General features: G+C 45.4%; 40 protein-coding genes and 2 pseudogenes (1 of these 42 running past the window's edge). 31 read left to right on the plus strand and 11 right to left on the minus strand.

The features are described from left to right. Positions 1-46 precede the first annotated feature (46 nt). From AB4Z29_RS15585 to AB4Z29_RS15605, 5 genes are all read right to left on the minus strand, one after another. Positions 47-868, minus strand: coding sequence for an IS3 family transposase (locus tag AB4Z29_RS15585; RefSeq protein WP_441943955.1), 822 nt, complete (start codon positions 866-868; stop codon positions 47-49). A gap of 50 nt (positions 869-918) precedes the next feature. Further along, positions 919-1,596: a transposase gene (locus tag AB4Z29_RS15590; protein WP_441943956.1), complete on the minus strand. Its 678-nt coding sequence runs from the start codon at positions 1,594-1,596 to the stop codon at positions 919-921. A gap of 819 nt (positions 1,597-2,415) precedes the next feature. Continuing rightward, entirely contained in the window at positions 2,416-3,510 is a 1,095-nt protein-coding gene (locus tag AB4Z29_RS15595; RefSeq protein WP_441943957.1) for a GerAB/ArcD/ProY family transporter, read from the minus strand. A gap of 36 nt (positions 3,511-3,546) precedes the next feature. After that, the gene (locus AB4Z29_RS15600) at positions 3,547-4,659 is read right to left on the minus strand and encodes a Ger(x)C family spore germination protein (protein ID WP_441943958.1); all 1,113 of its coding nucleotides are present in this window, start codon (positions 4,657-4,659) and stop codon (positions 3,547-3,549) included. After that, complete coding sequence (locus tag AB4Z29_RS15605) at positions 4,656-6,188, minus strand: spore germination protein (protein WP_441943959.1); 1,533 nt, start codon at positions 6,186-6,188, stop codon at positions 4,656-4,658. The genes AB4Z29_RS15600 and AB4Z29_RS15605 overlap by 4 nt, the downstream gene beginning before the upstream one ends. A 697-nt stretch (positions 6,189-6,885) precedes the next feature. Between AB4Z29_RS15605 and nagE the strand changes: the two genes are divergently transcribed. The 11 genes from nagE (at position 6,886) to AB4Z29_RS15660 (ending at position 26,316) form a co-directional block, all read left to right on the plus strand. Then, complete coding sequence (gene nagE / locus AB4Z29_RS15610; RefSeq protein WP_441943960.1) at positions 6,886-8,331, plus strand: N-acetylglucosamine-specific PTS transporter subunit IIBC; 1,446 nt, start codon at positions 6,886-6,888, stop codon at positions 8,329-8,331. Positions 8,332-8,350: 19 nt separating this feature from the next. After that, a complete protein-coding gene (gene nagA, locus AB4Z29_RS15615; protein WP_441943961.1) occupies positions 8,351-9,508 on the plus strand; it encodes an N-acetylglucosamine-6-phosphate deacetylase in 1,158 nt (385 codons plus the stop codon). A 22-nt stretch (positions 9,509-9,530) separates the two neighbouring features. Beyond that, positions 9,531-10,397: a PRD domain-containing protein gene (locus AB4Z29_RS15620; protein WP_441943962.1), complete on the plus strand. Its 867-nt coding sequence runs from the start codon at positions 9,531-9,533 to the stop codon at positions 10,395-10,397. Between the two features lie 17 nt (positions 10,398-10,414). After that, positions 10,415-10,915, plus strand: coding sequence for a PTS sugar transporter subunit IIA (locus AB4Z29_RS15625; protein ID WP_441943963.1), 501 nt, complete (start codon positions 10,415-10,417; stop codon positions 10,913-10,915). A 39-nt stretch (positions 10,916-10,954) separates the two neighbouring features. Then, positions 10,955-11,236, plus strand: a complete 282-nt coding sequence (locus AB4Z29_RS15630; RefSeq protein ID WP_441943964.1) for an HPr family phosphocarrier protein — start codon at positions 10,955-10,957, stop codon at positions 11,234-11,236. A 3-nt stretch (positions 11,237-11,239) separates the two neighbouring features. Next, on the plus strand, positions 11,240-12,970 hold the full coding sequence (ptsP, locus tag AB4Z29_RS15635) for a phosphoenolpyruvate--protein phosphotransferase (RefSeq protein ID WP_441943965.1): 1,731 nt from the start codon (positions 11,240-11,242) through the stop codon (positions 12,968-12,970). After that, complete coding sequence (locus AB4Z29_RS15640; protein ID WP_441943966.1) at positions 12,971-13,228, plus strand: hypothetical protein; 258 nt, start codon at positions 12,971-12,973, stop codon at positions 13,226-13,228. Between the two features lie 205 nt (positions 13,229-13,433). Then, positions 13,434-14,120 (plus strand): helix-turn-helix domain-containing protein, encoded by a 687-nt coding sequence (locus tag AB4Z29_RS15645; RefSeq protein ID WP_441943967.1) that lies wholly within the window; start codon positions 13,434-13,436, stop codon positions 14,118-14,120. Positions 14,121-14,211: 91 nt separating this feature from the next. Next, complete coding sequence (locus AB4Z29_RS15650) at positions 14,212-15,684, plus strand: methyl-accepting chemotaxis protein (protein WP_441943968.1); 1,473 nt, start codon at positions 14,212-14,214, stop codon at positions 15,682-15,684. A 789-nt stretch (positions 15,685-16,473) separates the two neighbouring features. After that, positions 16,474-18,432 (plus strand): methyl-accepting chemotaxis protein, encoded by a 1,959-nt coding sequence (locus AB4Z29_RS15655; RefSeq protein ID WP_441943969.1) that lies wholly within the window; start codon positions 16,474-16,476, stop codon positions 18,430-18,432. 162 nt (positions 18,433-18,594) lie between these two features. Further along, a complete protein-coding gene (locus AB4Z29_RS15660; RefSeq protein ID WP_441943970.1) occupies positions 18,595-26,316 on the plus strand; it encodes an S-layer homology domain-containing protein in 7,722 nt (2,573 codons plus the stop codon). 237 nt (positions 26,317-26,553) lie between these two features. Here the strand turns inward: AB4Z29_RS15660 and AB4Z29_RS15665 are convergent, their stop codons facing one another. Beyond that, positions 26,554-27,120 carry a transposase gene (locus AB4Z29_RS15665; RefSeq protein WP_441943971.1) on the minus strand — a complete coding sequence of 189 codons (567 nt, stop codon included), beginning with the start codon at positions 27,118-27,120 and terminating at the stop codon, positions 26,554-26,556. Between the two features lie 32 nt (positions 27,121-27,152). After that, positions 27,153-27,602 carry a transposase gene (locus AB4Z29_RS15670; protein WP_441943972.1) on the minus strand — a complete coding sequence of 150 codons (450 nt, stop codon included), beginning with the start codon at positions 27,600-27,602 and terminating at the stop codon, positions 27,153-27,155. Between the two features lie 879 nt (positions 27,603-28,481). On the opposite strand from AB4Z29_RS15670, the gene AB4Z29_RS15675 reads away from it, so the two are divergent. The 17 genes and pseudogenes from AB4Z29_RS15675 to AB4Z29_RS15755 all read left to right on the plus strand — a co-directional run. Next, positions 28,482-29,198, plus strand: a complete 717-nt coding sequence (locus AB4Z29_RS15675; RefSeq protein ID WP_441943973.1) for an ABC transporter ATP-binding protein — start codon at positions 28,482-28,484, stop codon at positions 29,196-29,198. Further along, positions 29,182-30,789: a hypothetical protein gene (locus AB4Z29_RS15680; RefSeq protein WP_441943974.1), complete on the plus strand. Its 1,608-nt coding sequence runs from the start codon at positions 29,182-29,184 to the stop codon at positions 30,787-30,789. Before AB4Z29_RS15675 ends, AB4Z29_RS15680 begins: the two co-directional genes overlap by 17 nt. Positions 30,790-31,237: 448 nt before the next feature. Continuing rightward, positions 31,238-31,414, plus strand: coding sequence for a hypothetical protein (locus AB4Z29_RS15685; RefSeq protein WP_441943975.1), 177 nt, complete (start codon positions 31,238-31,240; stop codon positions 31,412-31,414). A 37-nt stretch (positions 31,415-31,451) separates the two neighbouring features. Beyond that, on the plus strand, positions 31,452-31,625 hold the full coding sequence (locus AB4Z29_RS15690) for a transposase zinc-binding domain-containing protein (RefSeq protein WP_441944153.1): 174 nt from the start codon (positions 31,452-31,454) through the stop codon (positions 31,623-31,625). Between the two features lie 477 nt (positions 31,626-32,102). Further along, positions 32,103-32,555 (plus strand): MarR family winged helix-turn-helix transcriptional regulator, encoded by a 453-nt coding sequence (locus tag AB4Z29_RS15695; RefSeq protein ID WP_441943976.1) that lies wholly within the window; start codon positions 32,103-32,105, stop codon positions 32,553-32,555. A gap of 65 nt (positions 32,556-32,620) precedes the next feature. Continuing rightward, positions 32,621-34,411 (plus strand): family 43 glycosylhydrolase, encoded by a 1,791-nt coding sequence (locus AB4Z29_RS15700; RefSeq protein ID WP_441943977.1) that lies wholly within the window; start codon positions 32,621-32,623, stop codon positions 34,409-34,411. A gap of 507 nt (positions 34,412-34,918) precedes the next feature. After that, the gene (locus AB4Z29_RS15705) at positions 34,919-35,344 is read left to right on the plus strand and encodes a MerR family transcriptional regulator (RefSeq protein WP_441943978.1); all 426 of its coding nucleotides are present in this window, start codon (positions 34,919-34,921) and stop codon (positions 35,342-35,344) included. An 11-nt stretch (positions 35,345-35,355) separates the two neighbouring features. Beyond that, a complete protein-coding gene (locus AB4Z29_RS15710; protein WP_441943979.1) occupies positions 35,356-36,327 on the plus strand; it encodes an aldo/keto reductase in 972 nt (323 codons plus the stop codon). 479 nt (positions 36,328-36,806) lie between these two features. Beyond that, a complete protein-coding gene (locus AB4Z29_RS15715; RefSeq protein ID WP_441943980.1) occupies positions 36,807-38,546 on the plus strand; it encodes a sensor histidine kinase in 1,740 nt (579 codons plus the stop codon). A 17-nt stretch (positions 38,547-38,563) separates the two neighbouring features. Continuing rightward, positions 38,564-40,186 carry a response regulator transcription factor gene (locus tag AB4Z29_RS15720; protein ID WP_441943981.1) on the plus strand — a complete coding sequence of 541 codons (1,623 nt, stop codon included), beginning with the start codon at positions 38,564-38,566 and terminating at the stop codon, positions 40,184-40,186. Positions 40,187-40,348: 162 nt separating this feature from the next. Then, positions 40,349-41,863, plus strand: coding sequence for an extracellular solute-binding protein (locus AB4Z29_RS15725; protein ID WP_441943982.1), 1,515 nt, complete (start codon positions 40,349-40,351; stop codon positions 41,861-41,863). A 99-nt stretch (positions 41,864-41,962) separates the two neighbouring features. After that, complete coding sequence (locus AB4Z29_RS15730; protein WP_441944154.1) at positions 41,963-42,880, plus strand: ABC transporter permease; 918 nt, start codon at positions 41,963-41,965, stop codon at positions 42,878-42,880. Positions 42,881-42,896: 16 nt separating this feature from the next. Then, positions 42,897-43,784 carry a carbohydrate ABC transporter permease gene (locus AB4Z29_RS15735; RefSeq protein WP_441943983.1) on the plus strand — a complete coding sequence of 296 codons (888 nt, stop codon included), beginning with the start codon at positions 42,897-42,899 and terminating at the stop codon, positions 43,782-43,784. A 44-nt stretch (positions 43,785-43,828) separates the two neighbouring features. Continuing rightward, positions 43,829-46,351: a glycoside hydrolase family 3 N-terminal domain-containing protein gene (locus AB4Z29_RS15740; protein WP_441943984.1), complete on the plus strand. Its 2,523-nt coding sequence runs from the start codon at positions 43,829-43,831 to the stop codon at positions 46,349-46,351. 26 nt (positions 46,352-46,377) lie between these two features. Continuing rightward, positions 46,378-48,651, plus strand: a complete 2,274-nt coding sequence (locus tag AB4Z29_RS15745) for a beta-glucosidase (protein WP_441943985.1) — start codon at positions 46,378-46,380, stop codon at positions 48,649-48,651. A gap of 143 nt (positions 48,652-48,794) precedes the next feature. Beyond that, positions 48,795-50,339 (plus strand): GH35 family beta-galactosidase, encoded by a 1,545-nt coding sequence (locus AB4Z29_RS15750; protein WP_441943986.1) that lies wholly within the window; start codon positions 48,795-48,797, stop codon positions 50,337-50,339. Between the two features lie 629 nt (positions 50,340-50,968). Then, positions 50,969-51,201, plus strand: a pseudogene (locus AB4Z29_RS15755) (IS5/IS1182 family transposase); the annotation flags it as partial. A 212-nt stretch (positions 51,202-51,413) separates the two neighbouring features. Here the strand turns inward: AB4Z29_RS15755 and AB4Z29_RS15760 are convergent. From AB4Z29_RS15760 to AB4Z29_RS15770, 3 genes are read right to left on the minus strand one after another with little or no spacing between them, the layout of a single operon-like run. Continuing rightward, positions 51,414-52,058, minus strand: a complete 645-nt coding sequence (locus tag AB4Z29_RS15760) for a peroxiredoxin-like family protein (RefSeq protein WP_441943987.1) — start codon at positions 52,056-52,058, stop codon at positions 51,414-51,416. 17 nt (positions 52,059-52,075) lie between these two features. Beyond that, positions 52,076-52,777, minus strand: a complete 702-nt coding sequence (locus AB4Z29_RS15765) for a cytochrome c biogenesis CcdA family protein (RefSeq protein WP_441943988.1) — start codon at positions 52,775-52,777, stop codon at positions 52,076-52,078. Between the two features lie 25 nt (positions 52,778-52,802). After that, the gene (locus AB4Z29_RS15770; protein WP_441943989.1) at positions 52,803-53,057 is read right to left on the minus strand and encodes a thioredoxin family protein; all 255 of its coding nucleotides are present in this window, start codon (positions 53,055-53,057) and stop codon (positions 52,803-52,805) included. 192 nt (positions 53,058-53,249) lie between these two features. On the opposite strand from AB4Z29_RS15770, the gene AB4Z29_RS15775 reads away from it, so the two are divergent. The 3 genes from AB4Z29_RS15775 to AB4Z29_RS15785 all read left to right on the plus strand — a co-directional run bounded on the left by AB4Z29_RS15775 (position 53,250) and on the right by AB4Z29_RS15785 (position 57,295). Further along, entirely contained in the window at positions 53,250-53,960 is a 711-nt protein-coding gene (locus AB4Z29_RS15775; RefSeq protein WP_441943990.1) for a response regulator transcription factor, read from the plus strand. Continuing rightward, complete coding sequence (locus tag AB4Z29_RS15780) at positions 53,957-54,991, plus strand: sensor histidine kinase (protein WP_441943991.1); 1,035 nt, start codon at positions 53,957-53,959, stop codon at positions 54,989-54,991. Before AB4Z29_RS15775 ends, AB4Z29_RS15780 begins: the two co-directional genes overlap by 4 nt. Positions 54,992-55,198: 207 nt before the next feature. Further along, a complete protein-coding gene (locus AB4Z29_RS15785; RefSeq protein WP_441943992.1) occupies positions 55,199-57,295 on the plus strand; it encodes a methyl-accepting chemotaxis protein in 2,097 nt (698 codons plus the stop codon). Between the two features lie 172 nt (positions 57,296-57,467). Here AB4Z29_RS15785 and AB4Z29_RS15790 read toward each other — a convergent pair. Continuing rightward, positions 57,468-57,671: pseudogene (locus AB4Z29_RS15790) on the minus strand (IS3-like element IS655 family transposase); its annotated part runs 45 nt beyond the window's last position; the annotation flags it as partial.

The raw sequence follows: 57,671 nt of genomic DNA on the forward strand, positions 1-57,671 counted from the left end.
GGTGAACTGCACCCCGTCAAGTAGACAGTACAAATAATAAAAATAGTTAGGCGGTCTTGGTCCTGTAATCCATTGGACTGAGGCCGTTTAATTTTGCTTGTAATCGTTCGTGGTTGTAAAAACGGATATAGGCCTCAATGTCCCTCTTGAGGTCCTCATAGGTATCGTACGTGTGTAAATAATACTTCTCGCATTTGAGGGTCCCCCAGAAAGACTCCATTGGACCGTTATCGATGCACCGCCCAACACGGGACATACTCTGGATCATTTTGTTGTCATCCAAGAGCTTCTTAAAGCCTAGGGAGGTGTATTGGAAGCCTCGGTCGCTATGAAGCATGGGTCTGCTTCCTGGAGCTGCTTTCAAGGCCAGTTTCAACGTCTGAAATACAAGTGGATTATTATTAGAACGCCCTAGTACATAGGAGACGATGGATTTGTCATGAAGGTCAAGAATAGCGCTTAAGTACGCTTTCTGGCCATTGCCGCACTTGAATTCCGTAACATCGGTGAGCCACTTTTCATTCGGTGCATCGGCATGGAATTTTCGGTTTAGCAAGTTCTCCGCCACCTGGTGTGGAGTGGCGTTCGGGTATCTCTTTTTCTTCCTCCGGATAACAGACTGGATTCCCTGTACCCTCATCAGGCGGTAGACGCGCTTATGGTTAATCGTTTTATTCGTCTGAYTGCGCATATGTAACGTTAATTGGCGATAGCCAAAGATGCGCTCAACATTCTCGTAAATGGACAACATGACTTGTGTCAGCTCTGCGTTCTCCTGTTCACGGGAACTGGGTTTGTGATTTAGCCACTTGTAATAGCTTGAGCGTGCAATACCTGCTATTTCACACAGAAGTTGAACGCTGAACAACGCTTCTTCCCGAAGCCCTTGAATGGCAAGATAGACGTTCTCTTGTTGGCTTAGTTTCGCCTCCTTTGGAATTCCCGTAACTTTTTTAGAAAGGCATTCTCCGCCCGAAGCCGCTCAATTTCGTGCTCCATCTTCTTCATATTGAGTTTCTGTTGCTCGGSCTCCGTTAACTCTTCAGGGGCTTTCTTTCTCCCTCGGCCATCCTTTAACGCATCCTGACCGCCATCTTCAAATTTTTTTACCCACTGGTACACTTGCTGGTAGGAGACCTGAAACTGTCCCGCTGTCTTATGGTAGTCCTGCTGATTTGCCAGGCAATGTTGGACGATATCGATCCGTTCCTGCCACGTCGTAGAGCGACCCTTTGTCATAGCTTTTGCTTCCCCTTTATAGGCTTTTAAGCTGCTATGACTATTATACTTCTTTATCCAATTCGAAAGTTGCGTTCTACTAGCAATCTTGTATTTATCGATGATCTGGTACGGAGTCAATCTCCCCTCAAGGTGCTCCTGCACTGCTCGGATCTTAAGCTCAGCGCTGTAACTTCGATTATGAGTACGACTCTCTAAACCTTCATATCCGTAGACCTTATAACGACGTTGCCATTTCCATAAGGTCCCTGTGTTAATGCCGTGTTTATTGCCTACAGCATTAACACCTATCTCACCATTCTCAATTTCTTCAAGGATAGCGAGTTTCTCTGAAGCAGAATATTGTCGTCTAAGCATGAAAAAGCTCCCCTTCCAGTAGTAGGTTTTATTATTTCACCTGTCTACCGTAAGGGGAGCATATCAAACGCATAATCCGCTTAAAATTGGTTATGCATGATACTCACTGGGAACTAGCGAACCGCTTATAAATGACATTTGTGTTATAAAAATGGGGAATATGTTTTATATTTATGCAGGAGAATAACCTAAGGTTTAAAACTTTCATAGCCAAGCTTCTAATAGCGAGGTTAACGGAAGATCGGCAAGTTCCGGTAATTACAGCCCTTATTGATTTCAATAAGGAAAATGCAAAAGGAAAAGAAAAAGAGAAATTCAGCAAATTCATCGATCGATTAACGACTGATCAATTAAAGCGAATTGCTGGATATTGAAAGTAATTGATGGAGTGATAAACTTGGCCGTTCACTTGCAATTTATACAATACGAACATGCAGTGATTAAACCTATGCGAAAAGATATAGAACCATGTAATTCCATACTATGAAGGAACGAAGTTTGTTAACGATTTCTCCTAAAACATTACTGAATCGGTGGCATTAACACCTAAATGGGAAGAGAACCGACTGGTTACAACTCGCTCAATCCTACATACCAAACTACGGGTCTGATCAGACTCTATCCTCGAAGGGTTCCCACGTTCATCTCCAAACCCCTCGAGTTTAAGTTGTATTTTCATATCACACTATGAGGTGAACCAGCTTTACCGGTTGACCATTTTTGTTTAGATTGTGTATTTGTCATCTTTTGCTGCTCTTTCCGCTGGCATGAAAAAATCGGACATGATAGGACTCAACAACCCTATTCATGAATTTCTTATTAATTGTCTGCACGTTTTTTTAGACAAAAAGTTAATGTAAAAGAAAATACGATAATCATTTCCAAAACGAGCATGATATTTCCGCCCAAACTATTTTTCTTTAAATAAAAATAATTATATGTAATCCCATTATTAAATATAAATAATTTCAATAAACCTATTCCGATTGGTACAAGAAAAGTCATGACCTTACTTTTTTTTATATTGAATATGACATTGAAACATCGGTATAAAACATAAACTTCAAGAGACAACTTCGAAATAACGGTCGGAATCCAAAAGAAAAAAAGCACCAAACCGAGTCGATCAATTGAATCTGTAATTTTCATTTCTCTGTCCATAGAGATTGTCGGGTGAGTTTGATTTTTCATCAAATCTTCTCCGAAAATCGCAAGTTCGGAGAATATGATGAGATATAGTAAAAAAAGACCAAGAAGTGTTCCAAATATCATGGTTATTTTTATGCCTTTAAGAGGCGTCATTTGTCCTAAAAGCGCTAACAAAATAATGGTTTCAGCGGCCCATGGAAGTGCGTTTAATACAGCTTGCATTAAGGATGGAAAAGTTCCGCCATTTATAATGGGTACTACATTAATAAAGTCCATCTTTTTGAATAGCAGAATGGGAGCTAATAACATGGAAAATAAAAGAGCAGGAAAAATCAGCTCGTTAAAGCTGGCGATACTTCCCAATCCTAATCTTGCAACATAAACTAAAACCAATATAGTAATCAAAATTGTTACCGTAATCGGTGTCTTCGGTAAGAGAGCTATTTGCATTGAATCAACAAATGCTTGTAAATCATGTAAAAGAAGTACAGTAACAAATAAAACGAACAAAAAGGAAATTATTTTCTCAGACCTATGATATTTCCCGTTTTTTATAGTAAAGACGTCCCAAATCGGTATTTTTCCAAGTCCCATAAAGATAATTATTGTTAAGATGACTATGAATGGAACCAAAAAGAAAAAAACGAGCCAAGCGTTTCTACCGGCAATTATTACTTGCGACAAAGGAAAATGAATGAGTGATACCGTCAATACAACATTCGCACTAAGCATTATTACTTGTGAGTGTGTTAATTTATCCTTCATCCAATTAGTCTCCCCCGGGATTAATGTTACAGTTTGTTAATGCTTCGAAGTTTGAATACTCAACCCTGTACTGTCTATTTCGAAATTGACGTTAATGTCAGTTTTGATATTGGGAAGCATTTGATCCCACTGAACTTTCCATTCTTTTTCCCATTGAGTATTTTTGAACACATACAAGTAATGTCCTAAACCAAAGGTATCAATACCGTTTACTAATGTTTTTTTTAAGAGGTCTTCAACTTGCTGTTTGATCGTTGATTCCAAAGCTGATTCCAATTGCTTAATGATTGTTGTGTCATCCAGGTTGAATATCTCCTCGCTTTCGCTAATATAACCTTTGCCGGATATTTTGATATGAAATTCAGGGGATTTATTGGTAATCACTGGTTTTATCTTGAAGCTTTGACTGCTGACTGTAACGCTCACAAATTTGCTATTATTGCTAGGGAAAGTAATTGATTTCCCTAGCATTGCTTTGTGTTTCATCCATAGGACTCCTAAACTTTGGCTGTCATTAGAAATAAACTTCATTTTTTCCTCTTTGAAAATTGCTATCTGCTTGACTTCAAGTTTACCTTTTTCGATATCGACTAGGGGAGCAATCGGGTCAGATCCTTCTTTATACAAATCTCTAAGAAATTCACGCGATGTGATGCCCAATCCCATTAATCTTCCTATCCCCTTAATAGCTTCAGCAGAAACTCCACCTGAATTGGGATTTGTATTTAAAATATCAAATGCTTTTTTTCTTGTGATATAAATATAAGTCGTTAGTCTAGTTTCTCTATTTCGATTAACAAAATCGAGTACTTCACTAATATTTTTTTTGGCAATATCTTCATGAATAATGATAATCTGTTGGTGAGAATACCTTAAGATATGGGATGTTTGATGCTGTATTTTTTGAAGTGCTTCTTGTATGCTGTGACCTGTATTGCTCTCCAAGAAATATGCTTTTTTATTCCCTTCTTCTTCTCCTTGACCTATAGTGATTGGAATTTGAACAGTCACTTTAAACTCATCGTTCGATTTGTCGATACCTGTAGCTAGCACCAATGCTACATCGTTTATTTCCATCTGATCCGTACAGCCCATAAGAAACGAACAAATGACCAACATACTTAAAAGAAAAAAACAGTTCCGCTTCATCTTTTATTTCTCCCTCTAATGAATGAACGATAATGAAAGGCGTCCTTATTTTGTCGTAGGCGCATTAACCACCAAGGAACTCTTACCAAAACATCTTTTTGTTCCCGAATGGAAAAAGGAGCGAAGGGAGACATAAATGGCATTCCGAAGGATTTTAGACTACATAAATGTGCGCCAATAAGCACCATACCTATTGATATACCGAACAGTCCCAAAAAACTGGCTAAAACCATCAAAGGGAAACGAAGTAATCTTAGCGTGTCCGCAATATTTGCCTTCGGTATTATAGATGCTGCTATGCCAGTTATTGATGTAACGATAACCATAGGCGCTGAAACTATTCCGGCTTGAACAGCAGCTGTACCGATAACGATCGCACCTAAAATACTTACGGTTTGACCGATCAATCTTGGCAGCCTAACACCAGCTTCTCTGAGAGCTTCAAAAGTGACTTCCATTGTGATGGCCTCAAGGAGTGCTGGTAGCGGCACTTTTTCGTGACTAGCCATCAGCGTGAGAAGCATATCTGTAGGTATCAATTCAATTTGATAGGTTGAAAGCGCGATGTACAAGGCAGGAAGCAGTAAAGTAATAAACACAGATAGATATCGAATTAATCTAATGAAAGTAGAAAAATAAAAACGATGATAGTAATCCTCGCTGCTTTGTAACAATTGCCAAAATGTTGTCGGAACAATTAACACGGATGGTGCACCATCCAACAAAATAGTGATTCTACCTTCCAACAAGCTTGCAACAGTTGTATCAGGGCGCTCAGTATTTTGAATTTGAGGAAATGGACTGAAAGGATTGTCTTCAATAAATTCTTCTACGTATTCACTTTCAAGAATGCCATCTATGTCAATCAGATCTATTCTTTTCTGAAGTTCTTTTAAAATATCTTGGTTTACCAAGTGATCCAAATATACTAACGCTACGGATGTTTGTGTTTGTGTTCCTACCTTTTTTTGTATGATCTTTAATTGAGGAGAACGAATTTTTTGTCTTATTAGAACAATATTAGTTGAAATATTCTCAATAAAACCGTCTTTAGATCCTCGAATAACGGACTCCGATGTTGGTTCAGAAACCTGTCTGTAAGCGCCGCCCTTCGTCTTGAAGATTAATGCCTTATTTATATCGTCAACTAGTACAACGGAATGACCATTCAAAACTTCGCTGACGACTTCATTCATTTCTTCAGTTTCATTGATAGGTGATGTGTACAACCTCTCTTCGATATGACTTTGGGTACATTGTTCTATAAAATCTTTTGACAGCAATTTTTTAATGACTTCTAACGGGATGCTTTCATCATTAACAAAACCATTAAGATATATAAGGTAAATTCTTTTACTTTCCACTAAATATGATTTGTAAATAACATCAGGGCAATCCTGAAACAACGTTTGCAGATATGATATATTACTCGCAATGCTCGAATTTACTAGCGGTGAAGATTCATCTTTATCTGACAAATTGTTATTCGAACTGTTTTGATTTTTGATTGGAGATTTTGACCCTGACACTGGCTTCCCTCCCTCATTGTCATTTTTTTCGACTATAACGCTAAATTTTCTTTTGGTTTTATTTCTCAGCATTTTTGTGGCAGTATCAAGTTGTCTTTTGAATATTGAAGTTATCTTTTACAAAAATGAATATTATTATGTAAGAAATTTCATTATTTTTGATTCTATTTATTGATTTGAGCATTGAATTGCGTCTCATGCTTAAGACAAACTCGTGTACCTACAGGAGGCGTTGTTATTTCTTGCTAGCTATTGAACACCACGATCTGAAAGGACGATCAAGCCTCTTTCATTTTCTACGTGGCCATGCAGACACGATATGTGGTTTCATTTTTTAGAAATTTTGATTCAGTAGGTTATCGGCAACTTCATCCAATTGTCTCCGTCTAATTAGATACTAGTGCAGCAACGCAGTTGTCCAGCGGACGACTCGGCGTAGGCGTATAAAGTTATTGACTTTATCTTATTTATTAAGTTATTATAAATTTACACAAAATAATATTCGGCGTGTTACCATTATGGGCATGAGCCAAAGATTAAAATTTCCTTTTTGGAAGTTTTGGTCTTTGGCTCTTTTTAGTTCCTAATGGCATACGGAAGGGAGGCATGAGAATCGATAAGAAACATAGTCCGCCTTATTTGCCATGAAGATAAACTGAAAATGATTTGATCAGATGATGAAGGGGAGATCGTAGAAATGCTTGCATTCTTACAGAAAATTGGAAAGGCTCTCATGCTTCCGATCGCATCATTACCGGCGGCTTCGTTGCTGCTTAGATTCGGCAACATTGATTATGTGAAGGACCTTGGCCTAGGCGCCAATGTCGGAGGATGGCTCAATCAATATTTGGCCCCCTTTCTAAACGCAGGCGGTTCCGCGATATTCGGAAATCTTCCGTTGATCTTCGCAATCGGAGTTGCGATCGGATTGAGCGGAGATGCAGTAGCGGCTCTAGCGGCTGTAATTGCTTACAAAGTTTTGGTCAATGTGCTGGATGCCGTTCCGTTAGCTTTCGATTTTATCGGCCAAGACACCAAGATCAACATGGGTGTGATCGGCGGCATCGTTGCAGGACTCGTATCTTCCGGATTGTACAAGCGTTACCATAATATTAAACTACCGGATTGGCTTGGCTTCTTCAGCGGAAAACGATTTGTGCCGATCGTCACCTCTTTCGCGATGGTAGCCGTGGGACTCCTATTCGGATTAATTTGGGCTCCGGTCCAGAGCGGATTGGATATCTTTGGTCGTTGGGTGGTTGATTTGGGCGGAATCGGCGCGTTTATCTTTATGACCGCCAACCGTTTGCTCGTTCCTTTTGGACTGCATCATATTCTTAACTCAATCGCTTGGTTTCAAATCGGATCGTTCACGGATGCTGCTGGCAATGTCGTTCACGGAGATTTGACACGCTTCTTTGCGGGAGATAAGACGGCGGGGATGTTCATGACAGGCTTCTTTCCGATTATGATGTTTGCACTGCCCGGAGCAGCGCTTGCGATTATTCATACAGCCAAGAAGGAGAGGAGAAAAGCGGTCGCTTCCATATTTATTGGTGCTGCGGCGGTATCCTTCTTGACCGGGATTACAGAACCGATCGAGTTCGCGTTTATGTTCGCAGCTCCATTGTTGTTCGTAATGCATGCCCTCTTGGCTGGCGTTAGCGGATTTATCATGGCGACACTCGGCGTTAAACTAGGCGCAGGTTTCTCGCAAGGCTTGATCGATTATCTCATCAATTTCTCGCTTGGTACCAAACCGCTCCTCATGATTCCCGTAGGTTTATGTTTCGGTTTGATCTATTATGTACTGTTCCGATTCGCTATCGTAACCTTTAACCTGAAAACGCCAGGTCGCGAAACCGGTGAAGAAAAGGTAGGAAAGGATGCGGCAGGAACCTCCAGTTTGGCATCTCAGGCAGTGGACGTGCTTCATTCGATCGGCGGTGCCGGGAACATCAGTGATATCGACGCGTGCATTACCCGATTGCGGCTGGTCGTAAAGGATGAGCATGCGGTTGATGATAAGAAACTTAAGGAACTTGGCGCTAGCGGCATCATGAGGCTTGGTAAAGGCGTCGTACAAGTTATTTTTGGCGTAAAATCCGAAATGTTAAAAGACGAAATCAAAAAAATAATGTAGTTTGAATGGAGGATTAGTGATGTCGGCATTGCACATATGGAATGTTCGAGCTGTATTACGCGATCAGATTATTGAATGTTCTTACGTTAGCATTGAACACGGTAAAATCAAAGCGATCGTACCAGGGAATTACGTCGCTCAAGCCGATGTCCCTGAGGGTCATTTAGACGGGAAAGGACGTCTGCTGATTCCAGGCATGATTGACGTCCATATCCATGGCGCTCGCGGATATGACATGATGGACGGTACGACTCGAAGCATCGAAGAAGTATCGATCGCGTGTGTGGAGACCGGATGCACGACTTTTCTGGCAACGTCCGTCAGTTCAACCATTGAGCAGTTGATTGAGATGATCAAGAATGTCACTTCTGTATCGGGACGGGAGCCTGGTGCAAAGATAGCAGGGATTCATATGGAAGGACCTTATCTGCATCCCAAACGAAAAGGCATGCAGAACGAGAAATTTTTAAGGCATCCAGACATGCAAGAAATGGATACCATTCTTCAGTACGCGGGAGATAAGATGAAAATGGTCACATTAGCTCCGGAACTTCCTGGAGCGATGGAGATGATCGATTATCTGGTCGGTAAAGGCATTGTCGTGGCCGTCGCACACTCCGATGCGACTTATGAAGAGGCTAAACAAGCATTTGCTTCGGGAGCTAGCCATATTACCCATTGCTTTAACGGCATGCGTCCTATTCATCACCGCGACCCGGGCCTGATCGTAGCCGCTTTCGAAGAGGAAAAGGTCAGCCTGCAAGCGATCGTGGACGGAGTACATCTCCATCCAGCCATTATCAGGCTCATGCATCGCCTGAAAGGAGCTGATGGCGTCGTATTGATAACGGACGCTCTGCAAGCGATGGGAATGGGAGATGGACAATACCACTTCGGGGGCAATCATACGGAGGTTGTAGATGGAGTAGCCAGACTGCAAGACGGTACGCTGGCTTCCAGTACTGTAACAATGAACCTGGCTTTGCGAAATACGATTGAGYTAGGGATTTCAGTACCGGAGGCGGTCGCAATGGCAACAAAGACGCCGGCGGATATTCTAGGGCTCTCCAACAAGGGGCGTATCTCGGAAGGCGCCGATGCCGATCTCGTCTTGCTTGACGAACAGTTCAACGTCTTATGGACGATGGTAGAGGGTAAACTGTTGTATCAAAGCTAATGCAAATGAGGGATGTTCAGTGGTGAATATCGATGGCCGGTTGCGGATTGAACGAATTATCGGAAACAACGTTATATTGGCGAAAGAAGAGAGCACGGATACGGAACTGGTATTGTTCGGCAAAGGAATCGGGTTTTATTCCAAGGATATCGGGTATCTTCAATCCAATGACCCCAGAATCGAGAAGCGATTTCGCATGGACGATCAGGATCGAATGAAAGATTACCGGCTTCTTCTCGATGATATCCCTACGGAAGTGGTTAGAATCTCCGAGAAAATAATCGAATTAGTAGCGAGTCGATTTGAGAAGACGATTCGATACAAGATATATTTTGCGCTGCCGAGCCACATTCACTTTGCCATTTATCGATTAAGAAATGGCATGGACATCGTCAATCCCTTTTTGTATGAGACCAAAATGGTATTCCCCAAGGAATACGATATTGCCTGCGAGGCCGCGGAGATGATCCGCGAGGCCTTCCATGTCGATATCCCCGAAGATGAGATCGGATTTCTGTCTTACCATATCCATTCGGGAATCGCAGATGTATCGGTAGGTCAAATCATTAAGTTTTCAAATCTTATTAACCAACTCGTCATCGAGATTGAACAAAGGGAGAATATCCGAATTCCGAGGGAGAGTGCAGCCTACTCCCACTTAATCTCCCATTTCCGTTACATGATTGAACGGATTCTGCAGCGGAAGGTCACGCCGAATCCATTCTTGCCGGAGATGAAGAATAACTCTATGAGGGAATACGCGCTGGCCGTGGAACTCCGGCATTTGATTCAAGACCAACTTCAAACGGATATGCCCGACGAAGAGGTGGGCTATTTGGTCATGCATTTGTTCCTTTTATTTCAATCGATTTCTACTTCACAAGAATAAAGAGAGGGGGAGAAACCATGTTGTCAAAGTGGTTGCAGCAATCCAAACAGAAGTTACAATCAATCGAGCTGATCGCGCCTCTAACCGGAGAAGCGGTGTTATTGTCTGAGGTGCCTGATGAAGCGTTCGGAAAAGGTGAAATCGGAAACGGATTCGCTATAGTGCCAACTGAAGGAAAGTTGATCGCTCCGATCGATGCTACCGTAATGCATATCATTCAAACTGCACACGCCATTATTCTGGAACATAAGAGCGGCGTTCAAATCCTGATGCATATCGGAATCAATACAGTTGGCATGCAAGGAAGAGGGTTCAAACCTTTGATTTCAAACGGTGCAGCGGTAAAGGCGGGACAAACATTAATCGAGTTCGATCTCGCATTAATTGAGAACGAGGGCTACTCGCCTATTACGCCAATCGTTGTCGCAAATGGAGAAGTGGTTGCTTCGATGGAATGTCGGTATGGGAAGGTATCGGCCGGTGAGCCCGGCGCAATGTTCTTGAAGTTACTAGGTTGAACTGTGCCGCTTAAAACTAATGAATAAGGATGTGCAACGATGCAGAAGCAGTTCGTCATTCAGAATCAACTTGGACTACATGTACGACCAGCCAAACAATTGGTGGCCCAGGCCATGCAATATTCATGCTCGATCTTCATTGAGAAAGACGGAGCCAAATTTAATGCAAAAAGTCTCGTAAACGTATTGACGGCGGGCATCAAGTATGGCGATTCCGTCACGCTTATCACCGAAGGAGAAGGTGAGGCAGAAGCAATACAAGCCTTAGGCGAATTGCTGGTCGCTCCCATAGAATCAAAACCAGCACAGAAGGGGCACTAAACCATGATGTTACAAGGCATCCCTGCATCCCCAGGATATGCGGTGGGGAGAGTGAGGGTAATCCGAACGGCCATACCGCAAAAGTCCGCTATATCCATTGATCCATCTTCTATACCGTCAGAACTTGCACGTCTCGATGCAGCTCTATCTCGTGCTGAAGAGGACTTGGTTGAACTTCATGAGAAATGGCTGAACAGCAATCACGAACAAGAAGCTGAAATATTTGAAGGGCATCTCTTTTTGCTTCGTGATGACGTGCTCCGTACGTCGATTCGGGACAAGATTCAACATGAGCGGCTTCAGACTGAGTCCGCTGTTATTCGGACTGTAGAAGAAATAGCCGATGCGATGTCCCGAATCGATGACCCCTATCTTCAAATGCGTTCAGCGGATTTCTACGATATCGGAAATCGAATAAACGATCTTTTAACGAGCAGCGCGTCAGTCGTACCAAATTTGGTCTCTGAGCCAGAAATTCTGATTGCCGACGATTTGCTGCCTTCTTTTGTTGCCCAACTTGATACCACTACTGTCAGCGGATTCGCCACGTCATTAGGAGGTGCAACTTCGCATACGGCAATCCTTGCACGTTCTATAGGACTTCCCGCTATTATTGGAGGAGGAGACTCCTTGCGGCATGTGGAAGACGGCCAGTGGATCATCCTTGACGGTATCGAAGGTAAAATTATTCTTGATCCCGAAGAGGATGAACTGTCTCACTACAGAGTGCTAACGGAAGCTTATCACGAGAGGATGAACAATCTAAAATCCTTCCTCCATCGACCAACCTCGACAAAGGATGGACATTTAGTCGAGTTGATGGCAAATATTGGTCTAGCGCAGGAGGCATCTTCGGCGAAGGAGGAAGGAGCCGAGGGGATCGGACTGTTCCGAACCGAATTCATGTTTATGGGCAGGAATGACCTCCCGGATGAAAATGAGCAGGTGCAAGCTTATTGCGACGCCGTCAGGGCACTTGAGCCGAACACGCCTGTTGTTATTCGAACAATGGACATCGGCGGCGATAAAGAACTACCAGTCCTGAATTTGCCGAAAGAAGAGAACCCGTTCTTAGGATTCAGAGCGATTCGGATCAGCCTGGAGAAGACGGATATGTTCAAGACGCAGCTTCGCGCGATTTTGAGGGCTAGTGCGATCGGCAACATTAGCATCATGTTCCCAATGATCTCCACACTTCAGGAGTGGCACCGAGCGGTCGAAATCCTCGAACAAGTCAAGAAGGAATTGTCCGAAGAGGGAATTCCGTACAAAGCTGCGATCGCAGTCGGGATGATGATTGAAGTGCCGTCAGCAGCTGTGATGGCAGACCGTTTCGCCAAGCACGTCGATTTCTTCAGCATCGGGACAAATGATTTAGTTCAGTATACGATGGCGGCTGATCGGATGAATCCATCAGTCATGCATATGAATGATCACATGCAGCCTGCCGTACTAAAGCTTATCAACTACGTCATCCAAGCTGCAATAAAGGAGAACAAGCCGGTCGGGATGTGCGGGGAGATGGCGAGTGAGCGCTTGGCGGTACCCATACTGATAGGTATGGGACTGCAGAAATTTAGCATGAATGGCAAATCGATTTTGTCGGTTCGTGAACTGATCTCCCGAATTGATCGGTCGGAAGCCGTTGAGTTGGTCAAAACTGTCATGCAAATGGATGAAACTAGTGCGATTAAGCAGCATGTTCATAATTGGCTCAAGGATCAAGGAAACTGAATGAACACAGGACAGGATAGGGTCGGCTCTGCTCATGGAGCCGGCTTATCTTGTTCTCGTGAATTTTATTGTATTTTCGATTGGACAGAGGTGCTCTTTTTTATACAGACTCCAAATTATTCGTTTTACAGGAATTCTAACGGAAATGCCGATGCCGCTCTGGCGATTAAGGAAGATTTCATGATGGGTTTAACTTCTGAAAGCTTCGAGCACGAAGGTATCACGATGAGTGCGCAAGCTGCAGTGGTGTTGAGATGATTACTTGTGCATAGTAAAAAAAATTTTTAATAAGCGGACTTATAGAGCAATTTCTATTGGTCCGTTTTTCATGATTGAAGGACATTCGTCCTTCCCAACCTGTGAACATTTATTATTTTTTGGAAATGATCATTATAGTCTGTCGACTATGCACGGCATGTAGCTTAGGATTGATTTAAACCCATTACCAGAAGGATGCTTACTTATGAATATTATGCAAGATTTTGGACTGCGTCTTAAAGAAATACGACTACGATCAAGTATGTCTCAAGACACGCTTGCCTCACTCTCAGGTCTCGATAGGACATATATTGGGGGAGTGGAACGCGGTGAGCGTAATGTTTCACTGAAAAATATTGGAATTTTATGTAATACACTAAATGTAGATATTAGTTATTTTTTTGCTGATGAACGATTATCTTTACATACAGCTTTCTTGAAAAGTGAATGGAGTCTGCCTCTGGAAACGCGCTTTAAATTTATTGTGCAAAGTGAGGACAATATCATCGCTTGGCAAGTGACAGGGGCTTTACATCTCAATGAAGTAAAGAAGATCTGTCTGGATTTAAAGAGCGCTTGTCGTCAGCTTGCCTCAGGTAAAGTGAAATTGCTTATTGATACTAGTAAGATGATGACAAAAGATCAGCCCTATGCCTTTCAAAATGAAGTTAGAGAGGTTTGGGTAGAGCTTCAACGATGGTTTTTGCCTCATTGCGAACACGTCGTTGTACTTTATAATTCGAGATTTATGCAGAGTCAGATGAATCGGCTTGCTAAACGGAGCGGGATTATTAAAGTTCAGAAAAGTCTCTTTGTTGAAAATAGGCATTCGTTGGCTGATGGAGAGGATGATTTACAGCATGTAATCAAGGAATACTTAACCACAAGATAACCTAAGAATGCGTTTGTTGAAAGATATGAATAACTTTTATCAGATTACCGATATGACAGGATGAAAGTTACTAAAAGTAGGAGGTTATTCTGTGGACAGGAATCTAGCATTTGTACATCGAGTTAATATTATACTAACCTGGTTTTTTATGATCTCATGTGCATTAAGTACAGTGTTTTATATGGCAATGGGTCGTTGGGAGTTAGGAATAAACTCGGCAATCAGCCTATTGCCTGGGGGAATCATTACATATTTTGTTTACAAAAAAATCGGAATTAGAGTCATTCCTTATGTGTATTCCGCTATCATATTTTTAGGGACGATTTCTTTAGCAGCGCAAAAAGCTGATCTGCTGATTTATGCCATGTTGATTATGACGTTGGCTATTAATGCTATTTATTTAAATTTTAGATACATATTTGTAAGTAGTATCATTACCATTATTTTGGCACTGACATTCATGTTCGAAATACCTGATGTGTACAAGTCCGATGGTTCTCAATCCATGATGATTACCTTAATTTTTATCTTGTTTTTCATAGCTGGCATGCTCTGTTTACAAGCTCATCTTGGTACGAAATTAAGAGGAGACATTGAAAAAAGCTTTACAGAATCTGTGGCTGCTCAACATGAATCAGAACGACTGCTAGAAAAGATTAGTCAATCAATAGAAGTTCTTACTTCTTTCAATCAAAGCTTGAGCACTAATGTGGGCTCTACAGGAATCGTTTTTCGCGAACTTTCCACTGCTTTTTCAGAAGTCGCCAAAGGTGTGGAAATGCAGGCAAGCAGTGTTGCGGATATTAATGAATCCATCAAAACCGTTGATATGTCCATCATGAGGACATTCAGTAATTCTTCGCAAATTGATAGATTAATTCAATCCACAGCATTAAAGACTCAGGAGGGTAGCAAGAAAATCGAGAATCTAACTGAGGAAATTCAAATATTGGCAAATATTATAACGATGATCGTAACTTCAATGAATGAATTGAATTTGCAAAGTGAAAATATCGGGGATATTGTTACAGCGATTAGCGATATTTCAAGTCAAACAAATTTGCTCGCACTTAATGCGGCAATCGAAGCAGCACGTGCAGGCGAGCATGGAAGAGGCTTTGCTGTGGTTTCTTCGGAAGTGCGTAAATTAGCGAAAAATTCTCAGAATTCTACAAAGCAAATTGTGGATATTCTAAGTGAAATAAAGAAAAAGACTCAAACGATAACCAACCAGGTAACCATGGGCCAGCAAGCTGTTTTAGCTGGTAAAGAGGTTGCTATCGATGCGGAGCGAACGTTTCGAGACATTAGCACAACTATGCAAAATGTAGTGGAACAAGTTGCTGAATCTCAAGATATGGTAACTGAATTAAAAAATTCTTCTCAAATAATCGCTTCTGAACTTGCAAATGTATCTAGTGTTACCGAGCAATCAAGTGCTTCCGTCGAGGAGATTTCTGCGAGTATTGATCAGCAAAACAGTACAGTTCAGACAATGGTAAGCAGCTTTAAGCAGCTTGAGGAGCTTATATTGGAGTTACAGCGTCCAACAAAAGAGAAATAGATCATTATACTTTGCTGAATCATCAGCTCCCATCCTCTATAGTATGGGAGCTATTTGATTTTAGGAGAGATAAAAAAATGAGGAAAAATGTTTGTAGTTGGGGTAGTATTTTCAACCCGATTAAAAGGATCCAATATTAACTAACGGATAAAACTGTTTGGCTTGGTAATGCATGGTTAGTTATCTCTTACTAGTAACTTGAGCTAGATTTGAACGATGCTAACTAACTGTAAGTTATTGACTTTCGTTTTTCATAAATCACACTGTATTGGATGGTTCGTTTAAGATTCGCATGCTGGATCCACATGTAGGTACTTAATGTTTAATTTTGGACATACTGAACTCCTATTTTACAAGAATGCTAAAAGCTATCGTAAAGGGCAATTGTAACTTTAGTAACGATACTTATAGTCCGTCGACTTTACTTGAACATTTAACTTAACATGACTTTATACCCCATAGATCAGAAGGTTGCTTACTTATGAATATTTTGCTGGATTTCGGATTATGTCTTTAAGCATTATGGCTGTGATCATGTATATCTCAGGATACGCTTGCCTCTCTAAGCTGAATAGTGCATATATTGGAGGTGTGGAACGTGGTGAGCGCAAAATATCGTTAAGAAAAATTGAGATTAAGTGCACACACTTAGCGTAGATCTGAGTTTATTTGTGAATGAACGATTTTCTATATGCTTAAAAGTTTAAAGCTTTTAAGAATAAGTAACTTATTACAAACGAGCACATTCGGAGGGAAATGATGATGACTAACAAGGGAAGTGCATTTCGAATGTCGCTAAAAAGAAAACTGATCTTATCTTTTACTGCAATATTATTATTTCCATGTTTGACCATAGGTTGGTTTTCCTATCAGAATTCCAAAGAAAAAGTAGATCAGCATATTATGGTGGCTGCTCAGGAAAATGTGAATTATTTTAATAGACTGATTAATGACTATATGGAACCTATCCGCAGAGATGTCGATTATTTGGCGCAAAGCTTGCCCAACAAGCTTGAAAGTTCAAACCATACAGAGACTACAGTAAAAAGCTTGATTGCCAAGTTCCAATCCCTTCACTCCGAGTTGGATGCGACCTATGTAGGTACCTCAGACGGTAAAATGGTTCTTAATCCAGAGGTGGCTATGCCTGATGGTTATGACCCGCGCAAAAGACCTTGGTATGAAAATGCCATAAAGGCCAAGGGGTTAACCATCATGACAGATCCGTACGTTAATGCGACGAATGGAGAGATTGTCGTTACATTTGCCAGAGCGAATGAGGATGGTTCCAAAGTTATTGCTGTAGATTTAAATATGACAAAATTTGCTGCAGAAGTCATGAAGGTGAAGATTGGGAAGCATGGTTATTTGTCTATTATTGATAAGTCAAATGCTTATCTAGTTCATCCTTCTTTGAAGCCGGGTACTCCGGTTCCAGTTGAACTTGTATCCTTCATAGGAGAGGATCAACGTGTCACCTTTTCTTCTAAACAAGAGGATCAAGCCATGAGGTCAGTTGTTGAAAAGAATGATTTAACCGGATGGAGGGTAATGGGAACACTCTCACTCCAGGAGATTAATGACGAAGCAGCGGTAGTATTGAGAACAACCTTGTATGTCATTCTAGTTGCTATGATCATAGGTGTGGCAATTATATATTTTATCATCCGTTCTATCATAGTTCCTGTCAGAAAATTAATTCAAGTGTCTCAGCAAATCAGCGAAGGTGATTTGACTGTTCAAGTGGTAGAAACACTGGCTACAGATGAAATTGCACAGCTTGGCCGAAGCTTTAACAAGATGATCCATTCTTTAAGAACGATTCTGATGGAAGTGAGTGAAACCTCCAGTCTACTGGCAGCATCCTCGGAGGAGCTAACGGCAAGCTCGGAGCAGACTTCGAATGCTACGCAGTTCATTGCTGAGAATATCGAACAGATGGCAGAAGGTGCTGAGGTGCAGGTGGGCAGCGTTAAGATGGGTTCGCGAATTGTTATAGAGATGTCGAAGGATGTAAGGGGAATTGCAGCCCGCTCGCAAGCAGTTTCTGAGAAAGCAGTGCAGGCTACCCGAATTTCGAAGGAAGGCAATCGGACCATTCAGACCGCGGTCTCGCAAATGAACTCGATCCAAGGTACTGTTGAAAATCTTTCGCTTGTTATTAAAAATTTAACTAGTCAATCGAATGAAATTGGCAATATTGTTTCCCTCATTAGTAAAATTTCAGCACAAACTAACTTGTTGTCGTTGAACGCTTCCATTGAAGCAGCGCGAGCAGGGGAGCATGGACGCGGGTTTTCAGTTGTTGCTCAGGAAGTTAAGAAGCTATCCGAACAAACGGCGGATTCCTCCAAACAAATCACCAGCATGATCAAGACGATACAGACCGAGACGCAGCAAGCGGTTGTCTCGATGGACGAAACATTCTCAGAAGTAACTGGGGGTATTCAAATTATGAATAAAGCCGGTGAGTTGTTCAGTCAAATCCAGCTTTCGATCGAGGATGTAGAGAAGCAAATTCAGGAAGTATCAATCGCTTCGAAGCAAGTTTTGAACGGTGTTGATCAAGCTGCCCAAGCGATGGGGACTATATCGGATATTGTGGAAGAAAGTGCATTGGCTACCCATAATGTATCCTCAGCAGTGGAGGAGCAGCTCGCATCTATGGAAGAGATTGCGGCTTCTTCTGAGGCACTATCGAAGATGGCAATTGAGCTTCAAGAAATGAATGAGAAATTTAAAATGTGACGTCTTGAAACTGGATGAAAATATGTCTTTGTAAAATAGGGAAAATCGAAAAATTCAAATTGAAAGAAGATGTTTTTAATGAGTCACTATATGATGAAAAGCAAATGCGCCTTCATTTTAACGCTTTTATTGCTAGTTCAAACTTTACAGCCAACAGGAAGTATGGAAGCTACGGCGACAGGGGGCGGCGAGAATCCTCCAATTGAACAACAAGAGAAAATTCCGCCATGGGCACAGGAGGCATTTACGAACTTAACTCGCCAAAAGGTCATTCAGGGATATGAAAATGGTTCGTTTAAACCGGATAAACTTGTAACACGTGCTGAATTAGCTGTATTTGTGTACCGTATGGCAAGTTTGACCGGATTAAAGCATTCAGAACGAAATATTTCGGGTTTCTCAGATGTGAAAAAGGAATGGTTCGCAGAGGATGTGCTTGCCGCATCGAAACTTGGTTTTATCCAAGGTTATGAAGACGGTACCTTCCGCCCAAACGAGCATGTTACACGTGAGGAAACAGCAGTTTTGCTGCATCGCTTTTATCCAAGTAAAACATTGTCTATTTCAAGGTTTACAGATAGTGGCGCCATGGCGCCATGGGCGATTGAAGCCATTGCTGCATTGTCTGACGTGAAAGTTCTGCAGGGCTATGAGGATGGCGCTTTTCATGGAAAAAGGAATTTGACACGTGCTGAACTAGCTGTTGCACTTGATCGTTTATGGAAGCTGATAAATAGTCAGGCGCCAACACATGACATACCGCTGTCTGTTACCGTTCAAACACCTGATAATAACTTAATGGTTGGTGCACAAGTATTTGTACATGCACAGGGAAAAAAGATGTTCTTGGCAGAGGGGAAGACCGATGCAAAGGGCAAAGTTGCGTTCTCTCTTCCATCCGGTTCTTATGAACTATATTCAGTTGGTCAAGGATCTGTTGCTTATAAGAAAGTTGAAGTTGACAGTGAACATGCGGCGTTCCAGTTAAAGACTGAACCAGCAGCTTCTTTCACTGGCAGGGTAGTCGCGAAGAATGGGAGCCCAGCGGCTGGAATTGTTGTCGCGCTAACGACAAATCCTACATTCTTTGCTGTAACGAAGTCAGACGGAACATTCAATGCGGCTGTTCTTCCTGACAGGGACTATACTGTTAACTTATTGGAAGATTCTCGAATCCAAAGCTATGCGGCTCAGACGGACAGACCCGAGGGTGTATTCGGAGCAGGGACGGTTATTCTGCAAGGACTTAACTGGTTAGATTCGGATCAAGACTCTATGCCTGACTGCGCGTGCAGCAAAGTAGCTTTGACAGGGACCTATCACGCACCTAAAGCAGGTGAACACATGGAACTCGGCCAATTGGTTTTTTCTTCTTCCCAAGAGGCACCATCAGGCGGTTCGTCTGGTAACCCGACTGGAGGAGGTAGTGACACAGACCGAACACCACCAGAAATTCCGACGAGACTGATTGCTATCGCTGGCGATAAGGAAGCGGATTTGAGCTGGAAAGCCAATAATGACGATGACTTGGCAGGATATAAGGTATATATGTCTATTGACGGAGGTGTTACTTGGACGTTAAGTACAGACAATGGTCTAAAGACCTTATACAAAGCCAAAAATCTTACAAATGGGAATTCCTATCAATTCGCAGCTACAGCCTACGATAAATTGGGTAATGAATCCCTACGCTCAATAACCGTTGATGTTATTCCTTCTGGAACCATTGAGCCGCAACCTGGAGACCATGAGCCACCAAGCATTCCTGCCGGGCTGACCGGTAATGCCGGTGACAGCAAGGTGACGCTTAGTTGGGAGGCAAACAGCGAAGCAGATTTGGCAGGATACAATGTTTATGTATCAGCCGACGCTGCAACATGGAACACAGCTGTTGATGTGGGCTTGGCTGTGAATCATACGGCTCTCAATCTAACCAACGGTGTTCTTTATCGTTTTGCAGTTACCGCTTATGATCAAAGCGGTAACGAATCGGATAAATCACTAATGTTTACTACAACTCCAGAATCCAGAAATGACGGTAACAACTTGCCTCCTGACCCTATCGGGGCAGCCAACCCGTTATCGACAACTAGCATTCCAAGCTTCACGTCGATGACAGAATTCTTATATACTGGGAATCAGCCGATACAAACTGGTGTTGCACCGGGAGCGATTGACGAACAACTTTCAGCCGTGCTGAGAGGCAAAGTGCTGGATAAATCAGGGGGCCTGCTCTCGGGGGTAAAGATTACACTATTGGATCACAGTGAGTGGGGACAGACATTAAGCCGGGCCGACGGTATGTTCGATATGGCTGTGAACGGCGGTGGTAACGTCACGGTTCAATACGAAAAGAGCGGTTATATGACGGTGCAGCGGAAGTGGAATGTCATTTCCGGTGATTACGCTGCCCTTTCAGATGTCGTGATGACGGCTTATGATACGCAAGTTACAGTAGTTGATCTGATGGATGCTGAGCAGGTTCAGAGTGCACGAGGAAGTACGGTAAGTGACTCAGCAGGACAACGTACCCCAACGGTTATATTTCCGATAGGCGTAACAGGTTCCATGCGCCTGCCTGACGGCACGATGCAGCAATTAAACGAAATTCATTTGCGGGCAACTGAATATACGGTTGGTGAGCAGGGAATGAAGGCTATGCCAGGGGATTTACCTTCCTATGTTGGCTATACACATGCTGTAGAATTATCGGCAGATGAGGCAATCGCGGCCCGAGCCTCTAAAGTTCTGTTTAACCAGCCTTTGTATTATTATGTGGAAAACTATCTTGAATTTCCAGTAGGTGAAATCGTACCAACAGGTTATTTCGATCGGCTATTAGGAAACTGGGTCGCCTCTAACAATGGGAAAGTGATTCGTATTGTGTCAATCGATAATGGCGTAGCTGCTATCGATACGGACGGGGACGGAAATGAAGAGACTGAGGAGGAAATGCTCAAATTTGGTCTTACAGAGGAAGAGAGAATGAAACTGGCAGAGCTTTACTTGCCGGGTCAAAGCCTGTGGCGAACGCCTATTGAGCATTTTACCCCTTGGGACACCAATTGGCCATACGGACCGCCGCCAGATGCAATCAGTCCACCGGATAAGAGCCCTAATTTCAATCAGATTGATATTAAAGACCCTTGTAAACAGAGTGGTTCTATCATTGGCTGTCAAAACCAAACTTTAGGGGAGAGCATCCCCATTCCGGGAACTGGTATGGCACTCACTTATAACAGTGAAAGGACAGAGGGCTATTTACCTAAATCCAGACTTGAGATACCGGTCAGCGGTGCGAATCAGATGCCTGCATCGCTCAAGTACATGACCGTACAGATTGATATTGGTGGTACTACTTATTCCAAAAAATTCGCCGCTTTATCCAATCAACAATGGACGTTTGATTGGAATGGAAAGGATGCTTACCAGAGATTGTTGACGAGCGTTCATCCATATACGGTAACTGTCACTTATCATTATGCGGCCCGATACTACCGTTCCGCAGAAGAGTTCAACCAAAGCTTTGGACGAGTTACGGCTACAGGCGTAGTTATAGGAAGAGCGGATACGCAGCGTGAGGTAACAACATCACGGACATGGAACGGACAGTTGGAGAGTCCCGTTAACCGTTACGAGGAATCAGGCATTGCTGGTTGGAGTCTGGATGTGCACCATATCTATGACCAAACGCAGAAAATGCTGCATACCGGTGATCATCAACAATTAGAGAGAAGCGCTTCGTTACATGAAGAGTTCAAGATTACCGGTGATCCCGATAATTCGGTTAATAAGACGATGCTAGAACAGGACTTTGACTTTGACAGATCTATTTTGGTCGCGGGTACGGAACGAGAATATTACACAACCGCTTACGCGAAAGAGGAAGATAACTATCTGTTAATTCGCAAAGATTACAATGGAACATTTCATCGAGCTGGTGAATTTGGGCCGAATTTTAAACCATCATCAGTTAGAGTTGATGCGTCCGGTACCATATATGTGTACTCGTATGAGGCATCCTCAATAATCCGGAAAAAAAGGATAGAATCACAATGGGTAACTGTAGCTGGTACGGGAACGAGAGGCAGCGGCAGCACGCCTATTGCGGAAGGTTCAAAGGCCAATCAGGCAGAGTTGGTTGAAGTGATTGATTTGGAAATAAGCCCGGACGGAAGTCTTTATTTTCTTCAAGTTGAGGAAAATAATAAAGTAAGATTATACCGAATTGGTACAGATGGGCGCATAGCGCAAATGAATGATCCTGACGCAGTTGAAAGCCTAGAAGACGGGCCTGCAACCAAGGAGGCTGTAGGACTTGTACACGGTATCATGATAGGGCCTGATGGCAGCTTGTACTTGAAGGATACCAATACCGATTATTATGGAGGGATGAAAACTCGTTACCGAAAGATTAGTCCAGACGGAACGCTTTCTCGATATGCAGGCGAGTATGGTTTTCACAAATATGGCACGAGCCTAGAGAATGGTGCAGCAGCCATTGGCACACGCTTCAATGCGAACGATCAAGATATGATGGATGCACAAGGGCGTCTTTATTTTCAGGATAAGTCCCGAAATGAGATATACCGCGTCAATGAGAATGGTGATCTTGAGCTGGTTCAATCGGCATTGTTGAAGAAAATGAAGGAGGAACTAAACGGAACGCGTTTATTTCTGCAAGCCGTAGAATCAAATGGCAGTCTGATTGTTGCCGATGGGAATAATTGGTATTTGAAAAAACATTACCGAATTTCACCTGGTGAGACAATGGATGTGCCGAATGAGACTGGAATGAAAATCAACCAATTTGACGGTGGTAATGGAAGACTTATTAAAACTGTCCATGCACTCACAGGTGCTCTGATTAATGAGCTCAGTTATGATGACTCGGGGCATCTTATCGCCATTCATGATGGAGAAGGCAATCAGCTATCCATTGAACGCAATGCCAGCGGTGTGCCATTAGCGATCGTTGAACCGGGTGGTGTGAGGACGAAACTTGAGGTCGACGCCAATGGCGAGCTCGTTGCGGTTACCGATAACGCGGGTCGCTCATTCAAGATGGTGTACGATGCCCACGGGCTGCTTACACGGTTTATTGATCCGAATGAATCTATTAGTGAGTATGAATATGATAGCAAGGGGCTGTTAATTCGTTCAGAGAATGCAATGGATGGCGTTAAAACACTGCAGAGGACAGATACTGCGAACGGATATACGGTTGTTTTTACTGATCCGGAAGCTCGTACTACTGTTTATAAAGTAGAAAAATCCAATGGGAAATTGATTCGTACCTCGATTGACCCGGCTGGGGGACAAACGGTATTGATCGTTCAAGGCGACGACAGCCAGCAGTTAGATTTGCCGAATGGTACGACTGTCAACAAAACGTTCTCCCCCGATCCGCGCTGGGGCATGAATGTCCCCGTGCTGCAAAATATGACAGCGACAAATGCAGATGGTCGCCAAGTGCAATTTTCGGAATCTCGTTTGGCCGTTGTACCAAATGGTACCTTGGAATCCTACACTGTGCAGTACAACATCAATGGGGCATTATCTAAGGTGCAGTATGAGGCAGCAATACGTAAATACACGGAAACAAGTGCAGAAGGAGCCGTCCTATATACGTACTTGGATGGGAAGGGAAGGGTAAGCAGAATTGCGACTGCAGATACCTCATTATCTGGAACTTCCTATCATTATGATGAACGAGGTCGTATAGAGCGAATTGAACGTAGTGATCAAACACTGGATTATGTCTATGATGAGCATAATCGGTTGAAATCTGTCTTTGATGCGTTTGGAAGCGTGAAAAACTACGGCTACGACGACACGGGACGAGTGACCAGTATTGAGACACCCGGAGGTAAAATATATCGCAAAGACTACGATGAATCCGGCAATCCAAACAAGATTACAATGCCTGACGGAACTGATTACAACCAACAGTTTAACTCATTAAATCAGTTTGCGGGATTCAACCCTGAAGGCGTAGAAGCTTGGATCACACTGGAGCATAGCAGTAGCGGAAAGTTAGAACAATCGCAGCTCCGAAGCGGCAGAGAAACCAACTATCTGTATGAACAAAGCGGTGGTAAGCGAATGACGGGAATGAATGATCCCGATATTCTTCGCACATTCACCTATACAGATGCAACGGAACGCGTTCAAAAGATTCAAAGTGTGCAAGCAGAAAGTAAACAAGATATTGCCTACACCTATGATGGTGCAGATGTAAGTCAAATGATCTGGTCTGGCGCTGCAGAAGGCCAATTCGACTACACGTATGATGCATTGTCCAATGTGACAGGGTTTCAAACATCAGTGACAAGACAAGTGTACGGTACTCTAACGAATACAACAGTCAATACACCAATTAGCTTTGATCGTGATAATCGGATGACTCGATTTGGCGCGTTTGAATTCAATCGTAGTGGACCTGGAAGAACCATCGGATCCATTAGTGATGGGAAATTAAATAGCAAGTTGGGCTATGATGAAATTGGCAGGAGAGTAAACCAAACCACAGAACTAGATGGAGATGAAGTGCATCGGATTGAATATACGTATGACAAGCGAGGATTGGTTACAGATAAAACCATTACTTCTACAGAAGGCCAAGTAAAGGAACACTATGAATTCGATAGGGATGGCCAATTAATATCCACCACACGATATGGTGCGGACGGAAAGCAGGATATTGAAACCTACGAATATGACGTGAATAAGAACCGGATAAGTCGGCAAGTCAATGGTGTAAAGGATATAAGTATGTATGATAAGTTCGATCAGCTTAAGAAAGTTGGTGAAACCTCCTATTTATTCGACGCTGACGGATTCTTGAAGCAGAGAGGTAACGATTTGTTCCGTTACGGAATCCGCGGAGAATTACTTGAGGCGACGGTTATCGGTGCGACTTATAAGTACACCTATGACGCAATTGGGAGAAGGACTGCTCGGCAGGATGAGTCAGGTGGAAAGTTTCAGTACCTGTACGGTCACCCTCACTCCTTGCAGATGCTGACTACATCCATCGATCCGAACGGTGTTATGACTCAGTATGATTATGATGAGAATGGGCTGTTGCTAGGACTGGAACGGGCGGGTGTACGATATTACGTAATTACAGACGGTGTAGGAACTCCTCAATTGGTGCTTGATACCGACGGGAAGGCCGTCAAAAAGCTTAGGTACGACAGCTACGGCTTGTTGCTGGATGATTCGAATCCAGCATTTGAACTCGTGATTGGCTTTGCCGGAGGTATTGGGGATGGTGCTACAGGATTGACTCGGTTCGGAGCACGCGATTATGACGCTTTCAGTGGACGTTGGACGGCTCGTGATCCGATACTGCATGATAGCGGGCAGGCTAATTTGTATGCTTACGTGAATAATAACCCTGTACTATTGCGTGATCCCTGCGGTATGTTCTGCATCGGAGGTTCTTTATACGAAGGAATTGGCGGAGGTGGAAAAGTTTGCGCAACCGATGAGGGATTCTCAGCCTGTGTAGAGTTCGGATTTGGGGTCGGTGGCGGTTTGGATGTGAATCCTTTCGAGGACTTGTCCAAGGATGCTATTGGGGTTGAAGTGACAGGCAAGCTTTCATATGGACCTGCATCGTTAACTTTAGGAATGAAGGTTGAAGATAGCTGGGACGGAGGATGCCCCTCGTTGGGTGGTGTCGCCAAAGCCGACTTTGGTCCTGCAAGAATTGATCTATTAGATCTATCGAAGTCCGGGGTAAAAGGGAAGGATAGCCAAATGTATGACGATGTCCGAGATTTAATGAAAAATAAGGACTACACTCCTGGTGGGCCTATCGCAGTTAAAGCAGAAGCTGCCATAAAGGCGAAACTTTGCAAGCCACTCCGATGGTAACTGTTACACTAGCCGATTTATTACTCTCGACCCTGAACAAGTTAGGATTCAGCAAATGTTCCCCCTGGAGGACAATGTCATTAAGTTAGACTTAGAGACATGATCCGGAATAAGAATGGAATCTGAAACGGCAAGGGAAAAAGTCCCGTGCCGTTTGTTTTTTGGTGTATGCAAGAAAGCGTACAGCAAACAAGCGGATGGACGATCCGCTTAAAAAAATGTTCATACGAACCGAATTTATGCTACTCTGTAAACGAAGCTAACAGATGATTTATAACGGATTTTGCGCGTATTCTGCTGCCCTGGTCGAATGGGTCGAATCGGCAAAACGTTTTTGCGAATCAGTGCTTCAACATCGGGTGGGGGTTCATCGTCTCTTGAGCGCAGGAAATGTCTACAAACGTGAACGGCAACCGTGAAGTTGACTTGGTAGTGGTGCTGTTTAGCTTTTTGGGAAATGACGACGTGCGAGGTCATCATTTCTGCAAAATTGTACATGATCATTCTTGCGGAAATCTCTTGGATGACGGACTCTCGTTTCTTTGCGTGAAAATTTGTAAGACCAATGGTGTATTTTAATGCCCTGAAAGAGGTTTCAATGCCCCATCGCATGTTATAGATGGACCTGAGTTCATCGGGTGGGATATCGGCGTCAGATAGATTCGTAATGACGGTTTCATAAGTGCCATTTGACAGGACGAAACGAACAACCCGAAAGGACATCGGATTAAACAAGCGTTCCTGCAAATCCAAAAAATCAAAGGTAGACGTGGAAGGGACGAACTTGTAAATCTCGGGATGCATCTTGACCTCCTTGGTTTGTTTTTTAGTTAGTGTCAATGAATATCCCGATCAAACTCTCCGCCGGAGGGCAACCGTAAGCCCGAAAGAATACCACTGGAAGCTAAATCCTTTACCCGTATGACATAGCTCCACCCTTTGCGTTCAATATGTGCGAAATTGTTGTAACTTTCATAACCTCGATCGGCAATCACAATCGCTTTTCCCTTGATGCAGGAACGGTCAACCTTAGCATCCAGTGCCTTTCGCTCGTTATTTAACCTTCGTGGGTGAACAATCGCGTCCACGTAAAGTCTGTTGCAAAGATCATAGGCTGCATTTAAATGCAGCAGATTATAGCCTCTTGCTCCCGGTTGACTTTGAAAATAGGTGTCTGTATCCGTAGGATCAGTGGCGAAATGCAAATCCGAACCGTCAATGGCAAGTAACCGATACCCTCGGTAGCGCTTGAGATCCGTATGCGATTGCGTAAATTTGTGAAACAAGAACTCCAAAGCAGATGGGGCAGAATCTTATTCCTCTGTTGCACAAAAGCAGAAGTGGTTGCTGTGTTGGCGTCATAGCCTTGCGATTCCAAGAGTTCCTTGTATAGACTGTTACCGCCCATAGAGATCAAGAGCTGCATAACGGTATCAAAAGGCAGCTTTTTCTTTCGAGTAAAATCCTTTTCAGGGTTTTTGACATAAGGTGCTGGTGCCGCTGACATTTCCTCGTATGAGGGATGTCAGCTTTTGTTTTAGTGAACTCGCGCAAGCATTCATGGGTGAAAACCTCCTCGTTTTTTTCAATGGGCTTCGCCACACATTTTCAACTGCTTGTCAAGTTCTTTTGCTCGTTTTTACGCAAAAAAAGAGCAGGCTATCATTACGATAACCTGCTCTTTTACATGGATTTTTGGTCCTGCACCTTAACTTAATGACATCCTTTTGGGTGGTTTTTTTAAAAAGAAAAGGACAACATTGCTTCAGATTGCGCGGTATCTCCCGGAAGATGCCGATATTTCCATAGTTACGAATGCGATCATTACTTACGAAAGTCCGAATCAAGAAATGGTTTCGATTTTCCAAACGGCTGAGACAAGCATTTTCTTAGCATAGTAATCGATAATTAAAATTGATATAGGGAAAGATGCAGTCTAAATCAAGAGAGAACGAACGGCTATGGAATGGATAGGGAGCCTTGATCTTGGGTGAACTTGGACAGCGATGGACTGCTAGATGAAATTTAAAAATGCTTTCTAAAAGTTGGGATGCACTCACGTATTAATGGTGAGAGGCATCACATTTCATTATACGAGACTTTTCATTCCCAATTTCGTATATATTTAGGTTATTGCATTTATGAAATGAATGGAGGAACAGTCATTGCGATTAATTCTAGACAATATCATTAAGCAGTTTGAGGATAAACAGGTGCTTCAAGGAGCGGGATTTACATTTGAGAAAGGGAAGATATACGGACTGCTAGGTCGTAACGGCGCGGGAAAGACGACACTGTTCGACTGCTTGAGCGGAGAGAAGAGCATGGATGGCGGGCAGGTGCTGCTGGATGAAAATGGACGCACACGTAAAATAAATGAGCAGGATGTTGGATATGTGTATTCACTTCCAATCCTACCCGAGTTTCTGACGGGTTTTGAGTTTGTGAAGTTTTTCATGGATATTAATCGGGATAAGCTCCAGATGGAAAAGTCGATTGACGAGTATTTTGACATGATGAGCATGACAGCGGAGGATCGCCACAAGCTTATTAAAGGCTATTCACATGGGATGAAGAATAAGCTGCAGATGCTGCTATTTCTCATTACGAAGCCTCCGGTCATCTTGCTCGATGAACCGCTTACCTCATTCGATGTCATTGTTGCACTGGAGATGAAGAACATGCTCAAAGAGATGAAGAGCGATCATATTCTCATTTTCTCCACACATATTTTGCAATTAGCATCTGATCTATGTGATGAACTAGTCGTATTGAACAAAGGCAAGCTTTCCTCGGTACCGTCAGAGCTGCTGCATAGCGCGGAATTCGAGCAATCCGTTATTAACCTGCTGAAGGATGAGTCGCATGATGAGAACACTTAGTACACTGCTGGCTATCCGTACCTCTATCACAGCCAATATGCTCATCTATTACATTCAGAAGCTACCTTTCATCGGAAAGCTAATCAAGAACAGCCTTTATGCCAATTTGGGTCTTAAAAAAGGCGTTGCTATTATTGCACTGCTGCTTACCCAGCTATGGGGATTTTTTCTGCGATTTGTTTACGTAGGCGTACTTATTTTTATTCCCGTAATGGGCTTGGGAGAGGAGATGACACAGGAGTATCGACTATCGCAGTTTATACATATTTTCACCATCATCAGCTTCGTAGTAGCAGCTGTCAGCAGTGCGACTGTACTTGAACCGAAGCGGGAGAAATACTTAGCTGTTAAAATGATGAGGTTGTCTCCTAGGAGATATATGCAAGTATCGCTCGTTTATCGGTATGTGACTTTTTTTGTTTATTTGGTACCTGCCATGCTTGTGTTTGGTACTCTCCTCGGAGCCTCTGTTTTGGAAGCACTTCTCTTAACGTTATTGCTTACGCTATGGCGAATTGCGGCAGAGTACGCACATCTCAAGCTTTTTGAGAAAACAGGCATGATGCTAATTAAACAAACTGCTATTGTATGGTGCGTTATCATCATTGGATATGCTGCTGCGTATTTGCCGCTCCTGCTTGGCAAGGCTCTATCAACGGAAGCAATACTTATGAGTTTGCCGGTCTGCATTGTAATAATAGCGGGAGGCTTATTCGCAGTCATTCAGCTGGCCCGTTATCGCAAATATATGGAAGCTGTCGATGCGGCCAGTAAGCGGGATGATCCTCTGCTGAATCTAGGCAGAATGATGACAGATGCGCAGAAGAAGAGTGTGAAATCGAAGGATAGCGATGACGACTTAAGTCTGAATCTGAGGCATAAGGTTGATGGAAAAGAAGGACATGCCTATCTGAACGCGATATTCTTTCTTAGACATAGAAGTCTGGTAAATGGTCCTATGAATAAACGGTTAATGATCATTGGTGCTGCCTTAGCAGCCGGTGTCATCCTTATGCTTCTATTCCAAGGACAGCTGTCCGGGATGCAATGGAGTTTGGGATTGCTCTTTCCCTTCCTGCCGTTAATTATGTATTTCATGTCGACAGGCGAGAATCTTTGCAAAGCGATGTTCTACAATTGCGACCTTAGTCTGATGAGGTATAGCTTCTATCGCAGCGCAGCCTATCAGCACTTTCTCATTCGACTTGGGCGAATGCTTAGCTTGAATCTGCTGATTGCTACTGCTTTTGGCGTGTCATTGTCTGTTGTCACAGCTGCTGCTGGAGGAGAATGGCTGAATCGAGAGCTGCTTTTATTTTGGGTCTGTGTGATGGCGATGGCTATCTTTTATACCGTGCATCATTTGTTTATGTACTATTTTCTTCAGCCGTATTCGACGGAGCTTAATTTGAAAAATCCGCTTTATTTTGTGCTGAGTATGCTGGTGTCATCTTTGAGTGGTGTTAGTATTGTGCTGAGGCCGCAAGCTGATTCTTTCACGGCAATTACGGTTGTCGCAGCTCTAGTCTATGTAGTCGTTGCTCTTATTCTAGTGAAGAAGTACGGGCCGAGAACGTTCCGGGTGAAATAACGATTATGATGAACATTCCACGAATGATTCATAGCTTGTCGTGCTGCGGGCTGATTGGCTATTCGCATGCTGATACAAATGAACCAATCGTTGTGACATCACAATGGATGGTTCATTTTTATTGCCATTCTATATTCGCCATTCCATACTGGTTGTGCTTGATTTGGTTTCCAAATGTTGAAGCCAAAAAACCACCAAAACACATTCCATTAGGGCTGATCTAGCAGCATAAATCCCATTGATCGGAGGTTATAATTTTGAAGAAAAGTTTTTTAATCTTGGACAAAATACTCGTAGCCAACGTTTTATTCAGATCTTTTCCTTTTTTGAGTGCAGGCCACCCTTTGGGTGGCTTATTTGTTGTTTAGGAAATTATGCGCGGATAAAAAATGTGGATAATTGAGTCGAAAAAATAAATAGGAGGGATCGTTATGGAGAAGCGATAAACATGGAAGAAACGAAAGATCGTAAAACAGATTTTGAAGGAACATTTGAAGGAACAATTTCATGGTTTTTGGGAACTTCATGCGAATCGATTCCCCAAAGAACTACAGTAAGGCATACCGGAAGCAGTAAAAAAGTCAATGTGATACAGTACGAAGGAAATGGGTTACGCGAGATATGAATGTATGGGATGTACGTAGGGAAAACCAGAACCCGCCATCCTATGCTTTACTTGTAAGAGTCGGTTTTGTCATGGATGCGGGAAGACATTCACCGACGACTGGGCAGAAAAGCAACAGGAGCGAATCCTGGATGTTCCTCATCGTCATAAGGTGTTGACGGTACCGAAAGAATATAGAAAATACTTCATTGAGGATCGAAGCCGTTTGTAAGAGCTTAGTAAAGAAGTGGCGAAGGTCATTCAAAATTACTATCGGCGTAAAAATAAGAGAAAACGGTATGATGTGGGAATCATTACGGCCATTCATACGTTTGGCAGGGATCTAAAATTTAATCCGCATAGATTATGAAGTTTTTATCGATTATGTCTGCGTAGATTGCGGATGTTTAGACCCTGTACCTGATTTCAACGCAGGTGAGTGTTCATATGAACTAGAACCTGGGGTCGTATGCCCGGAGTGTAACGGAGACTTGGTGAGAAAGAGTGGGCGGATAAGTAACCGTCGGCTAGTACGTAAATTCACTGTTAGCTGATATTGTTCTTATTTCAGCCTTCTAAGAAGTCGTAATAGTGTTAGCGAAAAAGTCTTCAAAGTGTTAGTGAAGGAATGTGTGATCTTATAGAATCACTTCATATCGAATAAATAAGTAACTTATCTATTCAATTTGTATTTCGAAAGGAGAGCTAGATGGACCATGAATCGATGGAGCTGATGAAGGTTTTTGGTCTTCTGTACCGCAAAAATATTGAAACCCGTATAGACGCCGTTAATCGAAAAGTAAGCGAAGCTCGTATGTTGTTGATCCTCATGGAGCGAGAGCAAGACCGCATGAGCGTATTGGAACTAAGCGAATATTTGGGAGTGACTTCTCCGTTTGTATCTCAGCTATTGAACGATATGGTAGAACGGAATTTGATTGTTCGAGCCAAAGATCCTATAGACCGTCGGATCGTTCGGGTTTCATTGACCGAGTCAGGGAAACAGCAAGCTGCTTATACTCTCCATTATTCCCGCAAGCTTTATGTTGGGTTGGCGGAGCATTTGGGAGCCGAGGAGAGCCGCCTGTTGTCCAGTCTTTTGCAGAAATCGGTCGAATATCTCGATAACCAAATATTCGATTCGGAGAAGAGGCGTGTATGATCATACTATTGCGGTATTTTATGCTTTAACGAAAAACTTGTGATCTAAAGAGGAGCGAACGACAAATGACGTATATGTGCAACCCGATTAATATGGAATATAAATATCAATTTACCGATTCAAGAGGGCTAAGTGCCATTTATAGAGAAGCGGCAGATCCTTCCATGATTTTGTTCAAAGGCTTATATTATCTGTTTCCTTCGATGACGGCAGGGTTCCTTGTCAGCGATAATATGACTGATTGGACCTTACACTCCTTGAAGGATGTACCGGTTTACGACTATGCCCCGGATGTTCGGGTCATCGGAGAATATGTTTATTTTTCCGCATCGAGTAAATCCAAGAACTGCTCCTTCTATAGAACCAAAGATCCGATTAACGGCGAGTTTGAAGAAATAGAGGGGACGTTTCCCTTCTGGGACCCGAATTTGTTCTTAGATGACGACGGCAGGGTTTATTTCTACTGGGGATGCTCAAGTGTCACGCCGCTTTACGGCGTTGAACTGAATCCGGAGAATATGAAGCCCAAGGGGGAGCCGATTGCCCTCGTGCAGAGCAATATTGAAGTAATTGGCTATGAAAGAAATGGAGAAAATCACTCACCGAGACCGCCGGATCAGGTCGAGTTAATGGTTCAAAATTACCTGAAAATGAATCCCGACGCAACGGAGGAATTTTTGCAAATCATTCGAAAGTCACTAGGGAATGAAGCTCCATATATTGAGGGGGCGTGGATGGACAAGCATAGTGGCAAATATTATCTCCAGTATTCCGCACCGGGTACGCAATATAACGTTTATGCTGACGGGGTCTACATTTCGGACAGCCCACTCGGACCGTTTGCGTTAGCGAAAAATAACCCTTACTCTTATAAGCCAGGAGGTTTTATGCCAGGAGCGGGACATGGATCGACTATGGAAGATCAGCATGGAAATTGGTGGCATGCTTCGACGATGAGAGTTAGTGTCAATCATATTTTCGAGAGACGGATTGGGTTATGGCCGGCAGGCTTTGATGATGACGGGGAATTATTCTGCAATCAACGCTATGGTGACTGGCCGATTAAGATCGACCAGGCTGCCATGAATCCATGGAGCAATCCGGAGTGGATGCTTCTCTCCTATGGCAAGGCGGCTAAGGCTTCTTCCTGTGAAGCTGGAAAGGAAGCTTCGAAGGCTGCTGATGAGAATGTACAAAGCTGGTGGAAAGCAGCAACTAATCAGCCTGGAGAATGGCTTGAGGTGGATCTGGATCAGGTATGCGACGTACATGCAGTTCAAGTGAATTTTGCAGATGATCAGATGGATCTGCCTCTTCCTGAGGGAGCAACTCTTCAGCAAGTTGGAGAAATAAGAAGATACCTTGACGAGCGGAAGCATGTAACAAGATGGCTGCTAGAGGGCTCGACGAATGGCAATAACTATTTCGTTATTGAAAATAAAACAGAAGCCTCAACTGATTTGGCGCATGATTTGAATGTCAAGGAAGAAGGAATCAAGGCTAGGTTTATTAGATTAACGGTAATGGAGCTCCCTTTTAACCAGTCTGCATGTATTTCTGGTCTTAGAGTGTTCGGGATCGGACATGGAGAGCAGCCGAATCAAGTAATTTCTGTCCAGACGGAATGCTTAGGTGATCTGGATTTATCCGTAACGTGGAATCAACTTGATGATACTGTCGGATACAACGTATTATGGGGATATGCACCGGATAAACTGTATCACAGTCATATGCTATTCGGAGTCAATCAGCTTACAATAAAAGCGTTGATTAAGGGTGAACCGGTTTATGTTAGAGTCGATAGCTTTAATGAAGCAGGAATAACGGAAGGTGAAGTAAACGAGGCGATTGGGTAAGAAATTTCTAATAAAATCCTATGAGAAGGGGTTCTCTGTAATTGATATGCTCCCCATACAGTAGACAGGCGAAATAATAAAAACCTGATACTGTAAGGGGAGCATTTTTCATGGGTAAAAGGAAATATACAGCTTCGGAGAAATTCACTATCATGCAAGAAGTTGAAGCAGTTAAAGACCATCTGGAAGGCGGGTAATCGCAATACCAGGTTATCGACAAGTATAAGATTGCAAGCATAAATGCACGAAATGTCTATTGAGTAAGCAAGAAGGATTCGAAAATAAACGATATTGGAACGAACATTGTGCGTATTTTAACGCCGAAGGTGCCTCTATTATAGTTCTAGTTTTCACAGCACTGATGGGCATTATAATGATAACCAGTAGTTCAGACGTCAACAGCTGTCTCCCAAAATAACGCTTGCCTTAAAGTGTACTCTAAGCTTTAGGATGAGGAAGAACCAGCCGATTCCGACTGAAAATAACCGATAAGGAGCGATCCGACCAATGGCATTCACGATCAAAGAAGCTTCAGAGCGGCTTGGTTGCCCGGCTCATACGATTCGTTTTTACGAGAAGGAGGGATTGCTCCCTTACATTAGGAGAGATAAGAACGGGAATCGACTGTTTGAACAAGATCACCTAGATTGGATCCGGCTGATGACATGTTTCCGGGCGACAGGGATGAAGCTGTCGTTGCTGAAGGAGATGGTGGATCTTGCGCTCGATGGTGATTCCACGATTCCGCAGCGCAAAGCGATCTTGAACCAGTACAAGGAAGATTTATTTCGCCGCCAGAACGAATTGGCCGTAGCGCTCGACGCCGTCAATAACAAACTGTCGATATACGAAGACATCGAGAAAGGGAGAATCCCTTCCGAGAGCCAGTTGTTAATCAAGATGGAGGAGTCAGAGCGATCAAACATAGAATGAGGGATTAACAAATGCAGCAAAGAATTTTGGGCAATAGCAATATCCTCGTCTCTACGATCGGACTGGGAATTATGGGAATGTCTCCAGGCATTTACGGGGAGACTAACGACGAACAGTCGATCCAAACGATCCATCGCGCTTTGGACATAGGGGTCACGATGTTCGATACCGCGGACGTGTACGGGAACGGGCATAACGAAAAGCTGCTCGGCCGTGCTCTTCAAGGGCGCCGCGAGCAAGCCATTATCGCCACCAAGTTCTCGTACACCCCAAATTACGAGAGCATCAGTGGCCATCCTGATTACGTTAAGAAAGTAGTGGAGGATAGCCTTCGCCGTTTGAATACGGACTACATCGATCTATACTACCAACACCGCGTCGATCCGCAAATCCCGATTGAGGAGACGGTCGGAGCGATGGCAGACTTGGTCAAGGCAGGCAAAGTTCGGGCGCTCGGCTTGTCCGAGGCTTCTGCGTCCACCATTCGCCGCGCTCATGCCGTGTATCCGATCTCCGTGCTAGAGAGTGAGTATTCGCTCTGGAGCCGTGATATCGAAGAGGAAATACTCCCTACCGTAAGAGAGCTGGGGATTACCCACGTGGCCTACAGTCCACTGAGCAGGGGCTTTATCTCCGGCGAGCTTCGCACTTTCGAGGATCTGGCCGCCGACGATCTTCGCAGATGGATGCCGCGGTTCCAAGGAGACAACTTCCAGAAGAACATTGAGGTTGTCGACAAGATTAAGGAGATCGCGATGGAGAAGAACTGTGCACCATCCCAATTGGCCATTGCCTGGACGATTGCCAACGGGGCGCTGCCTATCCCGGGTACGAAGCGTATCAAGTACCTGGAGGAAAATGCGGCCGCGGCTGATATCCTTCTAATGAAAGAGGACCTCGAACGAATCGATCAGGTCAGCCCCAAGAATGTCGTTCACGGCACGCGTTATATGAAAGAACAGATGACGCTGCTCGACGGCTAGACTATAATCAGAAGAAGCAATGGTCCACGGGCTCCGTGGACCATTTGCAATTGGATATTGTCTCAGGAGGCTGGCAGCCATGAACGCTCGTTTTACAGATCGAATCAAAATCGCTTCAGGCTTCTGGACGAGCCTGAGAGAAATCGCATAGAACCCATTGACGTTGCGCGCCAATTGAATCTTCCGACAACTATAATTAACGGACCGGTCGTACCGCCAGCTAAATAACGAATGAATATATAAGTGAAATGGATGAATTGGACATGGGGATAATTTATACCGAAATAATAACGTTACAAGACGGAAGCTGAAGAGCAACCGTCTTTTATTTTGTCTTCAAGTCGACACGGACATGCAAATGGTCGACCTGGTATCACGAAAAAGTCGACATTCTGTTGGATGATTGAATGGGGAGTAGTTTAAGATATGTCTATAATGGGGTATCATGTGCTTTTGAGACATTAAGAGGAGCGATCTCGATGACAAGCAGTATTTTTCGACTCACATGGAATTCTATCCGACTCAAGCTGGTTCTTGGCTTGCTGCTGATCACGCTGCCAACCGTTGCGTTCCTTATTTATAACAACGACTACGCAATCCGCGTCGTCCACAATCAGGTTGCGGAATCTAGCCGCAGCCTAATCTCGTTGTATATGGCCCAAATCGACAATGACTTGAACGACGTCGATAAGTATTTGACGAACCTCATCGTGAATGACAAGGATCTTCAGGAATTGGAGTACAGGAACACGGAGCAGGACCGTATCTTGGCCAAAGTACGGCTGGACAACAAGATGAAAGGCGACATCACAACGTTCCAGTCGATCGACTCCCTGTTCGTCTATTCGACTCACGGTCAGGATTATCTCGAGGTATTTCAGGATATGGGTAATTTGAATGAACGGGAAATGGCAAGAACCTATATTCGGGACTTGCTCAGGGATCTTCAGCATACGGGAGAGTTCAACATCCGTACTTGGTACGTCAAACCAATAGGTTCGAGCTACTATTTGTTCCGGGTGTTGAAGACAAGCGATGCGTATGTGGGTGCCTGGGTGAATATCGAGAATCTGTCGATTCCACTTAGCCTACTGAACCTGGGAGAGCGGGGACTTTCGCTGTTCGCGATGGAGGACGGCACACCGATGACCCATGCTGATGTCGTGTGGGAGAACGGTATCGAATTGGACGACAACCCGCAGCGGTATTATTTGTCGGGGGAAACTCAACACTTCTTGGTCGTCGGAGGGAAATCAGTCAAGGGAGATTTCAGCTTAATCGCTCTCATTCCGGACGAACAAATTTTGGAGAACCTGCCGTATCTTCGGCGGATCGCTACCATGATCCCTGCTGTTGCGTTCATCCTGGTGCCTGCTTGTCTGCTGCTGCTTCGGAAGATGGTGCTAAGGCCGCTCAATCGGATCATGGCGGCCATGAAACGAATCGGGGAAGGGAATTTGAACACGCGCATCGATCCCTTTCCGACTTCTAACGAGTTTAGACTCGTGAACGAAACGTTCAACCAGATGATTAAGCAGGTCCAGGAGCTGCGAATCAACGTATATGAAGAGCAGCTAAGCAAGCAGAAGGCCGAGCTTCAGCACCTGCAGCTGCAGCTAAATCCGCACTTTTTCTTGAATTCCTTGAACATCATCTACAATCTGGCGCTAGTTAAGAATTATGCGCTCATACAGGAGATGGCGCTCAGCCTCGTTCACTATTTCCGCTATATGTTTCAAAGCAATTTGACGTTCGTGCCTCTGAAAAATGAGCTGCAGCATGTCCGCAATTATATTCGCATCCAGGAACTGAGATTTCCCGGCAAGCTCAACTTTGAACTGTCGGTTCCTGATTTCCTGCTGGAAACGCGGATTCCGCCGCTGATCGTCCAGACGTTCGTCGAGAATTCGATCAAGCATGCTGCGACCGTCAGTTCTTTGATCCAGAGCGCCGTCCGGATTGATATGGACGAATCCCGCCCGGAACCGCGGCTTTTGATCGAGATTCGGGATACAGGCAAAGGCTTCGCGGAGGAGATCTTGGTGCAAATTCGAGCTGGAAAACGAATAGAGGACGAACAGGGAGAGCATATCGGCATTTGGAACGTGAAGCGGCGGCTTGGCTTGCTATATGGAGATGAAACCTTTATATCGTTCTCGAACGCGAAGCCGTCGGGAGCGATCGTTGAGATACGGCTGCCCTTGAACCCGGAAACGTAGAAAGGAGAATCACGAACATGTCACGATTACTGCTCGTAGACGATGAAATTCATGCAGTGGAAGGCATTAATGCGGCTGTGGACTGGGAAAAGCTTGGAATCTCCGAGGTGCTTACCGCTTATGACATCCATCAAGCGAAAGAAATTTATAATGCAAATAGCCCCATAGATATTATGCTTTGTGACATCGAAATGCCCATGGGCAGCGGCCTGGAGCTACTCGCTTGGGTCAAGGAGCATTCTCCCAATACGGAATCGATTTTTCTGACCTGCCATGCGGATTTCCATTACGCCAAGCAGGCTGTCCAGCTCGGAAGCTTCGATTATTTGCTGAAGCCGGTGCCGATCCCCGAACTGGAAAGCGTCATCGCCAAAGCGATCAACAAAAATGCCGAGGAAAGTAAAAGAACAGAATACAGTCAATACGGCCAGTATTGGCTGCAGCATCAGCCGCTGCTCATTGAAAGGTTTTGGCTGGACATCTTGAACCGGTCAATTCCTTCCCGGCCAGATATGATCCGCATTGCCGCGGAGGACCGGAACATCCCCTACACAGAGCAAATGAGATTCGTTCCGGTTCTAATCGTGGTGAAGCGGTGGCACAAAAGCTTGAATAAGCGAGACGAGAAAATTCTTGAGTACGCGCTCCGGAATTCCGCCGAAGAAATGCTTCTGAAGCTGGGCAGCTACGGACAGCTCCTTCCCATAAGAAAGGGTAGCTTGATCGCCATCCTGTCTTTCGAGTCATGGACGGACAACGAAACGCAGCGTCTGAGGCAAAGCTGCGAGGCTTTCATTCGCTCGTGCCGCCAATACTTCTATTGCGATCTGAGCTGTTACTTCGGCCATCCGGCCCAAACATACGAATTACCAGCAATGACCGATCGGCTGCAGGTGCTTGACCGAAACAATGTAGCGTTAGATAACCTCGTCCTTTTGCTAGACTCGCAGCTAGACGTGCAAGCAGCCGCGCCGGCAGCCCTTAACGAGCCGGAGCTGCAGGTATGGTCCCTCATGCTGGCGGAGGGTTCCCCAGAGAAGCTTGCGGCAGAAGTCGATCGCTACTTGAACGGATTGACCCAGGTCGCTAAGCTGGATGCAAAGCGGTTGCACCAGTTCCACCAGGATTTCCTGCAGATGGTGTATTCTTTTTTGCAGTCGAAAGGCATTCAAGCCCGTCAGCTGTTTGGCGACGACGAGTCGATGGAGATGTCGCTGCATGCTTCTCGTTCGGTTAAGGATATGATCGATTGGAGCAGCTATATCGTCGCCAAAGCAATAGAATACGTCCGGTCGATCGAACGATCCGCGTCCGTCGTCGGCCGAGCGGCAAGCTACGTTGCCCAGCATTTGGACAAGTCGTTGACGCGGGACGACATCGCCAAACATATCTATCTGAATCCGGATTACCTGGACAGAATGTTTAAAAAAGAGACGGGGGTGTCCGTCACGGAATATGTCGTCCGGGAGCGGATGGACGTCGCCCGGCGATTGCTGAGCAACACCAACCTCCCTGTACATGCGGTCGCGCTGCAGGTCGGATTCACGAATTTCTCGCATTTCGCGCGAATTTTCAAGAAATATACAAGCCGCAATCCGCTCGAATTCCGGCATGAAGAACAGAACCGTTTCGATGGCTGATCCTAGAATTGATAGAGGTCGACCACATGACATGCGTAAGTCGACATCTTGGTAGTTGGCGTTTCTTATAGAGTTTAAGATGAATGTAGATTCGATGAGGAAAAAACAGCCGAAGGCCGAGCAGACCGCGTCGAATCTATATTACAGAAACGGGGGAGTAACATGAAACGGAAGTTAAGTTTGATCAGTGCATTAATCGTCATTACACTTTTGCTAGCTGCATGCAGTTCGAACGAAGATTCGAACAAAACGGCAAGCCAGACATCAAACGGATCGGCTGCGAGCGAGGAAGCCGAAGATCCTTACGAAATGACAGTAGCTTACTTCGAATTCGGCAGCGTGCCGAAGGACCAATTGCTCGTGGAGGAAGAAATTAACAAGATTACGAAAGCCAAGATGAATACGACCGTGAAATTGCTTCCGATCAGTATCAGCACCTGGCAAAACCAGGTCAACCTGATGTTGACGAGCAACGAGAAACTGGACTTGATGCCGCTCTTCGGAACCACGTACGCGAATCAAGTTGCAAAAGGCCAATTGGTCGAGCTTGACGATCTGCTTGCAAAGCAAGGGACGGGGATCATAGAAGCGCTCGGTCCGGATTACGCGAACGCGGCCAAAGTCAGCGGTAAAACCTATGCCGTACCGACCATCCGAGACCTCGCCCAAAGCTACGGCTTCCAGATCCGTAAAGATTTCGTGGACAAATACAATTTGAATCTAGATCAGGTCAAGAAGCTGGAGGACCTGGAGCCAATTCTCAAGACGATCAAGGAAAACGAACCGACCATGATTCCGTTAGTCAACAGCGCCGGCCAGTCTCCGATCGGTCCGATCAGCACGCGGGATTCGCTCGGCGACGATATGGGTGTGCTGCTGAATAACGGCCAAGACTTGAAGGTGGTGAACTGGTTCGAAACAGAAGAGTACGCTGCCATTCTGAAGAAGATGAGAGAATGGTACCAGGCCGGATATATCGGCAAGGACGCAGTCACCAACAAGGAGTCCACGTCAGACCTCATCAAAAGCGGCAAAGGCTCCGGCAACCTGGCAAACATGAAACCGGGCTACGATGTCCAGGAAACCCGTCAAGCCGGCATGCCGATCGTTTCAGTCGAGATGATGCCGCCGGTCGCGAAGACGAGCACGGTCACGAACGTCATGTGGGGAATCGCGAAAAATTCGAAGAACCCAGAGAAGGCGATGCAATTCCTGAATCTGATGTATACCGACAAGGAAATCGTTAATCTGCTGGATTGGGGAATCGAAGGCAAGCATTATGTGAAAGTTTCCGATAACGTCATTGATTATCCGCAGGACGTAAACGCAGGCAGCGTCGGCTATTCGGGTACGGGATGGCTATTCGGCAATCAGTTCCTGTCTTATATCTTCAAGGGAGACGATGAGCAGCTCTGGGAGAAGATGAAGGAGTTCAACGAGAATGCAATCAAGTCCAAGGCGCTTGGATTTACGTTCGATTCATCCCCAGTGAAGACGGAATTTGCCGCCGTCACCAACGTGCTCAGCCAATACCGAGTCGCGCTCGAATGCGGGGCTTTGGATCCTGACAAAGCGCTCCCCGAATTCATCGCGAAGCTGCAGGACGCGGGTATCGACAAGGTTATCACCGAGAAGCAGAAGCAGCTGGATGCTTGGGCAGCCTCGAGCGGCCAATAAAACCGCTCTTTGAAGCATCTGCAATCCAATCAGTTGCATGGCTGATTGGATTGCAATCTTTCCAGCCTCTACAACAATGAAGAAAGGGTAGTGAACATCATGGGCTCTACGGCCAAACGATGGAAAAAATTCGCTCCGCTGTTTCTGCTCATGCTCCCGGGACTCGCGTATTTGATCATCAACAACTACCTTCCCATGTTCGGGATGATCATCGCCTTTAAGGACTTCAATTACACGGGCGGCATTCTAGGCAGCGATTGGATCGGATTCAAAAATTTCGAGTATCTGTTCAAGACTTCGGACGCCTACATCATTACGCGGAACACGATTCTGTACAACAGCTTATTCATCGTCATCAATACGGTCGGGGCGGTCGGATTTGCGATCCTTCTGAATGAAATCAGGAAAAAGTTTTTCCAGCGTTTCTATCAGAGCGTCATCATCCTGCCTCACTTGATCTCGATGGTCATCGTCAGCTATATCGTGTACGCCTTGCTCAGCAGTGATACGGGACTGATCAACAAATCAATTCTCCCGTTGCTCGGCGTAGAAGACATCTCGTGGTATTCCAGCAAGGAATACTGGCCGTATATCCTGACAGCTGTGAACATCTGGAAAGGCATCGGCTATTTGAGCGTAGTCTATTTGGCATCGATCATAAGCATCGATCCCGAATATTACGAGGCTGCCACCCTCGACGGCGCTTCGAGATGGCAGCAAATCCGTTCCATCACAGTCCCACTTATAACGCCGGTCATCACGATGATGACGCTGCTGGCGATCGGACGCATATTCTACTCCGACTTTGGTCTGTTCTATCAGGTACCGATGGACTCGGGCGTCCTGTCGGAGACGACGAACGTAATTGATACGTACGTTTACCGGGCGCTGATGAATTTAGGGGATATCGGCATGTCGTCGGCCGCGGGCGTCTATCAATCGATCGTCGGGTTCGTGCTCGTGATCCTATCCAACTATGCAGTCCGCAAATTCAGCAAAGAAAATGCTTTATTCTAGACGGAGGTGACAGAAAGTGGCATACGAAAGCAGATTTGTCAGATGGATTGCCCATGCCATACTGTTGGGTTACTCGGTCGTTTGTCTTATTCCCTTTATACTGCTTGTCATATCCTCGGTATCGAGTGAAGACAGCATCATCCAGCACGGCTATTCGTTTTTCCCGAAACAATTCAGCAGCCAGGCGTACGAATACCTGTGGGAGCACTGGGGAGAGCTGGGACGCGCGTACAGCGTGACCGTGTTCATTACGGTGTTCGGCACCGCGGCTAGCCTCGCCATGACGTCGATGCTTGCTTACCCGATGTCGAGGCAGGATATCCCGATGAAGAATTTTTGGGCGTTCCTCGTATTTTTCACGCTGCTGTTCAACGGAGGGCTTGTCCCGTCCTATCTAATCTACACACAGGTGTTCGAGATCAAGAACACGATCTGGGCGCTGATCGTGCCGGGCCTTCTCATGAACGGCTTCAACGTGCTGCTTGTCCGAACGTTCTTTATGACTTCGATTCCGCCTGCTTTGATCGAAGCCGCTCAAATTGACGGAGCGGGAGAGATCAAGACGTTCTACAAAATCGTCCTCCCGCTGTCGATGCCCATCATGGCGACTATAGGCTTGTTCGAAGCGATTCTTTATTGGAACGACTGGTTTAACGGAATGACGTACGTAACAGATCCACAGCTTTTCAGTATTCAGAATATTCTGAATCGTATCATTTCGGACATCCAGTTCTTGTCGAGTAACAGCAACCTTACCTCGACTGCTAGTGGAGAGATGGCGGAGCTGCCGAGCACGTCCGTCCGGATGGCGATCGCCGTCATCGGGGTGCTTCCGATTCTGATCGCGTACCCTTTCTTCCAGAAGTATTTTATCAAGGGTATTACGATCGGCGCTGTGAAATAAAAGGTTGTTCAAGGCAAGTAGACCTAATCGAGGAGTAGTGATTGATGATCGGGATTTGGAACGCGAGACTTAAGCTGCACGGGTCAACAGTGAAAATCATTTTTTCGGTGGAGGAGAATGAAGGGTACAGGCTGACCTTAAATACGGAGCCGACTCCATCCTTCATCCAGCCAATGGACGCGGTCGTCGAAGGTAGCCGCCTGAAGGCGTCTGGATTTACTTTTTTTTCAAGCGATCCTGTGAACGTCTCGCTTGAATTCGAGGGAGAAACGTTCCGCGGCACGGTCACGATGCCGTTTGCGGGAGAGCAGCAAGTAAGCGGAGAGAGGGGGCGTGGCGGGTCCTTAGCGGAGGAGCTCATCCCTCTTGTGGCGCCGTACCGGAAATCGGACGTAAAGCCGCGGTCGGACGAGGACATTCGCAGGGAAGTAGACCGTTTGCTAGCACGGATGTCCATCGTGGACAAGATTGGCCAGATGAGCCAGATCGGGGCGTCCGACTTCTCCTTCGGCGCGGACGTAGAGTCCGAGCCTCCGGAGAAAATGGTGGCGGAAGGGAAAGCTGGATCAATTCTCGGCGCCTTCGACAGTAAGCGGGTGTTCGAGCTGCAGAAAATCGCCATCGAGCAGTCGCCGCACGGTATTCCGCTCCTGTTCAACGTAGACGTCATCCACGGCTACCAGACGATTTTTCCCGTGCCGCTCGCCTGGTCGTGCAGCTGGGACTTGGAAGCGATCAAAAAAGCTTGCGCCATCGCGGCCAAGGAAGCGTCGGCTTCCGGAACGACGTACAACCACGGCCCGATGGTCGATATCTCGCGGGATCCCCGCTGGGGTCGCGTTGTCGAAGGAGCGGGCGAGGATCCTTACTTGGGCGCGCTGATCGCGAAAGCCCAGGTGGAAGGCTTCCAAGGAGACAGTCTGTTCGACCACGAGACGATTATCGCCTGCCTGAAGCATTTTATCGCCTATGGCGCAGCGGAAGGCGGGCGGGATTACAACACGGTCGACATCTCCGAGGGAACGCTGCGGAACGTCTACTTGCCGCCGTTCAAGGCGGGAATTGATGCGGGAGCCGGCTCGGTCATGAACGCATTCAACGTCTATCAAGGCGTTCCGGTCGCGGGAAGCTCCGAGCTGTTGAAAGACCTGCTGCGGGACGAACTCGGCTTTGACGGAATATTGATATCTGATTACGGGGCGATCGAGGAAATCTCTATCCACGGCGCGGCCCAAGACACGGAAGAAGCGTCCAAGCTGGCCATGAGCGCGACAATGGACATCGAGATGGTGACGCGATTGTACGCGAAGCATCTGCCCGGGTTGATTGATAATGGTCTTGTGAAGGAAGAGCAGCTGGATGAAGCGGTTCGGCGCATTCTGACTTACAAGTATAAGATCGGCATCATGGACGATCCGTTCCGGTACGTGCAGCCGGAGAAAGAGATTGAGTACCACTTCAGCGCGGTGCACCTGGGAGCGAGCCGAGACCTCGCCCGCAAGTCGGTCGTCCTGCTCAAGAACGACGGTGTGCTGCCGCTTGCGAACGGCGGACAAAAAGTCGCGCTAATCGGACCGTTCGCGGACAACAAAGATCTGCTTGGCCCCTGGCAGTTCTCCCGATACGGCATCGAGACGGTCACCGTGAAGGAAGGGATTGCCGAGAAAGGATTGAATCGGGACCGTCTTCTCGTTACCGCGGGCTGCGGAGTCGACGGAGAAATCGAAGGCGGGTTCGAGCGGGCGATCGCCTGCGCGAAGGAGGCGGATGTCGTCATACTGGCTCTAGGCGAGGACAGCAACATGTCGGGCGAAGCCGCGTCACGGGCGAACATTGAGTTGCCCGAGGTTCAGCAGCGGCTGGCGCAGGAGATCGTCAAGTTGGGCAAGCCGACGGTGCTCTTGCTCGTGAACGGCCGCCCGCTCGTGCTCGATTGGTATGAGCGGAACGTGGGCGCGATCGTGGAAACGTGGTTCTTAGGCTCGCAGGCCGGCCATGCGATCGCCGATGTGCTGTTCGGCGACTACAACCCTACCGGCAAGCTGACGATGAGCTTCCCCCAGCATGCGGGCCAGGTGCCGATTTATTACAACCATTTCAACACTGGACGTCCGGTCACGCCGGAGAACAAGCACATCAAATTTATTTCCAAATACTTGGATTATCCGAACGAGCCTCTATATCCGTTCGGCTATGGACTCAGCTATACGACGTTCGAGTATTCGGAGCTTCGTCTGGATAAGGCTGAGCTGACACGTTCCGGCGAGCTGATCGCGAGCGTCACCGTAACCAACGCCGGCAATCGCGCGGGAGAAGAGACCGTCCAGATGTACATTCAGGATGTGCACGGCAGCGTCGTGCGGCCGGTCAAGGAGTTGAAGGGCTTCCGGAAAACACAATTGGAGCCGGGGGAAAGCCGCGATGTCACGTTCACCATCACGGAAGAGAATCTCAAGTACTACCTGCCGGACCGCAGCTTCCGCGCGGAGGTGGGGGCGTTCCGGCTGTTCGTCGGACCGAACTCAAGGGACGTAAAAGAAGCGGCGTTCCAGCTGCTGGAACGCTGATATCGAAATAACGGGGAGGATAAGAAATGGAACGCGACTTGAAGAAATTAATTTCACTAATGACGCTGGAGGAGAAAGCCGGCATGTGCTCCGGGCAAGACTTCTGGAGGCTCAAAGGGATTGAGAGGCTCGGCATCCCGTCGATCATGGTGACCGACGGTCCACATGGCCTGCGCAAGCAGAAGGAAGGCGCAGACCACCTCGGCTTTCTCGATAGCGTGCCGGCGACCTGCTTCCCTTCCGCGGCCGGCGTGGCCAGCTCTTGGGACCGCGAGCTAATCGAGAAGATGGGCCAAGCGCTCGGCGAGGAGTGCCAGGCCGAGGACGTGGCTGTCCTGCTGGGGCCGGGTGCGAATATCAAGCGTTCGCCGTTGTGCGGAAGGAACTTCGAATACTTCTCGGAGGATCCGTTCCTGTCCTCCGAGATGGCTGCGCAGCATATCCGCGGGGTACAAAGCCAGGGCGTCGGCACGTCGCTGAAGCACTTCGCCGCCAACAACCAGGAGCATCGCCGTATGACGTCCGATTCCGTCATAGACGAGCGGACGCTGCGCGAGATTTACCTTGCGAGCTTCGAGGGAGCCGTCAAGAAGTCGCAGCCGTGGACGGTTATGTGTGCCTACAACAAAGTGAACGGGACGTTCGCTTCCGAGAACGACTATTTGCTGACGGACATTCTGAAGAATGAATGGGGGCACGAGGGTTTCGTCGTGTCCGACTGGGGGGCCGTCAATGAGCGGGCGGACGGCCTCTCCGCTGGTCTCGAGCTTGAGATGCCGCCGAGCGGCGGGGGCGACCGTAAGATCGTCGAAGCCTTTCGTGCAGGGAAGTTGCCTGAGGAGAAGCTGGACAGGTCAGTTGAGCGGATTCTTCGGATTATTTTCAAAGCAGTGGACAGCAAGAAGCCGAACGCCAGTTACGATCCCGAGGTACATCATCGGCTTGCCAGAGTTGTCGCACGGGAAAGCATGGTGCTGCTGAAGAACCAAGGCGGCTTTCTTCCGCTGGTTAAAGGAGGAAGCATCGCTGTCATCGGGGCGCTGGCTGCCAAGCCAAGGTATCAGGGCGGCGGAAGCTCGCATATCAAACCGACGAAGCTGGAAGACATCCGGGAAGAGATTGCGAAATCGGCCGGTGGCGGGGCACAGGTCTCCTATGCTCAGGGCTACGACCTGGATACTGATGCTTCAGATGTAAAGCTGGTCGAAGAAGCGGTCCGTGCCGCGGCGCAAGCTGATGTTGTCGTTCTGTTCGCAGGCTTGCCGGACCGCTACGAATCGGAAGGGTACGACCGGACGCACCTGCGCCTGCCGGAAAATCAGGTCGATCTGATCCAATCGGTTGCCGCGGCGCAGCCGAATCTGGTCGTCGTTCTCAGCAACGGCGCGCCGGTGGAGATGTCTTGGATCGGAAGCGCGAAGGCGGTGTTGGAGGCGTACCTGGGCGGCCAAGCGCTCGGCGGCGCGATCGCCGATCTGCTGTTCGGGGACGCGAACCCGTGCGGCAAGCTGGCCGAGACGTTCCCGCAGCGGCTCGAGGACAACCCGTCCTATCTATTCTATTTCGGCGAAGGGGACCGTGTGGAATACCGGGAGGGAATCTTCGTCGGGTACCGATATTACGACACGAAGAAAGTCGAGCCACTGTTCCCTTTCGGTCATGGCCTCAGCTACACGACATTCGCTTACTCTGATCTTTCGATCGCGAAGAAGGAGATCCGCGACGACGAAACGCTGGACGTTGAGGTGAAGGTGAAGAACACGGGGAATCGCGCAGGCAAAGAAATCGTTCAGTTGTACGTCCGCGACGTAGAGAGCAAGGTGATCCGACCGGTCAAAGAGCTGAAGGGCTTCGCGAAGGTGGAGCTTGCGCCGGGCGAGCAGAAGAACGTGACGATTAGGCTCGACAAGCGATCGTTCGCCTTTTATGATGTCGAGCGGAAGGATTGGCGCGTCGAAACGGGCGAGTTCGAGATTCTGATCGGGAAGTCCTCGCGGGACATCGTCCTATCGGATACCGTTCGCGTCGAATCGACGACGCCCGTCCGGTCGAAGGCGAACCGCAACTCGACTGTTGGAGATTTGCTCGCGGATCCGGTGACGCGGCCGATCATCGCGACCATCTTGCAGCAGCGGAATCCGGTTGTCGCTGGAGGAGAGGGAGCCGGCGATGCGTCGGACATGATGGAGGCGATCATGAAATACATGCCATTGCGAGCTTTGATCGCGTTCAGCGGTGGGGCCATGACGGATGAGCACCTCGAGGAGATCTTGGCGCAGGTGAACGGAGAAGTCGAGTAAATCTCTTCTGACCTGTATGACCGGCGAGCGCAAGGCCAATTTTTGGAAGGTGTTGACTAGAAGACAAACGAGAAATCTATTCGCGTGAGACAAGGCCATTTCATTCTTAACTCATCGTATAAATACTAAAGGAGAAAAAATTCATGACATTCCCACAATTAGTAAAAGAAAATGGAGTCTTTAACCTTTATGTGGATGGTAAACCCTACATCGCACTAGCCGGCGAAATTCATAATTCCAGTTCATCTAATTTGAATTACATGAAGGAAAAGGTATGGCCATATCTCAAAGGCTTAAATCTGAATACAGTCATCTTGCCGATTTATTGGGAATTAATTGAACCCGAACAGGGCAAATTCGACTTTCAACTGCTAGATGGAATCATCGAACAAGCTCGCGAAGAGAATGTGCGTTTGGTGCTATTGTGGTTCGGATTATGGAAGAATGGGATTTCAAGTTATGTCCCAGACTGGGTTAAAAAGGACTTTAAAAGCTATTTCCGAGCTGTATATAAAAATAATGAACCGTCTGACACCATCTCGCCGTTGTGCGTAAGTGCGGTAGACGCTGACGCGACTGCTTTCTCGCAGCTTATGAATCATTTGAAAAAGGTAGACAGCGACCAGCATACTGTAATCATGGTTCAAGTGGAGAATGAAATCGGTTTTCTCGGCAGTGATCGGGATTATTCCGAACATGCGAACGCCGAATTCAATCTTCCTATCCCTGCCGAGGTTGAATCCCTTTATGGTATTAGCGGTACATGGGAGGAAGCCTTCGCGGAAAACGCAGCAGAATATTTTATGGCCTATCATTATGCCCGATCCGTCGAACGAATTGCTAGCGCCGGTTCCAAAGTCTACCCATTGCCGCTATTTGTTAACGCTTGGTTGGAGCAATTTCCTTGGAGTCCAGGGTCGTACCCGAGCGGGGGGCCGATTGCAAAGGTGATGAAGTTGTGGAAGGCAACGGCACCGACCATTTGTTTGTATGCGCCGGATATTTATTTGCCCAATTTCGCCGAGGTTTGCGAGGAATATACGGCTAATAACGATAACCCTCTTTTCATACCCGAAGCTAGAAGAGATATTGCATCGGCTACGAATGTATTTTATGCGCTCGGTAAGCATAATGCACTTTGTTTTGCGCCTTTCGGCATAGAAGATTTCCTAGCTCCACCCTCGGATGACGATGCTGGAATTGATTTTGGCATTATGATGGCTCTTAATATAGATTTTTCCGCTTTTATGCTAAATGGAACTGGACCTTATCTTGCACGCAGTTATGAGCTGTTAGGAAATATGTTGGGAATTATACAAAAATACCGCGGAACAGGCAAAATGACGGGATTTCTTCAACATAATGATCAGGGGTGCATATTATCCTCATCGAAATACGATTTGAAAGTGACCTACACACGTGCGAAAGAAGGGAAACCGATTTCCGGAGGTCTGGTGATAGAGGTCTCGGATCATGAATTTATTATGGCGGGGATCGGATTTTCAGTTGAGTTTTTACCGAAACGTGGAGAATCGGGTAAGGTAGGTTTTATCCGAATTGAGGAAGGAACGTTTGTGAAAGACGAATGGGTACGAGGCCGTGTACTTAATGGTGACGAGGCAGCTTATAAGTTGAGAGTTGGGAGTAATCCTGCCGCATTGCGAGTGGAGATGTATCAATACCGATAGTGGACCGGCATAAGCCAAAACAAATATAAATTACATCATTTCCCAGAAAACGGATCATTATTGAACTTCTCGATGATGAAGATCATGTAATTACATCAACAAATATCGCAGAATCGGACAAAATAGTATCATGGCAGTACTATATGCTAAATATGACAGCAAATTGCTTCTTATTTTTATTCTGACTTGTTTTCGGATGAAGAAATGGAATTAGCAGTAGGGTCCTAGAAAGAGAATTTGTTATTCCAATCATGAAAGTATAATAGAACTTCGTTCATTGTTTTCGAAAGATGGGTATCGGAGAGTTGAATTTGCAAGTAAATTGAGTGGATCAAAAAGACAAATCGATTAGCAAGTGAAAAAGGGAAGGCAAGTTGTACTGATTGGAAACTCCACAATTTAAGGTAATCCTTTGTGGTTAAATGATAATAAGCGGCCTGTAGTGAACTGTGACCCCGTTAGTGGACACATAATAAAAAATGTTAAGCCGAAAGTAGATGGCTCCTGTATTCGTCAAGCTCACTGAAAAAGTCCATGCTTTAACACAGGATGCCTTTCCTCCTTTTTTTGGAAGAAGGGTATCCTGTGTTGCTGTATACTTGTTGGATTCATTTCAGGTGGTGTCACGAATGATTTCAAACCAACAATCTCTTAACCTCAGCCCATATATGGAAATTTACGATATAGTAGGGCCTAAAGATAATATTCTCCGCCAAATTAATGACCTTGTTGATTTTTCTTTTGTTCATAAAGAATTACAGAATAAATATTGCCTCGATAACGGTCACAATGCAGTGCCTCCCATGCGTATGTTCAAATACTTACTACTAAATCGATTTTTGATTTGTCTGATGTGGATGTCGACGGGTATGATGCAGCATCTTCCCCGGGTCTAATTGGCATGCAAATGCAAGGTGCTATGGCCATATTCGCGGTCAATCTCAAACGAATCATAACCATCATGAAGTAAACAAGTAAAAGAGAACAATGGGAAAGGCGACATTTCGTTCAAAATTGAACAAAATGTCGCCTTTCTCATTTAACATACGTTTTATGAAATGAGAATGCTGGTGGTTACAACTTGCTCAATTCAAATAATATATCTTCTGGCTCAAACCGATTCATAAAATCCGGATTAACGTATGCGGAACGGACGGATCCACTCTCGTCAATCATAAATGTCGAGGGCACCGGCAGAATCCAACGGTTTGTGGCGTTGTATTCCGCTAGATTGAGACCTATGTTCTGCTGAAATACGTCCTGTATGTAGTCYGGCACGTCGTAAAGGATACGGTACTTCGTCGCAACCAATCCGTTTCGGTCGCTGAGCACATGGAAGCGCAGCTCATCCTTCTCCGTTTGGGACAGTGTAGCATCCGGGCTTTGCGGACTGATCGCGATCAGTTGAGCACCTAGCTTTTCTATCTCAGGCAGCACTTGCTGATAGGACTTGAGCTGCCTGCTGCAGTAAGGGCACCAGCCTCCGCGATAAAAAGTTAAAACGACTGGGCCTTTGGCTAACTCATCATATAAATTGACTGCTCGACCAAGTGCATCCTGCAGGGTGAAATCCTTGGCTTTCTGTCCAATCTGCAGACCAAACGGGTCAGCAGATTCCTGTTGCTCCCGGATTAACCGTGACAAAGCGGCCTGCGCATCCAGCGGCGTATGAGGATCAAACGCCTTCTTCATTTGCGCTAATTCCTGATTTAAGGTCATCGTCATTCTCCTTTATATTAATTATTCGTCTTCATAAACCCAATAAGCAGAAAGAGGATGCCGATCGCGATGGAGAGGTAGCCAGCAACTTTTCGAACAGGACCACTCCATCTTGCTAATTTGCTCAGAATGGAAATGGAAAAGACTGCTACGACCACGAGTATCACGCCTTTCCCTAACGAATAGGTCGTCATAAGTAACGCTCCGTGCAGGGGGCTTCCCTGAAGTGCGATATAACTAATCAATGCAAAAAAGATGGGAATCGCGCAGGGCGAAATGACAAGTCCATAAGGAATCCCTAGCTTGAAAGCGGCAAAGTTGCTTTGCGGGAGTTGTGGTCGGTTTAACGACTTTTGGAAAGCAGGCATTGCGAATGAAATGACACCAAGCAACTGCAACCCGGCTAATATGTCAAAGACGGGCGGAACCCAGGTTAGTAGGCGATATTTCTCAACAGAGGGCAGGAACTGTTGGCCGAGCAGCGCAATGCTCAAACCAATCAACACCGAAGTGACAACCATACCCAAGATAAAGTTGACAGCGATCCGAATGGCTTTTCTTTTATCGCCGGAGGCTCCTTTTTGTACATAATCCGCAAACATTGCAAGCACGGGCAAATAACATGCTAACACCGCGCTTACGATTCCGACGATGAACACAAGAATGTAGGTAGAGACGGAAATTTCGCCTGTAATCGTAAAATGATATAAATCTTCCATTTGTTTCTCCTTCTATCCGGTGAATTTATTGATGTAACCTTTCATACACACGTTCACGAAGTTTAGGCAGTGAAGGCAAAGTGGCAAATTCCGCTTTCCCATTAATGAGAATCGCTCCGGCGCTGAAAATGTTCAGTTCCTGAAGACGTTCAAATTGATCGACCACATGTAACTCCCGATACTCGATTTGCGGAAATTCCGTCGCTACTTGCTTCACTGCCTTTATCGCTTTTTGACAGATGGAACAACCCGGTCCAGCTGTAACAACCTCGATTAACAAAACAACTCCTCCTTTTTTTCCATTCTGATAAACATCCTCCGTACATAAGGAAGATTTGTTTTTATTATAAAGACCGGGCTGTTAAATCCTTGTTAAGTCAATAAAGCTCCGAAAGACGCCATGATTCTTCTAGTTTCGTGAAAAAATGTGTGATATTCTAATGTCATTGTCATGGAAGGAAGGAGTGGTTATATGCGAATCCTCATTGTCGAAGATGAGGAAGACCTTTCACACGCATTAGCCAAGGGTTTAAGGAGAGAAGGTTATGCAGTGGACATCGCTGATGATGGTATAACAGGGTGGGAGCTCGCGGATACCAATGAGTATGATGTTATTCTCCTCGACATCAATCTTCCGGAGTTGGATGGTATTTCACTTTGTCAACGAATACGCCAGTCCTCGAACCATAGTGATGTTTTTATTCTCATGCTGACAGCTCGCAGCCATGCGGACGAAGTAGAAGAAGGACTAGATTCAGGTGCGGATGACTATCTCCGTAAACCGTTTATGTTTAATGAATTGCTTGCTCGCATTCGGGCACTCCTTCGACGGAGTTCGTCCGTGAGAAGCACCCTCCTGCAGTTCGATCCGTTTACCCTCGATTCGAAGAAAAAGGAAGTCAGGTTCGAGAATGTTCCTATCTTTTTGACGAAAAAAGAATTCGGGTTACTCGAATACCTGATGCTGCATCCGGGCGAGGTTATTTCGTCGGAAAGGCTTCTTGAGCATGTCTGGGATATCCATGCGGATCCCTTTTCTTCAACGGTTCGGGTTCACATCAATTCTTTGCGCAGAAAACTTTCCTCTCATAAACCAGGGGCAGGAGAAGAGTATATTCAGACCGTTCAAGGATATGGGTATAAGTGGGCTCTAATCCATACAAAGAAAGAGGAATCGACATGAGGTCTTGGAACCGCTTTTCACTTCGCGCAAGATTGACGTTGTTCGCAATTCTTTTTTTGGGGATTTTGATTTCCCTTTATGTGGGTATAGACACATTGTTATCCGTTTACAAGTTCATACCGGAGATGCAGGGGAGACTCTTAAGTTTGCTAGTCGTATTGGGAGGCATGGTTCTCAGCGCGCAGTGGCTTGCAGTGATTATTCTGAAGCCTGTCAAACGGATGAGCGAAACCGCTGCTGGAATAACGGCAGACACCCTGCACCAACGGCTGGAGATTGACCAGCTTCATGACGAATTGAAGAAGTTAGGGATGATTTTTAATACGATGTTGGACGGGCTGGAATATTCTTTTAAACAACAGGCCCGTTTCGTTTCCGCTGCCGCGCATGAATTACGAACGCCGCTTTCCATTCTGCGCACGAATCTTGAAGTAGCCGGTGACAGCGATGGCATTGATCCAAGTGAATGGAAAGATTACAGGGCGATAACAGAGCGGACGCTTGCGCGACTAGAGTCATTGACGGAGGATTTATTGCTGCTTGCTGATGGCACTTATGATCGGGAGCAAAACAAGGACAAGGTTGTGGAGCTTGCCAATATTCTTGCGGAGGCAATTCTTTTCATGAAACCGATGGCGGTCAAATACGGGGTAACTCTTCTGTTGGTGGAGCCCTGCGCTGCTTTGGTTAAGGGGGAAGAAAGCTTCTTATTCCTGGTATTTCGAAATCTGTTGGACAATGCCATCCGGTATAATCGGCTTAACGGGAGCGTTACGCTGGAGGTTTCGAAGGAGGATGAACGGGTTGTGGTTAGGGTTTCGGACACGGGGAAGGGAATTTCCGCTCCATCAAGGAAGTTGGTTTTCGAAAGGTTCTACCGGCTGGACTCGTCACGGGCACGTAGCTATGGTGGTGCTGGTCTAGGTCTGTCGATTGCCCGCCATTTGCTTGCCATTTTCCAAGGCACCGTTGAACTGGAGTCGAGCTCCGAATCGGGGAGCGTGTTTAAGGTCACGTTGATCCAGGGCTAAGAAGCTGGAATTTCATTTTAATTGATTAAAGAAAGTTGCGTTTATGTAAGTAAACAAAATTATCTTTATACTCCATGCCAATGAAAGCAGGATCAACCAGAAAGAACTGGCTAATCTCATAATACGAACGGGCAGCAATCAACTCTATAGTCGATATAAGTAGGGCTTCTATGTTCACGCAAAACATGAATGAAGGTTGTTTACGGAGTGGATAAGTACTTTGTTTGCAAGCTTAACAGCATTAACAACAAACTGGTTTTATCCATTGTTGGGGTTACAGTCTTCGCATTATTTATTGTGAGTATGGTCGTTGTACTCAAAGTAAATGAACAAACAGAGCGAGATTTTACTCAGTCTATGGAAGCACAACTCAGCGACGCGGATGCCAGTATTGACAGCTTTTTTTCCGAGGTAGAATCTAATGTACATATGATTACCAACCTTACTTTGTTAAAGAATGTGGATAAAAGAATCACAAGCTATATTGATTTAAAGGGGGTTGATGGTAAAGTCCCCATGAAGCCGCTTGAAGGAGATCCTTTGGAAGTAGAGGTTTACCATACGTTCAAATCTTTTGTGAGCTCACATTCTACGTTATTAGCCTCAAGCTTGGGAGTGGAAGAAAATGGAGGTTTTGTCCAATTTCCCGAGAATGACCGTGATGAAGGCTATGATGCGAGGCAAAGATCGTGGTATAAATTGGCGATGACGGATCCAGATCAAGTCCATTTTTCTGATGCTTATACGACATCAAGCGGAAAACTAGTTATTTATGCTGCCAAAGCTATAAAGGATGATCAAAATACTGTTCGTGGTGTATTGAGTGTCGATATGGATTTGGCGAGCTTATCTCAAAAGTTGAAAACTCGCAAGATCGGGAACACAGGCTATATCGTTCTTATGGACGGATTGGGGAATATTATTGCGCACCCCAAGGATGAGCAATTAATCTCGACGAATATAGCCGATATTGGAATTAAACAATTAGAGAATATTGAGCAGCTGCCCAAAGATCCTTTCGAGACCAAACTGCAAGATGGCGATAACTATGTTCTGCGTGTTATACCAGCCTCGAACGAAGCTATAAATCTAAATTATTTGGTTTATGTTAAAAAAGATGAGTTCTCTCAAAGCGCTAAACAAATAACGAATATCCTTTTTGTAGTGATGTTTCTGGTTGTGATCCTTTCTATAATCGTTGCTTATTACGTTTCCAATAAAATATCCAAACGCATTAAGTTTGCATCATCTCACTTGAGGCTGCTAGGAGATGGAGATTTCACGAATGAGATCCCAGCTAAGTACTTGCGTGCTGGCGATGAGGTAGCGGATATTATGAGAGATACTGATCAAATGCAGATGAAGCTTGTCCATTTAATTCAAGATATCGCTAAAGCCTCGAATCATGTGGCCGCATCCTCAAAAGAATTAATGGATGCAAGCTTACAGTCTGCAGCTTCAACGAATGAAGTGGCTCGAACGATTGAGGAAATTTCTAGCAGCTCCGGCGCACAAGCTGAGGAAACGGAACAAGGAGCTATTCATATCAATGAAATTAGTAATTTGATTACGAATGATCAGAGCAACATCCATGATTTGAATGCATCTGCAGCAGAAGTCGACTCCATCAAAAATAATGTAATGGAAACGTTACAGGCTTTGATAGAGCAAACATCAACTAGCCATTCGGCGGCAAAGGATGCTTCTATTATTATAGTCAACACAAATGAAAGTGCTGTGAAAATAGATCAGGCAACCAAAATGATAAAAAGTATTGCACAGCAAACGAATCTTCTTGCCTTAAATGCTTCCATCGAGTCTGCGAGAGCAGGTGAATATGGCAAAGGTTTTGCGGTGGTTGCACAGGAAATAAGGAAGCTTGCAGAACAATCCAACCTTTTTACAGAAGAGATTGCAATCGTTATTCGTGATCTTACAAAAAATACAGAATACGCTGTGCAAAAGATTCATGAGGTTGAGCAGACGGTTCAATCACAAACAGAGAGTGTCCATCATACAGATGAGCAAGTTGAAGGCATTGCTTTGGCCATCGATAACATGAAGCAAGTTGTATCTCATATTAATCAATCTTCAAAACTGATAGAAATTAAGAAAAATGAAATTATCGGCGTTATTGAAAATCTGGCAGCCAGCTCGGAGCAAAATGCAGCAGGAACGGAAGAGGTTTCTGCAGCAATGGTCGAGCAAACGGTAGCCATGACGGATATATCCAGTGCTAGTGAACAGCTTGCTTCATTGTCAGCAGAAATGCAGAAAAGTATTGATAAATTTAAGTATGAGTAAGTAAACGATCATTAAAGAATTAAAAGAAGAAGCACTTGCCTAGGCAAATGCTTCTTCTTTTTTACAGTCAATGACATTGTGAGGAATCCGTATTACAAGTAGCGGTAAAGCATACGATTTCATTAAGAATAAAACCTAAAGGATCCTCTTTATCAAATGCAAGTTCCGGCTCGTAATAAGAGCTCCTCGGGATTTGTAGGACGCGGCACATTGCTGATACCGAGTATTTATGGGCATTAATACGAATCACATTAACTATTGTCCCATGATCAGCGCGGCTTGCTTTAAATATAGTCTCCATTTTCATTCGTTGGTTTTCCTTACGTAAAGCATGGAGTTCGTTATCTTCGGGGGTACGATTGGCTTTCTCGGAAAG

The organism is Paenibacillus sp. 2TAB23, assembly GCF_052115165.1.
GTDB lineage: Bacteria > Bacillota > Bacilli > Paenibacillales > Paenibacillaceae > Pristimantibacillus.

Coding starts and splice junctions, on each gene's coding strand:
- AB4Z29_RS15710 (WP_441943979.1), top strand. CDS start 35,356: ATGCAGCAAAGAATTTTGGGCAATAGCAATATCCTCGTCTCTACGATC.
- AB4Z29_RS15750 (WP_441943986.1), top strand. CDS start 48,795: ATGACATTCCCACAATTAGTAAAAGAAAATGGAGTCTTTAACCTTTAT.
- AB4Z29_RS15665 (WP_441943971.1), bottom strand. CDS start 27,120: ATGCATCCCGAGATTTACAAGTTCGTCCCTTCCACGTCTACCTTTGAT.
- AB4Z29_RS15725 (WP_441943982.1), top strand. CDS start 40,349: ATGAAACGGAAGTTAAGTTTGATCAGTGCATTAATCGTCATTACACTT.
- AB4Z29_RS15720 (WP_441943981.1), top strand. CDS start 38,564: ATGTCACGATTACTGCTCGTAGACGATGAAATTCATGCAGTGGAAGGC.
- AB4Z29_RS15740 (WP_441943984.1), top strand. CDS start 43,829: ATGATCGGGATTTGGAACGCGAGACTTAAGCTGCACGGGTCAACAGTG.
- AB4Z29_RS15715 (WP_441943980.1), top strand. CDS start 36,807: ATGACAAGCAGTATTTTTCGACTCACATGGAATTCTATCCGACTCAAG.
- AB4Z29_RS15595 (WP_441943957.1), bottom strand. CDS start 3,510: ATGAAGGATAAATTAACACACTCACAAGTAATAATGCTTAGTGCGAAT.
- AB4Z29_RS15705 (WP_441943978.1), top strand. CDS start 34,919: ATGGCATTCACGATCAAAGAAGCTTCAGAGCGGCTTGGTTGCCCGGCT.
- AB4Z29_RS15655 (WP_441943969.1), top strand. CDS start 16,474: ATGTCGCTAAAAAGAAAACTGATCTTATCTTTTACTGCAATATTATTA.
- AB4Z29_RS15630 (WP_441943964.1), top strand. CDS start 10,955: ATGCAGAAGCAGTTCGTCATTCAGAATCAACTTGGACTACATGTACGA.
- AB4Z29_RS15645 (WP_441943967.1), top strand. CDS start 13,434: ATGAATATTATGCAAGATTTTGGACTGCGTCTTAAAGAAATACGACTA.
- AB4Z29_RS15700 (WP_441943977.1), top strand. CDS start 32,621: ATGACGTATATGTGCAACCCGATTAATATGGAATATAAATATCAATTT.
- AB4Z29_RS15685 (WP_441943975.1), top strand. CDS start 31,238: ATGGAAGAAACGAAAGATCGTAAAACAGATTTTGAAGGAACATTTGAA.
- AB4Z29_RS15780 (WP_441943991.1), top strand. CDS start 53,957: ATGAGGTCTTGGAACCGCTTTTCACTTCGCGCAAGATTGACGTTGTTC.
- AB4Z29_RS15625 (WP_441943963.1), top strand. CDS start 10,415: ATGTTGTCAAAGTGGTTGCAGCAATCCAAACAGAAGTTACAATCAATC.
- AB4Z29_RS15730 (WP_441944154.1), top strand. CDS start 41,963: ATGGGCTCTACGGCCAAACGATGGAAAAAATTCGCTCCGCTGTTTCTG.
- AB4Z29_RS15600 (WP_441943958.1), bottom strand. CDS start 4,659: ATGAAGCGGAACTGTTTTTTTCTTTTAAGTATGTTGGTCATTTGTTCG.
- nagE (WP_441943960.1), top strand. CDS start 6,886: ATGCTTGCATTCTTACAGAAAATTGGAAAGGCTCTCATGCTTCCGATC.
- AB4Z29_RS15745 (WP_441943985.1), top strand. CDS start 46,378: ATGGAACGCGACTTGAAGAAATTAATTTCACTAATGACGCTGGAGGAG.
- AB4Z29_RS15680 (WP_441943974.1), top strand. CDS start 29,182: ATGATGAGAACACTTAGTACACTGCTGGCTATCCGTACCTCTATCACA.
- AB4Z29_RS15775 (WP_441943990.1), top strand. CDS start 53,250: ATGCGAATCCTCATTGTCGAAGATGAGGAAGACCTTTCACACGCATTA.
- AB4Z29_RS15660 (WP_441943970.1), top strand. CDS start 18,595: ATGGAAGCTACGGCGACAGGGGGCGGCGAGAATCCTCCAATTGAACAA.
- AB4Z29_RS15640 (WP_441943966.1), top strand. CDS start 12,971: ATGAACACAGGACAGGATAGGGTCGGCTCTGCTCATGGAGCCGGCTTA.
- AB4Z29_RS15765 (WP_441943988.1), bottom strand. CDS start 52,777: ATGGAAGATTTATATCATTTTACGATTACAGGCGAAATTTCCGTCTCT.
- ptsP (WP_441943965.1), top strand. CDS start 11,240: ATGATGTTACAAGGCATCCCTGCATCCCCAGGATATGCGGTGGGGAGA.
- AB4Z29_RS15695 (WP_441943976.1), top strand. CDS start 32,103: ATGGACCATGAATCGATGGAGCTGATGAAGGTTTTTGGTCTTCTGTAC.